Annotated in this window: 38 protein-coding genes (1 of these 38 running past the window's edge); 15 read left to right on the top strand and 23 right to left on the bottom strand. The window is 71.0% G+C overall.

From position 1 onward, the window contains the following. Positions 1–211, bottom strand: the 5' end (the start) of a protein-coding gene (locus QFW80_RS09085; protein WP_280601458.1) for a GIY-YIG nuclease family protein. Its footprint begins 365 nt before the window's first position; 211 of the gene's 576 nt are visible here — the first part of the coding sequence; the start codon lies at positions 209–211; its stop codon lies beyond the left edge, outside the window. A 185-nt stretch (positions 212–396) separates the two neighbouring features. Here QFW80_RS09085 and QFW80_RS09080 point away from each other — a divergent pair, with 185 nt between their 5' ends. Then, positions 397–897, top strand: coding sequence for a YciE/YciF ferroxidase family protein (locus tag QFW80_RS09080; protein ID WP_280601456.1), 501 nt, complete (start codon positions 397–399; stop codon positions 895–897). A gap of 60 nt (positions 898–957) precedes the next feature. Here QFW80_RS09080 and QFW80_RS09075 read toward each other — a convergent pair whose 3' ends face one another. The 4 genes from QFW80_RS09075 to QFW80_RS09060 all read right to left on the bottom strand — a co-directional run bounded on the left by QFW80_RS09075 (position 958) and on the right by QFW80_RS09060 (position 7,462). Further along, on the bottom strand, positions 958–1,803 hold the full coding sequence (locus tag QFW80_RS09075; RefSeq protein ID WP_280601454.1) for an aldose epimerase family protein: 846 nt from the start codon (positions 1,801–1,803) through the stop codon (positions 958–960). Beyond that, on the bottom strand, positions 1,793–2,812 hold the full coding sequence (locus tag QFW80_RS09070) for a glycoside hydrolase family 43 protein (RefSeq protein WP_280601453.1): 1,020 nt from the start codon (positions 2,810–2,812) through the stop codon (positions 1,793–1,795). Before QFW80_RS09070 ends, QFW80_RS09075 begins: the two co-directional genes overlap by 11 nt. Positions 2,813–2,828: 16 nt before the next feature. Next, the gene (locus QFW80_RS09065) at positions 2,829–4,319 is read right to left on the bottom strand and encodes an MFS transporter (RefSeq protein WP_280601452.1); all 1,491 of its coding nucleotides are present in this window, start codon (positions 4,317–4,319) and stop codon (positions 2,829–2,831) included. A 227-nt stretch (positions 4,320–4,546) separates the two neighbouring features. Then, positions 4,547–7,462, bottom strand: coding sequence for a TonB-dependent receptor (locus QFW80_RS09060; RefSeq protein WP_280601451.1), 2,916 nt, complete (start codon positions 7,460–7,462; stop codon positions 4,547–4,549). Between the two features lie 387 nt (positions 7,463–7,849). On the opposite strand from QFW80_RS09060, the gene QFW80_RS09055 reads away from it, so the two are divergent. The 7 genes from QFW80_RS09055 (at position 7,850) to QFW80_RS09025 (ending at position 20,215) form a co-directional block, all read left to right on the top strand. Next, on the top strand, positions 7,850–9,142 hold the full coding sequence (locus tag QFW80_RS09055) for an MFS transporter (RefSeq protein WP_280601449.1): 1,293 nt from the start codon (positions 7,850–7,852) through the stop codon (positions 9,140–9,142). 82 nt (positions 9,143–9,224) lie between these two features. Beyond that, complete coding sequence (locus QFW80_RS09050; protein WP_280601447.1) at positions 9,225–12,098, top strand: glycosyl hydrolase 115 family protein; 2,874 nt, start codon at positions 9,225–9,227, stop codon at positions 12,096–12,098. Between the two features lie 82 nt (positions 12,099–12,180). Continuing rightward, positions 12,181–13,605, top strand: coding sequence for a glucuronate isomerase (gene uxaC, locus QFW80_RS09045; RefSeq protein ID WP_280601445.1), 1,425 nt, complete (start codon positions 12,181–12,183; stop codon positions 13,603–13,605). Between the two features lie 149 nt (positions 13,606–13,754). After that, entirely contained in the window at positions 13,755–16,454 is a 2,700-nt protein-coding gene (gene galB, locus QFW80_RS09040; RefSeq protein ID WP_280601532.1) for a beta-galactosidase GalB, read from the top strand. Between the two features lie 145 nt (positions 16,455–16,599). Beyond that, positions 16,600–17,688, top strand: coding sequence for an endo-1,4-beta-xylanase (locus tag QFW80_RS09035; protein WP_280601530.1), 1,089 nt, complete (start codon positions 16,600–16,602; stop codon positions 17,686–17,688). Between the two features lie 43 nt (positions 17,689–17,731). Beyond that, a complete protein-coding gene (locus QFW80_RS09030) occupies positions 17,732–19,336 on the top strand; it encodes a glycoside hydrolase family 43 protein (protein ID WP_280601443.1) in 1,605 nt (534 codons plus the stop codon). A gap of 117 nt (positions 19,337–19,453) precedes the next feature. Then, positions 19,454–20,215, top strand: coding sequence for an isocitrate lyase/PEP mutase family protein (locus tag QFW80_RS09025; protein ID WP_280601441.1), 762 nt, complete (start codon positions 19,454–19,456; stop codon positions 20,213–20,215). A 21-nt stretch (positions 20,216–20,236) separates the two neighbouring features. Here QFW80_RS09025 and QFW80_RS09020 read toward each other — a convergent pair whose 3' ends face one another. The 4 genes from QFW80_RS09020 to QFW80_RS09005 all read right to left on the bottom strand — a co-directional run bounded on the left by QFW80_RS09020 (position 20,237) and on the right by QFW80_RS09005 (position 23,421). Next, positions 20,237–20,593, bottom strand: coding sequence for a cupin domain-containing protein (locus QFW80_RS09020; RefSeq protein ID WP_280601439.1), 357 nt, complete (start codon positions 20,591–20,593; stop codon positions 20,237–20,239). Between the two features lie 286 nt (positions 20,594–20,879). Further along, a complete protein-coding gene (locus QFW80_RS09015) occupies positions 20,880–21,347 on the bottom strand; it encodes a DUF1810 domain-containing protein (RefSeq protein ID WP_280601438.1) in 468 nt (155 codons plus the stop codon). Positions 21,348–21,458: 111 nt separating this feature from the next. Next, positions 21,459–22,730 carry a sensor histidine kinase gene (locus QFW80_RS09010; protein WP_280601436.1) on the bottom strand — a complete coding sequence of 424 codons (1,272 nt, stop codon included), beginning with the start codon at positions 22,728–22,730 and terminating at the stop codon, positions 21,459–21,461. Next, positions 22,723–23,421 carry a response regulator transcription factor gene (locus QFW80_RS09005; RefSeq protein WP_280601434.1) on the bottom strand — a complete coding sequence of 233 codons (699 nt, stop codon included), beginning with the start codon at positions 23,419–23,421 and terminating at the stop codon, positions 22,723–22,725. The genes QFW80_RS09010 and QFW80_RS09005 overlap by 8 nt, the downstream gene beginning before the upstream one ends. Before the next feature lie 136 nt (positions 23,422–23,557). Here QFW80_RS09005 and QFW80_RS09000 point away from each other — a divergent pair, with 136 nt between their 5' ends. The 4 genes from QFW80_RS09000 (at position 23,558) to QFW80_RS08985 (ending at position 28,183) form a co-directional block, all read left to right on the top strand. Further along, complete coding sequence (locus tag QFW80_RS09000) at positions 23,558–25,267, top strand: ArnT family glycosyltransferase (protein ID WP_280601432.1); 1,710 nt, start codon at positions 23,558–23,560, stop codon at positions 25,265–25,267. Between the two features lie 128 nt (positions 25,268–25,395). Continuing rightward, the gene (locus tag QFW80_RS08995) at positions 25,396–27,102 is read left to right on the top strand and encodes a phosphoethanolamine transferase (RefSeq protein ID WP_280601431.1); all 1,707 of its coding nucleotides are present in this window, start codon (positions 25,396–25,398) and stop codon (positions 27,100–27,102) included. Then, positions 27,099–27,833, top strand: coding sequence for a glycosyltransferase family 2 protein (locus QFW80_RS08990; RefSeq protein ID WP_280601430.1), 735 nt, complete (start codon positions 27,099–27,101; stop codon positions 27,831–27,833). Before QFW80_RS08995 ends, QFW80_RS08990 begins: the two co-directional genes overlap by 4 nt. Next, entirely contained in the window at positions 27,830–28,183 is a 354-nt protein-coding gene (locus tag QFW80_RS08985) for a lipid-A-disaccharide synthase N-terminal domain-containing protein (RefSeq protein WP_280601428.1), read from the top strand. Before QFW80_RS08990 ends, QFW80_RS08985 begins: the two co-directional genes overlap by 4 nt. A gap of 97 nt (positions 28,184–28,280) precedes the next feature. On the opposite strand, the gene QFW80_RS08980 is transcribed toward QFW80_RS08985, so the two are convergent. The 5 genes from QFW80_RS08980 to QFW80_RS08960 form a co-directional block, all read right to left on the bottom strand. Next, positions 28,281–30,854 (bottom strand): glycosyl hydrolase 115 family protein, encoded by a 2,574-nt coding sequence (locus tag QFW80_RS08980; RefSeq protein ID WP_280601427.1) that lies wholly within the window; start codon positions 30,852–30,854, stop codon positions 28,281–28,283. Between the two features lie 108 nt (positions 30,855–30,962). Further along, on the bottom strand, positions 30,963–32,273 hold the full coding sequence (locus QFW80_RS08975) for a GntT/GntP/DsdX family permease (RefSeq protein ID WP_280601425.1): 1,311 nt from the start codon (positions 32,271–32,273) through the stop codon (positions 30,963–30,965). Then, the gene (locus QFW80_RS08970; RefSeq protein WP_280601424.1) at positions 32,270–34,321 is read right to left on the bottom strand and encodes a YjhG/YagF family D-xylonate dehydratase; all 2,052 of its coding nucleotides are present in this window, start codon (positions 34,319–34,321) and stop codon (positions 32,270–32,272) included. Before QFW80_RS08970 ends, QFW80_RS08975 begins: the two co-directional genes overlap by 4 nt. Before the next feature lie 156 nt (positions 34,322–34,477). Next, a complete protein-coding gene (locus tag QFW80_RS08965; protein WP_280601423.1) occupies positions 34,478–36,076 on the bottom strand; it encodes an aldehyde dehydrogenase (NADP(+)) in 1,599 nt (532 codons plus the stop codon). After that, a complete protein-coding gene (locus QFW80_RS08960) occupies positions 36,073–36,891 on the bottom strand; it encodes a fumarylacetoacetate hydrolase family protein (RefSeq protein WP_280601421.1) in 819 nt (272 codons plus the stop codon). The genes QFW80_RS08965 and QFW80_RS08960 overlap by 4 nt, the downstream gene beginning before the upstream one ends. Before the next feature lie 314 nt (positions 36,892–37,205). On the opposite strand from QFW80_RS08960, the gene QFW80_RS08955 reads away from it, so the two are divergent. Continuing rightward, on the top strand, positions 37,206–38,306 hold the full coding sequence (locus tag QFW80_RS08955) for an SMP-30/gluconolactonase/LRE family protein (protein WP_331488496.1): 1,101 nt from the start codon (positions 37,206–37,208) through the stop codon (positions 38,304–38,306). Here QFW80_RS08955 and QFW80_RS08950 read toward each other — a convergent pair. The 6 genes from QFW80_RS08950 to QFW80_RS08925 form a co-directional block, all read right to left on the bottom strand. Beyond that, a complete protein-coding gene (locus QFW80_RS08950) occupies positions 38,297–39,817 on the bottom strand; it encodes a mannitol dehydrogenase family protein (RefSeq protein WP_280601419.1) in 1,521 nt (506 codons plus the stop codon). The two genes, QFW80_RS08955 and QFW80_RS08950, sit on opposite strands and share 10 nt — an antisense overlap. Beyond that, positions 39,814–42,459 carry a beta-glucosidase gene (locus tag QFW80_RS08945; RefSeq protein WP_280601528.1) on the bottom strand — a complete coding sequence of 882 codons (2,646 nt, stop codon included), beginning with the start codon at positions 42,457–42,459 and terminating at the stop codon, positions 39,814–39,816. The genes QFW80_RS08950 and QFW80_RS08945 overlap by 4 nt, the downstream gene beginning before the upstream one ends. A 133-nt stretch (positions 42,460–42,592) precedes the next feature. Further along, on the bottom strand, positions 42,593–44,311 hold the full coding sequence (locus QFW80_RS08940; RefSeq protein ID WP_425603538.1) for a glycoside hydrolase family 43 protein: 1,719 nt from the start codon (positions 44,309–44,311) through the stop codon (positions 42,593–42,595). Positions 44,312–44,373: 62 nt separating this feature from the next. After that, positions 44,374–45,630 (bottom strand): D-mannonate dehydratase ManD, encoded by a 1,257-nt coding sequence (gene manD, locus QFW80_RS08935; protein WP_280601416.1) that lies wholly within the window; start codon positions 45,628–45,630, stop codon positions 44,374–44,376. A gap of 19 nt (positions 45,631–45,649) precedes the next feature. Further along, positions 45,650–47,581, bottom strand: a complete 1,932-nt coding sequence (locus QFW80_RS08930) for a sialate O-acetylesterase (RefSeq protein WP_425603531.1) — start codon at positions 47,579–47,581, stop codon at positions 45,650–45,652. Positions 47,582–47,637: 56 nt separating this feature from the next. Continuing rightward, entirely contained in the window at positions 47,638–49,854 is a 2,217-nt protein-coding gene (locus QFW80_RS08925) for an alpha-glucuronidase family glycosyl hydrolase (protein WP_280601414.1), read from the bottom strand. 153 nt (positions 49,855–50,007) lie between these two features. On the opposite strand from QFW80_RS08925, the gene QFW80_RS08920 reads away from it, so the two are divergent. After that, entirely contained in the window at positions 50,008–51,024 is a 1,017-nt protein-coding gene (locus QFW80_RS08920) for a LacI family DNA-binding transcriptional regulator (RefSeq protein WP_280601413.1), read from the top strand. An 87-nt stretch (positions 51,025–51,111) separates the two neighbouring features. Here the strand turns inward: QFW80_RS08920 and xylA are convergent, their stop codons facing one another. From xylA to cho, 3 genes are all read right to left on the bottom strand, one after another. Beyond that, positions 51,112–52,443 (bottom strand): xylose isomerase, encoded by a 1,332-nt coding sequence (gene xylA, locus QFW80_RS08915; protein ID WP_280601412.1) that lies wholly within the window; start codon positions 52,441–52,443, stop codon positions 51,112–51,114. A 37-nt stretch (positions 52,444–52,480) separates the two neighbouring features. Continuing rightward, on the bottom strand, positions 52,481–53,974 hold the full coding sequence (gene xylB, locus QFW80_RS08910; RefSeq protein ID WP_280601410.1) for a xylulokinase: 1,494 nt from the start codon (positions 53,972–53,974) through the stop codon (positions 52,481–52,483). Positions 53,975–54,384: 410 nt separating this feature from the next. Continuing rightward, positions 54,385–55,236 carry an excinuclease Cho gene (gene cho, locus QFW80_RS08905; protein WP_280601408.1) on the bottom strand — a complete coding sequence of 284 codons (852 nt, stop codon included), beginning with the start codon at positions 55,234–55,236 and terminating at the stop codon, positions 54,385–54,387. A 120-nt stretch (positions 55,237–55,356) separates the two neighbouring features. On the opposite strand from cho, the gene parC reads away from it, so the two are divergent. Beyond that, entirely contained in the window at positions 55,357–57,600 is a 2,244-nt protein-coding gene (parC, locus tag QFW80_RS08900; RefSeq protein ID WP_280601407.1) for a DNA topoisomerase IV subunit A, read from the top strand. Positions 57,601–57,671: the final 71 nt, after the last annotated feature.

Here is a 57,671-nt window from a genome sequence, read left to right as displayed (position 1 = left end):
GCCAGGCCCGCAGCGCGCGATGCAGGGCCGTCTCGCGGCGACGCGCCTCGCGCACGCTGTCGAATGCCAGCAACAGGCTGCGTTCCAGGTCGAAGCATTCGTAATAGCGGCTCGCGAACGCCCGCACCCGCGCCAGCGGATCGACCGAGATGCCGACCTTGGCGATGTCCTCGTGCAGCAGCGGCAGCAGGTAGAGGTGACAGGTGGACATGGCGGTGCACGGTCGTCGGTCGCGCCGATGGTACGGCGCGGCGGTCGCGTCCCTTGCGAGCGCGGCGAAGCATCCGGCGGCGGCGTGAACGCGTTGCGATCACTGCGGCGCGGCCCGATCTGCTTCACCTGCTTCGCGCGGCCGGCTTCCTAGAGTCGCCGCTCCCCACCCCCCAGGAGCGAGCCATGGCGGTCAAGACCATCGAAGACCTGTTCATCCACGAACTTTCCGACATCTACAGCGCCGAGAAGCAGCTCACCAAGGCCCTTCCGCGCCTGGCCAAGGCCGCCGACGCGGAGGAACTGGCCAGCGCGTTCGAGGCCCACCTGGAAGAAACGCGCGGACAGATCGAGCGGATCGACCAGGTGGTGGAACTGCTCGGCGTCCGGCTCAAGCGCATCAAATGCGCGGCCATGGAGGGACTGGTGGAGGAAGGCAAGGACGTGATCGACACGATCGATGCCGGCCCGCTGCGCGATGCGGCCCTGATCGGCGGCGCACAGAAGGTCGAGCATTACGAGATCGCGGCCTACGGCACGCTGTGCGCGCTGGCGAAGCAGCTCGGCTACCGGGATGCGCTGCCGCTGCTCAAGGAAACGCTCGAGGAAGAGAAGGCGACCGACCAGAAGCTCACCCTGCTGGCCGAGGGCGGCGGCAACCGGCGCGCCGCGGCGCAGGCCGCCTGACGCCTGCAGCCGGCCGCCGCGATACGGCGGCCCGGGCCGCCGGCGCGGACGCGCGGACCCTCACTCCCAGCGCAGGACGCAGTGCGCGGCGAGTGTCTCGCCCGGGCGCAGCATCGCGTCCGGCTGCAGGTTGAACGCGTCGGGTGGCGCGGTTTGCGGCTCCACGCAGGTCGCGGCCACCGTGCCGTCGTACACCACCCAGTCGCTGCAGGCGGACGAGACGCGCAGGCGCTGGCCGGCGCGATGCAGCAATACGTCGCGACGGTTGACGAAGCAGTCGTCCCACGGCCCCGGCCGCACCGGGCCCGGCGGCAGCAGCGCGATGCCCTCGGCGTCGCGCGGGTACATGGCGTCCGGCGTGAATTCGAGGCGCTCGGGCTTGAGGAACCAGGGATGCCAGCCGATCGATGCCGGCATCGCGTGCCCGTCCGCGGTCACCGACAGGCTGAGGCGCAGCTGCCGGTTCCCCAGCTCGAAGCGCTGCCGCGCGACGCCGCCAAAGGGCCAGCGATGGTCGCGCGGCAACGCCAGTTCGAGTTCGACGTGGCGCTCGCCCTGGCCGGTCACCTGCCACGGCATCAGGAAGCCGACGCCATGGATCGCGTGCGGCCCGAGGTTGACCGGCAGCTGGTGGCGCTCGCCCGCGAACGCGAAGCGTCCGTCCCGGATGCGGCCGCACCACGGCACCATCGGGTAGCAGCCCCAGGCGATCGCGGCGGTGGCCCCGTGCGCGCCCCAGGCCAGCAGCTGGTCCACGCCGTCGCACCGGATCTGGGCGATGCGCCCGCCCGCGGCGGCGGCGGCGTCGAGCTCGATTCCGTCCGCGGCGATCGCCAGCAGCGGGCCGGGCGGGAGTGGCGAGGTGGGCGTCAGGTCGACGCCCGCGCCCGCCGCCTCAACCGCCATACGGATGCAGGGTGCGGATGCGGCCGTCGGCGCCGTGCTCGATTTCCACCACCTTCGCCGAGCGCAGGTGGGTCACGCCGCCGGACAGGATCGAGTCGTGGTAGTACAGCCACCAGCGGCCGTCGAACTGCACGATCGACTGGTGCGTGGTCCAGCCGACCACCGGTTCGAGGATCCGTCCCTGGTAGGTGAACGGCCCGTAGGGGCTGTCGCTGGTGGCGTAGCACAGATAGTGCGTGTTGCCGGTCGAGTACGACAGGTAGTAGCGCCCGGCGTGGCGGTGGATCCACGGCGCCTCGAAGTAGCGGCGGTCGTGGTCGTCCGCGCGCAGCGGCAGGCCGGCTTCGTCCACGATCAGCACCTCGCGCGGCGCCTCGGCGAACCGGCGCATGTCCTCCGCCAGGCGCGCCACGCGCGGTCCGAGCGCGGGCGCATCGCCGGTGGGTTCCTCGTGCGCGGCGTCGTAGCGGTTGTCGCGGTACTTCTGCAGCTGGCCGCCCCAGATGCCGCCGAAATACATGTAGTGCGCGCCGTCCTCGTCTCCGTACACGGCCGGGTCGATCGAATAGCTGCCTTCGATCGGCTCGGGGTCGGGCGTGAACGGGCCCTCCGGCCGGTCGCCGACCGCGACGCCGATCTGGAAGATGCCGTCGGCACGCTTGGCGGGGAAATACAAGTAGTAGCGGCCGTCCTTCGTCGCCGCATCCGGCGCCCACATCTGGCGCTCGGCCCAGGGCACGTCGTCCACGCTCAGCGCCACGCCGCAGTCGGTCGCTGGCGCGGTCGGCGAGTCCTGCCGCAGCACGTGGTAGTCGCGCATCTGGAAGTGGCCGCCGTCGTCGTCGAACGCGGCGCCGGCCTCGATGTCGTGCGAGGGATAGATGTAGATCCGCTCTTCGAACACGTGTGCCGACGGGTCGGCGGTGTAGATGTGGGTGACGAGCGGCTGCGACAGCGCCTTCGCCTTCAGCGCCTCGAGCTGTTCGGGGGTGTAGTCCTGGTCTGCCATGTCGGGCCTCCGTGGGTCAGGCGCGCTGGCCGGCGCGGCGCTCGGCGAGTTCGCGCTCGATGCGCGATTCCATCGACTTGTCGATCCGGTAGAAGAACATCAGCGCCACCCCGAGCAGGAACGGCAGCGAGCAGTACACGCTCATCGAGAAGCGGATGCCGTCGACGGTGTCGGGCGACTGCAGTTCGGCCCCGGCCACGTAGTTGTAGCGGGCGAGGATCGCGGCGACCAGCGCGCCGCCCACCGCCAGCCCCACCTTCAGCCCGCACAGGATGGCCGAGAAGATGATCGCGGTGGCGCGGCGGTGGTTCTTCCATTCCGAATAGTCGGCCACGTCCGCCACCATCGCCCACAGCAGCGGGATGGTGATGCCGTAGAAGAAGCCGTGCAGGATCTGCGACAGGAACACCAGGCCGATCGCGTCGGGCGGGAAGAAGTAGAACGCGAGCAGGAACAGGGTCGAGACGAACAGGAACACCCCGAACACGTTGCGCTTGCCGAAGCGGTCGGCCAGCGGCTTGGAGAAGCCGATTCCGACGATCATGCAGAGGATGCCGCCGGCGTTGAACAGGCTGAAGGCGGAGGTCGGCGCGTCCTCGGGCCACTGGAACGCGGTCAGCCCCATGCCCGTGAGCAGGGCGTTGAGCCCGGCGATGAAGCCGTTGAAGCCGATGTCGTCCAGGAACGCGGCCAGCGCCGGTTCGCTGAGGTAGTACTCGAAGTAGTACACGTAGGTGCCACCCTTCAGCGCCAGGGTGATGAACACCAGGATCGTCAGCAGCAGCATCACCATCCACGGCCGGTTGCGCGCAAGGTCGGCCAGGTCCTGGCGCAGGTCGGACTTCTGCTCCGGCGGCGCGAGCACGCGCTCGCGCGTGGTGAAGAAGGTGATGAACAGGAAGATCGTGCCCACCACTGCGAACAGCAGCATGGTGTTGTGGAAGCCCTGCACGCGGTCGCCGTCGCCCAGGATCAGCACCAGCGGCAGCAGCAGGGCCTGCACCACCAGCTGCGCGATCATCACCGCCACGAAGCGGTAGGCCGACAGGCTGTTGCGGTCGGACATGCTGCCGGTGAGCACACCGCTCAGCGCCGAGTACGGCAGGTTGTTGGCCGCGTACACCAGCACCAGCAGGGTGTAGGTCGCCGCGGCGTAGAACACCTTGCCCTGCGGCCCGAGGTCGGGGGTGCTGAAGGCCAGCAGCGCGAGCACGCCGAATGGCACCGCCGTCCACAGGATCCACGGCCGGAACTTGCCCCAGCGCGTATTCGTGCGGTCGGCCATCACCGCCACCAGCGGGGTGAACACGAACGCGCCGAGCAGGCCGACCACGAAGATGATCGTCGCCGCGGTACTCGCGGGGATGCGGTAGATGTCGGTGTAGAAGAAGGCCAGGAACGTCATCAACGTCTGGAAGATGAGGTTGGCCGCCAGGTCGCCGAGGCTGTAGCCGACCTTCTCGGTGACCGACAGCCTGTCCGCGCGGGTGCTCTGGGCAATGCTCATGGCGATGGGAATGATCCGTGTGTCGTGCGTGTTCGTAACGATTGAAACCGGTGCGATGCAGATGCGCCGGCGTCCCCTGCGACACGGCCGCCTTCCGGCGGCCGTGTCTCGAAGGATCGCATGTTCGCCGTGCCGCCGGGACGCCCCTGTGCAAAAAAATCACGACCCGCCCGGTGCCTCGGGACACCGGGTGGGTCGTGGGGAGTAAAGCGTCTTCGCGGACCGGGTCAGAAGGTGCCGCGGATACCGATCAGGAACGTCCGCCCAGGCTGGTAGATCTCGCCGGGCACGTTCGGATAGGTGATGTAGTTGCGCGTTTCCTCGTTGGTGATGTTGAGCACGTTGAAGGTCAGCTGCGGCTCGGACGGCAGCGACGCCAGGGTGTAGCTGGCCGACAGGTCGAACTGGCCGCGGTCCTCGCCGAAGTACTGGCCGTAGTTCAGGCCGCCCTCGTTGTTGCCCCGCGCACGCTGCGCGGAACCCTCGACGAAGTTGTACGACAGGCGCACCGAGGCCAGGTCGTTTTCCCAGTACGCGGTCGCATTCCACAGCACCGGCGCGATGCCGAACAGGTTGCCGGCCAGCTGGTCGGCTTCCTGGCCCGTGGGCTCGAGGTCGATGTCGGTGTAGTTGGCCATGACGCCCAGGCCGTTGAACACGAAGTCCAGCGGCTGCACCCAGATCAGCTCCCAGCCCTGGATGTCGAGCGTGGCGTCGGCGTTGACCTGCTGGCGGACGTTGATCGGCGCATCCAGCCCGCCGTTCGCGTTGAGCGCGGCCAGCTGCTGCGCGCTCAGCGAGTCGATCGGGATGCCGAGCTGGCGAAAGGGAATCACGTTGACGCCCTGGTAGGTGTAGCCCGACACGCGCTTGTTGAACAGGGTCAGCGCCACCAGGCCCTCCTCGCCCGTGTACCACTCCAGGCCCAGGTCGAAGTTGGTCGACAGGTACGGGGAGAGGTTGGGGTTGCCCTGGTCGGCGATCTCGGCCGACGGGTCGGAGAACGTGGTCGCAGGCAGCATCGAGCGCGGGTTCGGACGGGTCAGCGTGCGGGAGCTCGACAGGCGCAGCACCCAGTCGTCGGCCACGTCCCAGGCGGCGCTGAACGACGGCAGCCATTCGTCGTAGGTGTTGCTCAGCGTCTGGTACTCGCGCACGCCGCCGAGGGTCACCGGGCCGGTGATGTCCTGGTCGGTCTCGATGTAGCGCACGCCGCCGTTGATGCGCAGGTTGCGGTTCCAGACCTCGGTTTCGCCGTTGAACTCGACATAGGCGGCCTTCGTCTTCTCGTCGAACCCGCCCGCGGCCGCGCCTACCGACTGCGAGGTGCCGACCTCGGGCGCCTCGTCGAAGAAGCGATCGTAGTCCGTCGCCTCCTTGAACGCGTCGAAGTCCACGGTGATGAAGCCGGCCGGGCCGGGACGCAGGAAATTCGGCAGTTCGCCCGGGGTCACGTTCTCGAACACGTACGCCTGCCAGGCGGTGGTGTTGTCGAAGGCGACGATGGTGCGGCGCGAACGGTCGGTCGAGGCACCGACCTTGATGTTGCGCACGTCGTCGCCGAACTGCAGGTCGGCCTTCAGGCGGCCGGCCTCGGTGACGCGCTTTTCGTTGTTGAGGTTGACGCGGCCGCCGGTCCAGTTCCAGCCGGCGTTCGGGTCGTTCAGATCGAGGCCGCCGGAATCGAACGACGGCGTGCCGTTGTTGGTATAGGCGACGGTCGTGATCGGCGAGGCCGGCATGATCGTCGGCGATTCGCGGAAGAACCAGCTGCGGCTCCAGTTCGCCTGCACGTCGAGCTTCACGTCCTCGTTCTCGCCGAACCAGAACGTGGCGCCCGGGTTGAGGTTCCAGTACTGCACCTCGTCGCGGTACGGGCGCGCTTCGAGGATGAACTGCGCATTGACCAGCGTGGCGCTGGTGACGACGTTGTTCGCGTCGAGCTGCATGTTCGTCGGCAGGAAGCCGGACGGCCCGAAGGTACGGCCGACCAGGTTCACGTCGATGCGGTCGTTCTCGTAGTTGGCGCGCGAGTACAGGCCGTCGAGGTAGAAGTGCATGCGGTCGCTGGGGCGCCACTCCAGCGAGGCCACCACGGCATCGCGTTCACGGTCGCCGGACATGTCGACCGGCCGGGCCAGGCGCGGGAACAGCGCCTCGGTGATCTGGTCGATGGTCAGGCCAGGGTTCTGTTCCAGCAGCCATTGCGCATCGATGGTGTCGCCCGGTGTCATGCCGGCCCCGACGGTGGAAGCATTGTCGGGCACGGTGTTGGGCATCTGCAGGCTGCCGCCGCCGCCGGGATTGCACTCGGGCGGGCGCGTGGTCAGCGGATCGACGCCGTCGGGCGCCGCGATTCCGCACTGCTGGTAGTTGAGGCCGGGATTCATCCAGCCCACCGACTCCCAGCCGCGCACGGAGATCCGGCTGCGCACCACCGACGCACCGACCAGCGCGCCGAACGTGCCCTCGTCATTGGTCCAGGTGTACAGCGCCGAGCCGCGTGGATTGAACTTCTCGCCGATGGTGTTGTAGTCGAACTGGCCGGAGTAGTTGAAATGCTTTCCGGGCAGGTCGAACGGACGCATGCTGCGCATGTCGACCACGCCGGAGATGCCGCCCTCGGGCAGGCTCGCCTGCGGCGACTTGTAGACCGTGAGCTTGTTGAAGAACTCGGTCGGGAACAGGTTGAGGTCGACCTCGCGGTTCTGGTTGCCGCGGTTGAGGCCGATCGAGGCGGTGGCCGCTTCGCCGCCGTTGATCAGCGTCTTGGTGAAGCTCTGCGGCAGACCGCGGATGCCGACGTTCAGGCCCTCGCCGTTGACGTCACGGTCGATCTGGATGCCCGGAATGCGCGCCAGCGATTCGGCGATGTTGGTATCCGGGAACTTGCCGATGTCCTCGGAGAAGATCGAGTCGGTGAAGCCCGTCGCCTGGCGCTTGGCGTCGGTGGAGAACTGCAGGCTCTGGCGGTAACCGGTCACTACGACCTGGTCGAGGTCGACCGCGTCCTGCGTGGCGGGTGCCGGCGGCGGCGTCTGCGGTGCCTGCGGCGGATCCTGCGCGATGGCCGCGCCGGCGATACCGATCAGGGCCAGGCCCAGGGCGTTGGACAACGCTGTTCTAGCGATTCGGACTTGCACGCAATTCCCCTCCCGCTGATGGTGGCCGACGGCTTCTGCTCGCGTCGTGACACCGGTGGACTGTGATGCCTCGTACCCCCACAGGGACGCATGTGCGACACGCCCTTCGGGAGTGGCGGCCGGATGGTAGCGCTATCAAGTTCGCGCCTACACGCTGCGTCGCAACATGCGCATCGACGCTGCAATGCAGCACGAATTCCCACGCCTGCGACGACAGCGTTGTCGTCGGAGCGACGGCGTGCGCGGTTGCATGCGCACAGGTGGCCGTCGCGCTGGGGAGTGTGTTACTGATAGCGCTATCACGAATCGCGCAGGGGAGAGGGACATGCCATTCGCATGCAGGTGCCGCGGCGCCTTCGCTGCCGTGGTCGCGCGGGCGCGCTGTGCATGAGCGCCATGACCCACTCCTCGCCCCAGGTCCGGACCAGCCGCTACCGGTGGGTGATCTGCGCGCTGCTGTTCTTCGCCACGACGATCAACTACGTCGACCGTGCGGTGCTCGGCGTCCTCGCGCCCACCCTCGTCGCGGAGTTCGGCTGGAGCGAACAGCACTACGGCGTGATCAGCGCCGCATTCACGCTCGCCTATGCGATCGGCTTCCTGTTCGCCGGCTGGTTCATCGATCGCGTCGGCACGCGCGTGGGCTACAGCGTGTACCTGACGCTGTGGTCGCTGGCCGCGGCGGCGCATGCGCTGGCGAAGTCGGTGGTCGGTTTCAGCCTCGCGCGCTTCGCGCTCGGGCTCGGCGAATCGGGCAATTTTCCGGCGGCGGTCAAGACGGTGGCGGAATGGTTTCCGAAGCGCGAGCGGGCGTTTGCCACCGGTGTCTTCAACGCCGGATCCAACATCGGCGCGATCGTCGCGCCGCTGGTGGTGCCCTGGCTTGCGCTCACCTGGGGCTGGCGCACCGCGTTCGTGGTGACGGGCTTGGCCGGCCTGGTGTGGCTGGTGTTCTGGTTGCCGGTCTACCGGCGGCCCGCGGAGCACCCGAAGGTCTCGCCGGACGAACTGGCGCTGATCGAGAGCGATCCGCCCGACCCGCCCGGCAAGGTGTCGTGGCTGCAGCTGCTGCGGTTCCGCCAGACCTGGGCGTTCACCGGCGGCAAGTTCCTCAGCGATTCGGTGTGGTGGTTCTACCTGTTCTGGTTTCCGATGTTCATGGCCGACCGCTTCGGCGTCGACCTGCGCACGATCGGATTGCCGATGGTGACGGTGTTCCTGCTGGCCGATGTCGGTTCGGTGGGCGGCGGCTGGTTCAGTTCGTTCCTGATGAAGCGCGGCTGGAGCGCGAACGGTGCGCGCAAGACCGCGATGCTGATCTGCGCGCTCAGCATCCTGCCGGTGGTGTTCGCGCCGCACGTGGAAGGCCAGTGGATGGCGGTGTGGCTGATCGGCCTGGCGGCGGCCGCACACCAGGGTTTTTCGGCCAACCTGTTCACGCTCAGCTCGGACATGTTCCCGCGCAACGCGGTCGCCTCCGTGGTCGGCATCGGCGGCTTCGCCGGCGCGATGGGCGGGTTCTTCATGAACCTCGGTGCGGGCTGGCTGCGCCAGTACACGGGCAGCTACGCGGCGCTGTTCCTGATGGCCGGCTTCGCCTACCTGGCTGCGCTGCTGGTCATCCACGTACTCGCGCCGCGGCTCGAGCCGGTCCGGCTTTCCCCATCCAACGAATCGTGAACCGTTTGCGCCGCTGGCCTCGTCTGCATCGCCCGCCATGCGGGCGCGCCGGGCCGCGCACTGCTAAAGGATCCCGCGCTGCATGAACCTCGCCACCCTGCTTTCGACCCTGGTGATGGGCTGCGTGCTGGCCGCCCTGCCGGGGCCTGCACGTGCCGCGACCGACTGCAGTGCGCCGGCAGCCGTGTGCGAGACGGCCAGCCGCGACAGCCTGGCGCTGGTCGAGCGCGGCGTTCCGATCGCGGTGCTGGTGGACGCGGAAGATGCTGCCGCGGTACGCCTGGCGGCGGAGGCGTTGCGCGACGACCTGGCTGCGGTGTCCGGCGGCAACGTGTCCACCGACGCACCGCGCACGGCGGTCATCGCCGGCACCCTGGGCCACAGTGCGCGCATCGACCGCATCGTGCGCGAGCGCGGCATCGATACCACGGGCGTCGCCGGCGTGTGGGAGGGCTACCTGCTGCAGGTGGTCGACGCGCCGGAACCCGGCATCGAGCGCGCGTTGCTGGTGGTCGGCGCCGATCGCCGCGGCACCGCGTTCGGCCTGTACGAACTCTCCCGCCGGATCGGCGTCTCGCCCTGGACCTGGTGGGCGGACGTGCCGCCGCCACGCCGCGCCTCGCTCCACATCGCGCCCGGCCGCTTCGTCGACGCGCCGAAGGTGAAGTACCGCGGGATCTTCATCAACGACGAGGAGCCCGCGCTCGGTGGCTGGTCGCGCGCGACCTTCGGCGGCACCAACCACCGCTTCTACGAGCGCGTGTTCCAGCTGATCCTGCGCCACAAGGCCAACTACCTGTGGCCGGCGATGTGGCAGCCGCGCGCGTTCTACGACGACGATCCGCGCAACGCCGAGCTGGCCGACGAGTACGGCGTGGTGATCGCGACCAGCCACCACGAGCCGATGATGCGCGCGCACGACGAGTGGTCGCGCTACGGCCAGGGCCCATGGGACTACACCCGCAACGCCGAGACGCTGCAGCGGTTCTGGCGCGGCGGCATCGAACGGCTGCAGGGCCGCGAGGCGGTAGTGACGCTGGGCATGCGCGGCGATGGCGACGAGGCGATGACCGAAGGCACCGCCACCGCCCTGCTCGAGCGCATCGTCGCCGACCAGCGCCGGATCATCGGCGAGGTGACGGGCAAGCCGGTGGAAGACACGCCCCAGGTGTGGGCGCTGTACAAGGAAGTGCAGGAGTACCACGACCAGGGAATGCGCGTGCCCGACGACGTGACCCTGCTGTTCGCCGACGACAACTGGGGCAACATCCGCCGCCTGCCGGACCCGGCCGCAGCGCGCCCCGGCGGCTACGGCGTGTACTACCACTTCGACTACGTCGGTGGCCCGCGCAACTACAAGTGGCTCAACACCACCCAGGTCGAGCGCGCGTGGGAGCAGATGCGCCTGGCGTGGGCGCACGGCGTGGAGCGCGTGTGGGTGGTCAACGTCGGCGACATCAAGCCGATGGAGCTGCCGATCAGCGCCTTCCTCGACCAGGCCTGGAACCCGGATGCGGCCGACCTCGAATGGATCACCGGCTATCCGGCGGCCTGGGCCGCGGAACAGTTCGGCGCCACGCATGCGCGGGAGATCGGCGGGATCGTCACCCGCTACACCCGGTACAACGCGCGCCGCAAGCCGGAGCTGCTGGACGCCGACACCTGGAGCCTGCTGCACGACGGCGAGGCCGAGCGCGTGATCGGCGAGTGGGACGCCCTGGAGCAGCGCACGCTGGCGCTCGCCGGGCGCATTCCCGCCAGCCACCGCGACGCCTGGGTGCAGCTGGTCGAATACCCGGTGCTGGCCAGCGCCAACCTCAACCGGCTGTACGTGGCCGTGGCCCGCAACCGCCTCTACGCAGCCCAGGGCCGCGCCTCGGCAAACAAGTGGGCGGACGAGGCCCGTCGCCTGTTCGAGCGCGATGCGGAACTCCAGCGCATGTACGAACGCGACATCGCCGACGGCAAGTGGGTGCACATGATGTCGCAGGCGCGCATCGGCTACACCCACTGGCAGCAGCCCGAGCGCAACATCCTGCCCGCGCTCGCCAGCGTGGACGTGCCGGCACGCGGCGTGACCGGGGTCGCGATCGAGGGCGATGCGCGACGCTGGCCGCAGCCGGCCACCTCGCCCCGGCTGGCGCCCCTGGATCCTGTGGCGGCGACGTCGCGCGCGGTGGAGATCTTCAACGGCGGACGCGGGCCAGTGGAGTTCACCGCGCGATCCACGCAACCGTGGCTGACGGTGACGCCGGCACAGGGCGCGGTCGACGACGCGCAGCCGTTGACGCTGAACGTGGACTGGGCCGCGCTGCCGGAAGGCGAGCACGAGGCCGTGATCGCCATCCGCGGCAGCGACCGGACCGAAGTCTACGTACAGGTGCCGGTGCGCAAGCCACCCGCGCATCGCGGCGCGCGCGGCTTCGTCGAAGGCGACGGCGTGATCGCCATCGAGGCCCCGCGCTACGCCAGGGCGGTGCCGCCGCCGGGCGGGGCGTGGCAGGTCATCCCGCAGCTCGGCCACGGCGGCTCGGGCGTCGCCGCATGGCCGGCCACCGGGCCCGGCCTCCAGCCCGGCGGCGACGGCGCGCGGCTGGAGTATCCGCTGGTGCTCGATGCCGCAGGCGAGGTCGAGGTCCGCGTGACGATGGCCCCGACGCTGGACATCCGCAACCGCGGCGGCCTGCGCTATGCAGTCTCGATCGGCGACGAGGCGCCGCAGGTGGTGACGATGCGCCTGGACCCCACACCCGGCGACCGCGACTTCCAGGCCTGGGAACGCGCGGTGATCGCCCATGCGCACGTCGCCGGTTCGCGGCACGCCGCAACCGCGGGCGCCAACACCCTGCGGCTGTGGGCGATGGACCCGGGCATCGTGTTCCAGCGCATCGAGGTCGTCACCGATCCGCGGCCACGCGGAACGCTCGGACCCGCGGAGAGCCGGCTGCGCGAATGACGCCCTCCACCACCCCACCCATCGCCTCGCGCCGGGATCTGCGCGCGATCAGCCCTACCGTCCACGGATCGATCTGCACCCGATGAACACCGCCGCAAAGCCACTGGTCCTGCACGAGGATCGCCTGTTCCCGTCCGACCCGGCGCAGCGCGCGATCGCGCGGCGCCTGTATGCGCAGATCGCCGGGCTGCCGATCGTCAGCCCCCACGGCCACACCGATCCATCCTGGTGGGCGGACGATGCGCCGTTCGCCAACGCGACCGAACTGCTGCTGGTGCCCGACCACTACATCTTCCGCATGCTCTACAGCCAGGGCATCCCCCTCGACGCGCTGGGCATCCCGCGCGCCGACGGATCGCGTGCCGGGGTCGATCCGCGCGAGGCCTGGCGCGTGTTCGCCCGCAACACGCACCTGTTCCGCGGCACGCCGTCGTCGCTGTGGCTCGACCACGTGTTCGCCGAGGTGTTCGGACTGGGCGTGCGCCTGGATGCCGGCACCGCCGACCATTACTACGACACGATCACCGACGCGCTGAAGACCGCGGCGTTCCGGCCGCGCGCGCTGTTCGAGCGCTTCGGCATCGAGGTGATCGCCACCACCGAATCGCCGCTCGATCCGCTGTCCCACCACCAGGCGATCCGCGACAGCGGCTGGAGCGGGCGCGTGGTCACCGCGTACCGGCCCGATCCGGTGATCGATCCCGAGCACGAGCAGTTCCGCCCATCGCTGGAGCGCTTCGGCGAGCTCACCGGCGAGAACGTGTACGACTGGGACGGCTACCTGCGCGCGCACCAGCAACGGCGCGCATTCTTCGCCGCCATGGGCGCGACGTCCACCGACCACGGACACCCGACCTGCGCCACCGCGGACCTCGTGCCGGCACAGGCGCGCGCGCTGTTCACGCGCATCGTCGCCGGGAAGTCGTTGCCGGAAGAGGCGGAGCTGTTCCGCGCCCAGATGCTGACCGAGATGGCGGCGATGAGCGTGGACGACGGCCTGGTGATGCAGATCCACCCCGGCAGCTTCCGCAACCACAACCGCGCCCTGTTCGACCGCCACGGCCGCGACAAGGGCGCCGACATCCCGATGCGCACCGACTACGTGCGCGCGCTCAAGCCGTTGCTCGACCGCTACGGCAACGAGGCCGGGTTCCGCCTGATCGTGTTCACGCTCGACGAGAGCACCTACGCGCGCGAACTCGCCCCGCTGGCCGGTCACTGGCCCTGCCTGTTCCTCGGGCCCGCCTGGTGGTTCCATGATTCGCCCGAGGGCATGTGGCGCTTCCGCGAGCAGACGCTCGGCACCGCGGGCTTCTACAACACGGTCGGCTTCAACGACGACACGCGCGCCTTCCTGTCGATCCCGGCGCGGCACGATGTCGCCCGGCGCGTCGACTGCGCGGTGCTGGCGAAGCTGGTCGCGGAGCACCGCCTCGACGAGGATGACGCGGCCGAGGTCGCGGTCGACCTCGCCTACCGCCTGCCGAAACAGGCCTACCGCCTGTGACCGCGGGCGCACGGGCGGTGATGGTGGGAGCGGTGGCGTCGGACGCGCACGGCGATGCAGGGACCGGGTGCCCGGGCGCTCCACCGTCGCTGCGCGCGCGCTTGCGCCCCCGCCACAGCGGCTGGGGACGCGTGCTGGCGCGGGTGGGCATGGTCGCGCTCGCCGCGGCGCTCGCATTCCCGTCGCCCGTCGCCGACGCCGCGCCGCGTGAGCGCATCCGGCTCGACACCGGCTGGCGCTTCCACATGGGCGATCCGCCCGGTATCGAGGGGCGGCTCGACTACGACGTGCGGCCCGAGGTCGTCCGCAGCGCGGACGGCAAGGTCGCCGACGCGCGCCCCGACGAAGCGGTGCGCATCGCAGCCGACCGCCCCGTGCTCAAGCGCTGGATTCTGCCGACCGCCAACCGCTTCATCCGCGATCCCGCCGCCCGCCACCTGCGCCCCGACGGTCCACCCCCGATCGGCGAGGTCCCCTTCCTCGACGCCGGCTTCGACGACAGCGGCTGGACCCCGGTGACCCTGCCGCACGACTGGGCGATCGCGGGCCCGTTCATCGCCGAGGGACCGTACGGCGGCATGGGCCGGCTGCCGAGCTGGGGCATCGGCTGGTACCGGCGCACCCTCGAGATCCCGGCGTCGCTCGCCGGGCGACGCGTGTACCTCGATGTCGACGGCGCGATGTCGTATGCGAGCGTGTGGCTCAACGGCACGCTGGTGGGTGGGTGGCCGTACGGCTACAACAGCTGGCGCGTGGACCTGACGCCCTACGTCGAGTTCGGCGGCGCGAACCAGCTCGCGATCCGCCTCGACAACCCGCCAGAATCCGCGCGCTGGTATCCCGGCGGCGGGCTGTACCGGGACGTGTGGCTCACCACGACCGCGACGGTGCATGTGGCGCAGTGGGGCACCACGGTCACCACGCCCGAGGTCTCGGACGCTTCCGCGCAGGTGCACGTGCGGGTGGACGTCGACAACACCACCGCTGTGCCGGCCCGGGTCCAGGTCGAGACGGCGCTGCACGTGCTCGGTGACGACGGCAGCCCGCGTGCGGAACCCGTCGCCCGCATTCCCGCCATCGGCGTCGACGTGGTCGCCGGCGGCACCACGGCCGTCACCTCCGGTACGCGGATCGAACGACCGCGGCTGTGGGGGCCACCTCCGAACCAGCACCCGCACCGCTACGTCGCCGTCACCACCCTGCGGCGCGAGGGCGAGGTGGTGGATCGCATTGAAACGCGGTTCGGCATCCGCCGGCTGGAGTTCGATCCCGACCGCGGCGTGGTGGTCAACGGCGAGCACGTGCCGCTGCGCGGCGTGAACCAGCACCACGACCTGGGCGCGCTCGGCGCCGCGTTCAACGTCCGCGCCGCGCAGCGGCAGCTGGAGATCCTGCGCGACATGGGCGTCAACGCCATCCGCATGGCGCACAACCCGCCCGACCCGCAGCTGCTCGAACTCACCGACCGCATGGGGTTCCTGGTCGTCGACGAGGTGTTCGACTCCTGGGAGAAGAAGAAGACGCCGCTGGATTTCCACCTGGTGTTCCCCGACTGGCACGAGGCCGACCTGCGCGCGATGCTGCGCCGCGACCGCAACCATCCTTCGGTGATCCTGTGGAGCGTGGGCAACGAGGTCGGCGAACAGTACGACGGCGAGGCCGGCGCGGCGATCGGCCGGCGGCTGGTGCGGATCGTGCGCGAGGAAGACCCCACCCGCCCCACCACCGCGTCGATGAACTGGGCCAAGGCCGACATGCCCTTCCCCGCCGCGTTCGACGTGGTCAACCTCAACTACCAGGGCGAAGGCATCCGCCAGGAACCGGAGTTCGCCGGCACCGAACGCATCCGCACGCCGCCGTCGTACCCGGCGTTCCGCGCCGCGTTTCCCGGCAAGGTGATCATGGGCAGCGAGACCGCCTCGGCGGCCAGCAGCCGGGGCGTCTACCTGTTCCCGGTGACGCCGCGCCACAGCGCGCCGATCCGCGACGACAACGGAGGGGGCGATTCCGTGCACCAGCACGTCAGCGCGTACGAGCTGCACGCGGTCGACTTCGGCTCCAGCGCCGATCGCGTCTTCGCCACCCTCGACCGCAACCCCTTCGTCGCCGGCGAGTTCGTCTGGAACGGCTTCGACTACCTCGGCGAGCCGACGCCCTACTACTCGGCGCGCAGTTCGTACACCGGCATCGTGGACCTGGCGGGCTTTCCGAAGGACCGCTACTACCTGTACCAGTCGCGCTGGCGCCCCGACCTGCCGATGGCGCACATCCTGCCGCACTGGAACTGGCCGGGCCGCGAGGGCGAGGTCACCCCGGTGCACGTGTTCACCAGCGGCGACGAGGGCGAGCTGTTCGTCAACGGCGTTTCGCAGGGTCGCAGGAAGAAGGGCGACTTCGAATACCGGCTGCGCTGGGACGAGGTGCTGTACGAGCCCGGCGAGGTCCGGGTGCGGACCTGGCGCGACGGCCAGCCCTGGGCGGACGCCACCGTGGAGACCACCGGCGCCCCCGCGCGGCTCGCGCTCGAGGCCGACCGCGACCGCATCGGCAACGACGGCCGCGACCTGTCCTTCGTCACCCTGCGCGTGCTCGACGCGCAGGGCCGGCCGATCCGCAACGCCGACAGCCATGTGCGGTTCGAGGTCGACGGACCGGCGGAGCTCGTCGCCACGGACAACGGCGACCCGCGCGACCTCGTCGCCTTCCCCTCGCCGACCCGGCAAGCCTTCAGCGGACTGGTGCTGGCGATCATACGCGGCCGCGCCGGCCAGTCCGGCACCGCCGTGGTGCGCGTCCACGGCGACGGGCTGGCCTCGGCCGAGCTGCGCCTGCACGTCGGCGCGCCCTGACATCCCTGCGAGGCGGCACGTGCGCACCCGACACCTGCGAACGACGTCCCGCGCCACACGCAAACTCCGGAGTCCCCCGATGCGCACCCGCCATGCCTTCCACGCCCTCGTTGCCGCCGTTCTGCTGTCGGGGACTTCGACCGCCATGGCCGCGCCGCCGACCACGCTCAAGGACGCCTATGCCGATGCCTTCCTGATCGGCACCGCGATGAACGCCGACATGGTGTCCGGCCGCGATGCGCGGGCGCAGGCGCTGGTCCCGCTGCACTTCAACGCCATTACCGCCGAGAACGTGATGAAGGCCGAGGTGCTGCATCCCGAACCCGGCGCCTGGGACTTCTCCGCCGCCGACGCCTTCGTCGAATACGGCGAGCGGCACGACCTGTTCATGGTCGGCCACACCCTGGTCTGGCACAACCAGACGCCGGCCTGGTTCTTCGAGGGCGACGACGGCACGCCCGCCGATCCGGCCACGATGCGCGAGCGCATGCGCGCCTACATCCACGCCGTCGCCGGCCGCTACACCGGTCGGCTGGATGCATGGGACGTGGTCAACGAGCAGATCGGCGAGGACGGCCGGTACCGCGACACGACATGGGTCCGCGCCTACGGCGGCGACGGCGACGCACTGGTGCGCGACGCCTTCCGCTTCGCCGGCGAGGCCGCGCCGGACGCGCAGCTCTACTACAACGATTTCAACGCGTGGCGTCCCGAGAAGCGCGACGGCATCGTGCGCATGGTGAAGATGCTGCAGGACGCGGGGATCCGCATCGACGGCATCGGCATCCAGGGACACTGGGGGCTGAACTATCCGTCCACCGAACACATCGAGGCAGCGATCGATGCCTATGCCGCGCTGGGCGTGAAGGTGATGGTGACCGAACTCGACGTCGACGTGCTGCCGCTGACGAAGGAAGGCCAGATCATCGGCCAGGGCATGATGCATCCGCAGTTCCAGCTGCCGGAGTTCAAGGCGTTCCTCGACCCCTACCGCGACGGCCTGCCCGACGCCGTGCAGCGCCAGCTCGCCGAGCGCTATGCCGAACTGTTCCGCATCTTCTACAACCGCCGCGACAAGCTGCACCGCGTGGCGGTGTGGGGGGTGGAGGACGGCATGTCGTGGAAGAACGGCTACCCGATCCCGGGCCGCACCAACTACACCCTGCTGTTCGACCGCGACGGGCGGCCCAAGCCCGCCTTCGAGGCGGTGCTCGCCGTGCCGGCGGCACGCTGAACAGGCAGCCGCGAGAGGAACACCATGTCCCCGAGGAGACCGCATGGCCACGCTCCGGAATCCGATCCTCACCGGCTTCCACCCCGATCCCTCGATCGTGCGCGTCGGCGACGACTATTACATCGCCACTTCGACGTTCGAGTGGTGGCCGGGCGTCGCGATCGCGCACTCGCGCGATCTCGTCCACTGGCGCACGCTGCCGCCCGCGCTGACGCGCCCGTCGCAGATCGACCTGCGCGGCCGACCCAATTCCGGTGGCGTGTGGGCTCCGGCGCTGAGCCATGCCGACGGACTGTTCCACCTGATCTACACCGACGTGCGCGGCTGGGCCGGTGATTTCAAGGACGTGCGCAACTACGTGGTGACCGCGCCGGACATCGAGGGGCCGTGGTCGGACCCGGTGCATCTCAACAACTCGGGTTTCGATCCCTCGCTGTTCCACGACGAGGACGGCCGCAAGTGGCTGGTCAACATGGTCTGGGACCACCGCCCGGGCCACGACAGCTTCGGCGGCATCCTGCTGCAGGAGTACGATCCGGTCGCGCGGCAGCTGGTGGGACCGGTGCGCAACATCTTCCGCGGGACCGAACTCGGGCTGGTCGAGGGTCCGCACCTGTATCGGATCGATGGCTGGTACTACCTGCTGGCCGCCGAAGGCGGCACCTTCGCCACGCATGCGGCGACCGTGGCGCGCTCCCGCCGAATCGACGGGCCCTACGAGGCGATGCCGGACGGCCCTCTGCTCACCAGCGCGCACGACGCGGGCCTGCGGCTGCAGTCGGCCGGCCACGGCTCGCTCGTCCAGCATCGCGACGGCACGTGGAGCCTGGTGCACCTGTGCCGGAGGCCGCTGGCGAACGGGCGCGCGATCCTCGGCCGCGAGACGGCGCTGCAGGCGGTTCAGTGGGTCGACGGTTGGCCACGTCTCGCGCATGGCGGACGCCAGCCAGCAGAGACCGCGAGCGTGCCGGACCTTCCCGCGCATCCATGGCCGCCGACGCCGGCGCGCGACGACTTCGACGAGGCATCGCTCGCGCCGCACTGGCAGTCGCCACGCGCGCCGGTTGACCGCGACCTCGCCCGACTCGACGCACGCCCCGGCTTCCTGCGCCTGTACGGCCGGGAGAGCATCGTCTCGCGTTTCGAGCAGAGCCTGGTCGCACGCCGCCAGCAGGCCTTCCATGTCGAGGCGTCGACCTGCGTGGAGTTCTCGCCCGAGGATTTCCAGCAGATGGCCGGCCTGGTCGCGTTCTACAACACCGACGCGTTCTACTACCTGTTCATCACCCACGCGCCCCATTCGCGCCGCTGCCTGGGGCTGATGCGCTGCGAGCGCGGACAGGTGAGCTGGCCGGTCGAGAAGGAAACGCCGCTCGACGATTGCGGACGCGTGCACCTGAAGCTGGTGATCGAAGGCGCGCGGATCCGCTTCGCGTACTCGCGCGACGGCGTTGCATGGCATCCGTTCGGGTGGGAGCAGGATGCCTCGATCCTCTCGGACGAGCACGCCCTGCCCTGCGGCTTTACCGGGAATTTCATCGGGATCGCCTGCCAGGACCTGTCCGGCCGCCGCCTGCACGCGGACTTCGACTGGTTCGAATACCGCGAGATTGCCCACGACCCGGGCGCGTCCGTGCGGCGGCACTGACCCCGCCGGACGACCGGCTCCAGCCCGCGGGCGGCCGCACGCCGCCTGCCGCTATGATCGGCGACGGGCCAGGCGCGTGCCTCCCATTACGTCCTTCCTTGCCACCGGGAGACAGCGTTGACCACCATCGCCGACAGGCGCACGACGTTCCGCCGCATGCATGCATCCGGCTTCTTCCTGCTGCCCAACGCCTGGGATCGCGGCAGCGCCGTGCGGCTGGCGGCGCACGGGTTTTCCGCGATCGCCTCGACCAGCTCCGGTGCCGCGTGGGCGGCGGGGAAGCAGGATGGCGAGATGACGTTGGACGAGGCCCTCGACCACCTGCGACAGCTGGTGGACTCGGTCCCGGTACCGGTCAACGCCGATTTCGAGAACGGGTTTGCCGACGCGCCCGACGCGGTCGCCCGGAACGTCGCCCGGGCCGTGGACACCGGCGTGGCCGCGCTCTCGATCGAGGACTGGTCCGGCAGCGCCATGTACGACACCGCACTGGCAGTGGAGCGGCTGCAGGCGGCGCGCGAGGCGATCGACGCCATCGACCCGACGGTGATGCTGGTGGGCCGGAACGAGAACTTCCGCGTGCCCGGCATGCCGGTCTCCGAGAGCATCGCGCGCGCGGTCGCGTACGCCGACGCGGGCGCCGACTGCCTGTTCGTGCCGTTCCTGCTCGACGCAGGCGCGGTCTCCGAGCTCGTCGCCGCCGTGGCGCCGAAGCCGGTGAACGTGGTGCTGGGCGCGTTCGATGCACGCATCGCCGAGTTCGCCGCGCTCGGGGTACGTCGCTGCAGTACGGGCGGCGGCCTGGCGAAACACGCATGGAACGCGTTCGACGATGCGGCGCGGGCGCTCAGGCATTTCGAGGACGAAGCGAAGGCCTAGCGCACCGGAGCGGCGCCACGGCTAGATCAGCACGCGTGCGGCCGCGGTCGCGGGATCCCCGGTATTGGGCGTGCCCTGCGGCTCGATCAGCAGGATGTGCGCCTCTTCGTCCGCCACCGGGCAGTGCTCGACGCCTCTGGGCACCACGTACAGCTCGCCCGGACCAAGCGAGACCTCGCCATCGCGCAGCAGGATGCGCAACCGCCCGCTGAGCACCAGGAAGAAGTCGTCGGTGTCCTCGTGCACGTGCCAGTTGAACGGACCCCGGGCCTTGACGAGCATCAGGTCGTGGCCGTTGAACTGACCCACCGTGCGCGGCTTGTAATGTTCGTGGAAGGTGCCGAGCTTGCTGGCGAGATTGATCGGTATGTGGGTCATCGGCGGCTCTCGACTCGTCTTGTGGGAATGGGGTTACGCGGGTGGCGCGGGCGGCGCGGTCGCCACGCCCGTGATGGTGTCGTCGTAGTCCTGTCCGCCTACATTGAAGCGGGGCGCGCCGAGGGCTTGAAGCCGGCCCGCCGGTAGAAGCCGATCGCGGCGACGTGGTGGCTCCTCACGCGACGCGCGTCGTGGCGTTGTGTCAGCACAGGAAAGCGCGTTCTACCCGTGACGCTTGGCGCGATCAAGGGCGTGCCGACCCCCACGCTGCGCCTGCCCCCGCTGTTCACCTTGGACCGGAGGTCCGCAGCAGGTCGAGCGTCCGCATATCACGCTCGCCGGCGAAGAAGCGCTGCAGGGCGACATCGAAGGCGGGCTCGCCGGGGCCGGCCAATGAGAACAGCGTCATGCAGGAGCAGAACTTCAGCGCATCGAGCTCGCCGAGAATCACGGCGGCATCGACGTCCCGATGCGACAGCATGGCCCGGGTCGCCTCCCGCAGGCGCGCGCCGAGCACCGGGTGCGCGAGATAGGCGCGGGCCTCGGCGAGGCCGGCAATTCCGTACGTCCAGGAGGTGGCACTCCTGCCGAGCCCCCGGAGCTGGGGAAACACGAACCAGATCCAGTGCGTCCGTTTGTGCCCGGCCTGCAGTTCGCGCAGGGCGCCTGCATAGGCATCTGCCTGCGCGGCGAGGAAGCGTTCCAGGCCCACCGTCGCCGCATCGATCCCATCGCCAGTCGTCGAATCGTCCACCGTGCCCTCCCCAGATCGCCTGCAACGTTCACCTGACGACGTCGACCCGGGCGGTGCCGGACGTGCCATGCCCGCGTGCTTCGCTCGCAACGCGTCCTGCGCCACGCCGGCTCATGCCGCCTGCGTACCGAGCGCCAGCACCGCCCGCGTCCCGCGGCCGGGCACCGAGCTCATGCCCAGCTGCCAGCCGAGGTGTTCGCAGATCCTCGCGAGCAGCTCGAGGCCGATGCCGCCGCCGTCGCGGCCCGTGCCGCGCGCGATCTGCGAGTAGACGCGGGCGATGTCCTCCGGCGCCATGCCGTGCCCCGGGTCCTCGATGCTCAGCACCGCGTCGGGCTCGAGCCGGATCCGGATCGTGCCCTGGTCGCTGTTCTCGATCGCGTTGCGCAGCAGGTTGCCGATCGCCACCTGCACGATCGCGATCGGCGCCACCACCTCGCTCGGGGCCAGCTCCGAGCAGTCGATGTCCAGCTGCTTGCCGGCCATGAGGTACTGATGGTCGGCGACGATCTCGGGCACCAGCTCGTGCAGCGGGATGCGGTCGCTGCTGCGCGCGAGCCGGGCTGGGTCCTTGGCCAGCACCAGCAGCAGCGAGATCAGCTGTTCGACCTCGCGCACGGTGCGATGGGCGCGCAGCACCTGCGCCCGCGCCACGTCGGGCATGCCGGGGTGCTGCAGCGCCAGTTCGGTGGCGCCCGCGATCACCGCCATCGGCGTGCGCAGTTCGTGGCTGGCGGTGTTGATGAAGGTCCGCTCGCGTTCGACGAACCGGGCGTGGCGGTCGAGGTAGCCGTTGAGCGCATCGGCGATCACGAACAGCTCCGCGCTGCCGTGCGGGCCGACGCGCACGCGCTCCCGGGTCGCTTCGGGCTGCAGGGCGGCGATGTCGTCGGCCAGGTCGCGCAGCGGGTGGAACAGGCGCCCGGACGCGACCGAGGCGACCACCAGCGTGGCCACGATCAGCACCAGCGCGCCCAGCGCGGCCCACCGGGTCATCACGGTCTCCAGCACCTCGAAATCGGTGATGTCCAGCGCCAGCGCCAGGCGGCCGACGCCCGGTTCGTCGCGCACCAGCACCGCGCTGGCCCGTCCGTCGACGGGAATATCGTCGTGCAGTCCCGGCGGGAGCGCCGCGACGGCTGCGGGCACGCCGCGCGTGCCGCGGAACAGGCGCAGCGTGCCCGAGTCCTGCCAGCGGTCGTCCACCCCCGCGCGCAGGCGCGCGGCCACCGCATCCAGCTCGGTCGTCAGCAGCGCATCCCAGACCGCGTGCTCGGCCTGTTCGTGCACGTGCGCGACCACCGTGAACAGGAGCGCCGTCGCGAGCGCGGTGTAGGCCAGCAGCCACACGAACACCCGCCGGCCGAGCGAGGCCCTAGCCATGCGTGGCCGCGCCTGCGTCGATGTGCGCGATGCGGTAGCCGGTGCGCGGAAGCGTCTGGATCAGCTTGTCCTGGAACGGGCCGTCCACGCTCCGGCGCAGTTCGTAGATGTGGGAGCGCAGCATGTCGCCGTCGGGGGGATCGTCGCCCCACAGCGCCTGCTCGAGGCGTTCCCGGGTGACCGCGGCGGGGCTGGCCTGCATCAGCACTTCGAGCAGCTTGCGGCAGGCCGGATACAGGTGCAGCGCGCGCCCGCCGCGCGAGGCTTCCAGCGTGTCGAGGTCCAGCGTGAGGTCGTGCACCGAGAGCACCCGGCGACGCTGCCGCCCGTGCGCGCGCGCCACCAGGGCGTCGAGCCGGACTTCCAGCTCCGGCAAGGCGAAGGGCTTGGTGAGGTAGTCGTCGGCGCCGGCGCGGAAGCCGGCGATCTTGTCGGGCAGCTCGTCGCGCGCGGTGAGCATGATCACGGGCACGGCGGAGCCGCATTCGTCGCGCAGGCGGCGCAGCACCTCGCGTCCGTCCAGGCGCGGCAGCATCCAGTCGAGCACGATCGCGTCGTAGGCCTGGGTGGTGGCGAGGTGCAGCCCGGTCACGCCGTCGGGCGCGGCATCGAGGGTGTGGCCCCGGCCCTCGAAGTAGTCGAAGAGATTGGCGGTGAGGCTGCGGTTGTCTTCGATGACCAGCAATCGCATCGGGGCGCACTCGCTCGGGCCGGGACACCGGTGGGGCAGCATGCCGTCGCGCCTGTCGGAGCGCCGTCGGAATTCCCACCATTTTCCTACATCGTGCGCTCCACGCTGTGCGCCCGTCCGCGGTGCCGGCAGCCACATGCCCGATTCCCGAACGCCCCGCATCCCGCGCCGCCACCTGGCGCTGCTGTGGTGGCTCATCGCCCTATCCCTGGCCGCGGGGATCGGCTGGCGCGAGCCCATGCCGCCGGACGAGCCCCGTTTCGCGCTGGCGGCGCGGACGATGGTCGACACCGGCGACTGGCTGTTCCCCCATCGCGGCAGCGAGCTGTACGCGGAGAAGCCGCCGGTGTTCATGTGGCTGCAGGCCGCGGCCTTCGTCCTGGTGCGGGACTGGCGGATCGCGTTCCTGCTGCCGTCGCTGCTGGCGGCGCTGGGCACGCTGTGGCTGTGCGGCGACCTGGCCCGCCGGCTGTGGGGGCGGCGGGCGGTGCGCTGGGCGGTGGGCGGCCTGTTCGTCTGCCTGCAGTTCGCGCTGCAGGCCAAGCGCGGCCAGATCGACATGGTGCTGGTGGCCATGACCACGCTCTCGCTGTGGGCGCTGCTGCGCTACCTGCTGCTCACCCCGCGCGCCTGGCTGCTGGCGCTGGGATGTTTCGCGGCAGGGCTGGGGACGGTGACCAAGGGCGTGGGTTTCCTGCCGCTGCTGGTGTTCGTTCCGTGGGGATGGCTGCGGGCGAAGGGGCGCACACGCCTGCCCGCGCATCCATCCGTGCATGCGCTGGCGGGCGTGGGCGGGTTCCTGGCCGGTGTCGGAACGTGGCTGGCGCCGATGCTCGGCACCGCGCTCGCGTCGGGCGACCCCGCCCTGCTCGCCTACGCGCGCGAAATGCTGCTGCGGCAGACCGGCGAGCGCTACGCCAACGCCTGGCACCACGTGCAGCCGGCCTGGTACTACCTGCAGGCGATGGCGCTGCTGTGGCTGCCGGGCAGCCTGCTGGCGCCGTGGCTGCTGCCGGCGTGGTGGCGACGCGCGCGGCGACTCGATCCGCGCGTGGTGCTGCTGCTGGGCTGGTCGCTGCTGGTGCTCGCGTTCTTCAGCGCCAGTCCGGGCAAGCGCGAGGTCTACGTGCTGCCGATGCTGCCGGCGCTGTGCGTGGCGGCCGCGCCGTTGCTGCCCGGCCTGCTGCGACGCCGCGGCGTACGCGCGGCGCTGTGGGCGTACCTGGCCGTCCTGGCGCTGGGCGCCCTGGGGGCGGGCGCCTGGCTGGCGGGCGCGCCGGTCGAACGCCTGCTGGCGTTGACCCGCGACCGTGGACTCGATGCCGGCGTGCTGCCGCACATGGGCGCCTGGCTGCTGGCGCTGGGCGTGATGGTGTCCGCGGTGCTCGCTTTCGCCCTGCGTTCGCCACGACGGCGGCTGGCGCCTGCCCTGGTGGTGGCGACCGCGCTGCTGTGGACCTGTCATGGCGCCGGCCTGCTGCCCGCGCTCAGCCCCGGCGCATCGGCGCAGGCGCTGATGCAGCGCGTGGGGCGCCGCATCGGACCCGACGCCGAACTCGCGCTGCTGGGCTGGCGCGAACAGCACCTGCTGCAGGCGGACCGGCCCGTCGTCGACTTCGGGTTCAAGCGCCCGCTCGCGACGCAGTGGACCGATGCCGGTCGCTGGCTGCAGGCGGACCCCGCCCGACGCTGGCTGTTCCTCGATGCCGAAGCGCTGGTGCCCTGCCTGGATCGGGCGAAGCTGGTCGCCATCGGCGCGTCCAACCGTCGCCGCTGGCTGCTCGCGCCGGGCGCCGCATGGATCCCGGGCTGCACGCCGTCGGAGGACGCGGCGCCGGCACGCTGAACCCGGGCGCAATGGCGCGCATCCGTTGCACGCGCGCAACGCCGCTTAACCGCGTTCCGACAGCGCTCCGACCGCACTCCGACATGCCCGCCGCGAGCATGCGCCCAACGCCCGGCGCCGCCTTCCGCATGCCCGCTTCCACCCATGCCACCCACGCGGACCACACGGCGATTCCGCTGCCGCCGGCGTCGGCATGGCTCGCGTTGCGATCGCTCGTCGCCCGGCGCCCCGTCGTGCAGGTGGAATGGCTGGCCGCGGCGGCGGCGGTGTACTTCACCGTGTTCGCCAACGGCGTGTTCTGGCGCGCCGCGGTGACCGATGTCACGCACTGGCGCTGGGCGCTCTCGCTCGCGCTGATCGTGGTGTCGATCCACGGCCTGTGGCTGTCCGCGCTGCTGTGGGGACCGGCCGCGCGGATCGTGCTGAGCGCGCTGGTCCTGGTCTCCGCCCTCGCCGGCCACTACATGTCGGCCTACGGCATCTACATCGACGCGGACATGGTGCGCAACGTACTGGCCACCGATGCGCGCGAGGCCGGCGAACTGGCGGGAGCCGACCTGCTGCGTCCGCTGCTGCTGGCCCTGCCCGCGCTGGTGGTGGTGTGGCGCATCCGCCTGCAGCGGCGGCCGTGGCGCCGCGCGCTGCGCGCGCGCATCCGGCTGGCGCTGGCGATGGCGCTCGTCGGCGTGGCCGGCGCGCTGCCGTCGCTGCAGCCGCTGACCGCGTTCGTGCGCAACCATCGCGAGGTGCGCTACCTGGTCACCCCGGCCAACGTGCTGGTGTCGCTGGCCAAGGTGGTGAGCGAGGCACCGCCCGGCAGCGCTCACGCGCAGCTGCCCATCGGCGAGGACGCGATGCAGGTGCCAGCGGCCACCATGCGCCGGCCGCGCCTGCTGGTGCTGGTGGTGGGCGAGACCGCGCGCGCCGCGAACTGGGGACTCAACGGCTATACCCGCCAGACCACGCCGGAGCTGGCGCGTCGCCACGACGTGCTCAACTTCCCCGACGTCACCGCCTGCGGCAGCAGCACCGAGGTCTCGCTGCCATGCATGTTCTCGCCCTGGGGGCGGGGCCGGTACGACGAGCAGGCGATCCGCGGCCACCAGTCGCTGCTGCACGTGCTGCAGCGGGCGGGCGTCGCGACGCTGTGGCGGGACAACCAGTCGGGCTGCAAGGGCGTGTGCGACGGCCTGCCGAACGAAGATGCACGCACCCTGGCGGAGGCGGGCCACTGCGGGGGCGGGCGCTGCCACGACGAGGTGCTGCTCGACCGCCTCGCCGAGGCGGTCAGACGCCAGCGCGGCGACCAGGTAGTGGTGCTGCACATGCTCGGCAACCACGGGCCGAACTATTTCGAGCGCTATCCCCACCGCTTCCGTCGCTACGCGCCGGTGTGCGCCACCTCCGACCTGGGGCAGTGCACGCGCGCGCAGATCACCAATGCCTACGACAACGCGCTGCTGTACACCGACCACGTGCTGGCCGAGGCGATCGACCGCCTGGACGCGCTGAAGGATTACGACGCGGCGCTGCTGTACGTGTCGGACCACGGCGAGTCGCTGGGCGAGAAGGGTCTCTACCTGCACGGCATGCCCTATGCGATCGCGCCGGCCGAACAGCTGCAGGTGCCGATGGTGGCGTGGTTCTCGGACCGCTGGCGACGGTCGACCGGCATCGACGGGGCCTGCCTGCAGCGGCAGGCCGCGGGCCACTACAGCCACGACCACCTGTTCCATACCGTGCTCGGGCTGACCGACGTTCGCACCGCGCTGTACCGGCCCGGTGCCGACATCTTCCGCGCGTGCCGGCCGGCGCCGGCGGGGAGCGCCTCATGACCTCGCTTTCGGTGGTTGTGCCTGCGTTCAACGAGCGCGAGAACATCGCGCCGCTGGTGCACGAGATCGTGCGCCACCTGCGCGGGCGGATCGCGTTCGAGGTCGTCTGCGTCGACGACCGCTCCGACGATGGCACCCGCGACGTGCTCGCGCGGCTGACGGGCGAGGTGCCGGAACTGCGGGTGTTCGCGCACCAGCGCCGCAGCGGCCAGAGCGCGGCGATCCGCACCGGCGTGAAGCAGGCGCAGTCGGCCTGGATCGCGACCCTCGACGGCGACGGCCAGAACGATCCGGCCGACATCCTGCGCCTGCTCGAGGCGCGCGACCGCGCCGACCCGCGCACCCGGCTGTTCGCGGGCTGGCGGGTGGACCGCCAGGACTCGGCCGGCAAGCGCTGGGCCTCGCGCTGGGCCAACGGCATCCGCCGGCGGCTGCTGCACGACGCCACGCCCGACACCGGCTGCGGCATCAAGCTGTTCGAGCGCGCGGCCTTCCTCGACCTGCCCTACTTCGACCACATGCACCGCTACCTGCCGGCGCTGATGCAGCGCGCGGGCTGGGCGACGGCGAGCATCCCGGTCGCGCATCGGCCCCGCCGCTGGGGGCGCTCGAAGTACGGCAACCTCGGTCGCGCGCTGGTGGGACTGCGCGACCTGTTCGGCGTGTCCTGGCTGATCAGCCGCAGCCACGTGACCGCGGTCAGCGAGATCCGCGGCGGAGGTGCAGGATGAGCGCGCTCGACCAGGAAATCCTGTGGCTGGGCTGGACCGGCCTGCACGTCACGCCTTGGAAGCTGATCGGCCTGACCGGCGCGGGCATGTTCGGCGCACGCTGGCTGGTGCAGGCGCTGGCTTCGTATCGCGCCGGGCGCCCCGTGATTCCGCGACTGTTCTGGTACATGAGCCTGGCCGGCAGCCTCATGGCGCTGTCGTACTTCCTGTTCTCGGCCAAGCAGGACGCGGTGGGCGTGCTGCAGAACCTGCTGCCCGCCGCGACCGCCGCCTACAGCCTGTACCTCGACATCCGCGCGCGCCGGCAGCGCCTTCCCACGGGGGGACAGCTGTCGCACCAGCCGCGCTGAGCGGGGTCACCGGCCAGCAGGCCGACGCCGTGCGTCGGCGCGGCAGGTGGAGCCGCGACACGGGCCACGCGGCGCAGCGCGATGCCGGTCGCGCCGCTCACCGCGGCACGAGCTCCAGCGCCTCTACCACCGCGTTGTCGTCCAGCCGCCACAACTTCACCGTGTGCCGGCCGGCAGGCAGCGGTTCGAACTCCGCGGACAGCTCCACGCGGTTGTCGATGACCGCCGCGTACCAGCGTTTCTGGCCTTCGGTTTCGGCGCCGCCGCCAGTGGGTTCGAGGTCGGAGACCAGGGTCTGCACCGGGCCGTCGTCGAGCGATACGCCGATGCGCACGCCGCCACGACCGACCGTATCCAGGGTCGGCGCCAGGCGCAGGCGCAGTTCGATGCCCCGGTTCTCCGGCAGGGTCACGTCGTATTCCGCGCGCGGCGCCGCCGGCGGCGTGGTCGGCGGCCGGCCCTGCGGCAGCGCCACGAGGCCCGCGCGACCCTGGCCGAGATCGGGAACAGGGGACCAGGCGATGCCACCCGCGGCGACGCCGCGATCGACATCGACGGCGTCGATGCGGATCGGGCCGGCGCCGGACTCGGGATCCACGAACACCGCGCGCGCGTTGCGCATCTTCTCCGGCACGTCGCCCGCGGTGCGGATCAGCACCGGCGGGTTCTGCCGCACCGGGTCGTTCCAGATCACGTAGTTCGTGTGCACCTGGGACATCATTTTGTCCCACTTGCCGTCCAGCAGCGTGTGGTACTCGCGCACCAGTTCGGCATCGCGCGCATACGCGCGTTCGGCCTGCTCGAGGAACACATTGCCGCGCGGATCGAAGCGCGCGGCCAGGCGCTGGTTCCAGGCGGTGGCGAAGTACATCTCGTAGAGGTTCGCCACCGCCTGGATCGGATAGTCCACCAGCTGGAAGAAGGCCGGCCGCGCCGCCTCCGGCACGCGCGGCCGCACTGCATCGAGCCGGGCGGCGAGCGCGCGCCAGTCCTCCACGATCCCGCTCCACTCGCCGCGCACCAGCACGTCGGGACGGATCTCGCCCAGCGCATAGGTGCCCTCGTTCACCAGCTCCGGCTTGCGACGCGCCGCCAGCCGGGAGTACTCCGTCATCAAGGCGCCGACCTCCGCGCCCAGTTCCGCGCCGAACTGCTGCGCCGCCCAGTCTTCGGGATAGGCCGCCAGCGCCTCGGGCGTCATGCGCTCCGGCGCCCAGGCCATGTCCATGAAGAAGTCGAGCGGATACTCGACCGGCTTGATGTCGCCGACGTTCACGATCCAGATGTCGCGCGCGCCGCGCTGCCAGGCCAGGTCCATCTGCTGCCAGACCTTGCCGATCTGGTTGGTGTTGAGCCACTTGTAGTTGCGCGGCACGCCCACGTAGTCGAAGTGGTAGTACACGCCGAAGCCGCCGGCACGCTCGAGGTCGCGCGTGGGCAGGCGCCGGATCTGGCCCCAGTTGTCGTCGGCGAACAGCAGGGTGACGTCGTCGGGAACGGTCATGCCCTGGTCGTAGTAGTCCTGCACTTCCTTGTACAGCGCCCACATCTGCGGCACCTCGGACGCGGGCCTGCCGGTGACCTCCTCGATCAGGCGGCGCTGGTCGGCCACCACCCGCTCCAGCAGGTCGGTCGCGGTGCCTTCGCTCATCGGCGCGTCGCCGTCGCCGCGCATGCCGATCGTCAGCAGGTTCTCGTGCATGCCGCCGCCGGGACCGCGCATCATGCGCTCCAGGCCGCCGCGCCAGAACGTGCGCAGGTTCCGGCCGTTGCGCGCGTAGTCCCACTCGCCGCCGGTGGAAGGATCGTCCTCGAGGCGGTGCCACTCGGCCTGCGCGCGCGTGAGCGGTTCGTGGTGCGAGGTACCCATCACCACGCCCATCTCGTGCGCCAGCGCCGCGCTGCGCGGATCGTCCAGGTGGAAGGACTTGGGCGCCCACATCGCCGGCCACAGGTAGTTGCCCTTGAGTCGCAGCAGCAGTTCGAACACGTGCGCGTACATGTCGGCATTGACGCCGCCGAACTTCTTCTCTGCCCAGCCGCTGAGCGCCGGGTCCTCGTCGTTGATGAAGAAGCCGCGGTAGCGCACGCCGGGGCGGTCGCTGCGTTCGCCCGCGGTGACACGCACGGTCGGGCGCCGCGTCACCGGCACGTCGGCGAACCAGTGCCAGGGCGAGACGCCGATGCGCTCGGACAGGTCAAAAGTACCGAACACCGCGCCGCGCCGGTCCGACCCGGCGATCACCAGCGCCTGCGCCACGCCCGGCCAGGGCCGGTCGACCACGGCGAGCTGGAACGCCTCCCACTGTCCACCGATGTCATCGAGACGCAGCTTGCCGGCGGCCACGAGGCCGTCGATCCACTCGCTGTCGCCCTGCACGCCGACCACGACGACCGGTCCGTCGACGCCGTCGGCCGCGGTCAGCACGTCCGGTGCCGAACCGCCGACGCGGCCGAGGTCTTCCGCCAGCGAAGCGGCTACCCGACGCACCGCGGAGTCGGCACCGGCATCCACCAGCACCGTGGCCGGCACGCCGCCGTCGAGCAGCGCGAAGTCGCCCCGGGTGGCGCGTTCGCAGATCGTCGCGGGCGTGTCGCAGGCCAGGGCGGCGCCACTGGCGAACAGGACGGATGCGAGCCACCAGGCGCGCAGGCCAGGCCGTGTCTTCAAGGTCTTGCTCCTCTCATCATGTCTTCCAGTTTCCGCCGGCGACAGCGCGCCCGGGCCCTGCCGGGAACGGAATGCCCGGCGGCCCGACGCCGCGACCGGCACCGAGTCTCATCCGACCATCAGGTCCAGCAGCAGCACGCCCGCCAGTCCGACGATCGAGATGGTGGTTTCCATCACCGTCCACGAGGCGAAGGTCTGCTTCATGGACAGGTTGAAGAACTCCTTGAACATCCAGAACGCCGAATCGTTGACGTGCGAACCGAACACGCTGCCGGCGCCCACCGCCAGCACCATCAGTTCCGGCGAGGCGCCGGTGGTGGCGATCAGCGGGCCGACGATGCCGGCGGCGGTAATCACCGCGACCGTGGCCGAACCGATCATCACCCGCAGGATCGCCGTGGCCAGCCAGGCGAAGATCAGCGGCGGCATGCGCCAGCTCTCGCTCAGCGAGGCGATCCGCGCGCCGACCCCGCTGTCCACCAGCACCTGCTTGAACACGCCGCCGGCGGTGATGATCAGCAGGATCACCGCGATGCCGGCGATCGCGGCGTTGAGCCATTTCGTCTGCGTCTCCAGGCCCACGCCGCGGCGATGGCCGAGCCACCAGAACGCGACCAGCGTCGCCAGCAGCAGCGCGACGGTGGGATTGCCGAGGAACAGCAGCGCGGTGCGCAGCACGCCCTCGGGCAGCAGCGCATCGGCCAGCACCGAGACGCTGATCAGGATCACCGGCGACAGCGCGATCAGGAACGAGCTGGTCGCGCCCGGCAGCGTCTTGTGCTCGGTGCTGGACATGAACAGGTCCAGCATCGGCGGGTTGATCACCTGCATCCGCTTGCCCAGCACCGGGCCGGCGATGATCACCGCCGGGATCGCCATCGCGATACCGTAGACCAGGGTCAGGCCCATGTCGGCGCCGAACGCGTTCACCAGCACCACCGGCCCCGGGTGTGGCGGCAGGAAGCAGTGGGTGGTGCTGAGCGAGGCGACCGTCGGGATGGCGAGGTACAGGATCGGCAGCCCGGTCCTGCGCGCCAGCGAGAAGATCAGCGGCACCAGGATGATGAAACCGGCGTTGAAGTACAGCGGGATGCCGACCAGGAAGCCGGTGAGCAGCAGCGCCCACTGGATGTTCTTCTCGCCGAAACGCGCGATCAGGGTGGTGGCGATCTTCTCCGCCGCGCCGCTTTCCTCCAGCACCTTGCCCAGGATCGCGCCCAGCACGATCACCAGCGCCAGCCCGGCCAGGGTGCTGCCCACGCCGTTGTCGATGGTCTTCAGCAGGTCCAGCGGCGACATGCCGAGCAGCAGCCCCATCGGGATCGCCACGATCAGCAGCGAGAGGAAGGGGCTGAGCTTGCGTGCGGTCAGGAAGATCTGCAGCGCGATCGCCGCGGCGATGATCAGGAACATGGTCATGCGGTGCGCCCTCCCCGGCGACTGGTGTCAGGCATTGCCGGGCCAACGGGACGGTGCGCCATGCGCAGCGCCTCGCGGCCGGCGCGCAGGGTGTCCAGGATCGCGTCCACGTCGTACACGCAGCCGCCCCAGGTGCCGCCGCTGGCATCCTGCAGCGCGGCCCACAGCCGGGTATCGGCGGGCAGGCGCGGATGCGCGGCGATGGCCGGATGCGTTTCGCGTGCGGCGAGCACGGCCGCAGCGGCAGCCGAATCCAGTGGCGCGTCCGGATCTTCGCCGATGAAGTCCAACCGGCCCTCCAGCCGCACGCGGTCGATCTCGATCCGCACCACGTCGCCGTCGCGCAGCCGGCCAAGCGGCCCGCCGGCCAGCGCTTCCGGCCCGATGTGGCCGATGCAGGCGCCGGTCGAGACGCCCGAGAAACGCGCGTCGGTGATCACCGCCACGTGCTTGCCCCAGGGCAGGTGCTTGAGCGCGGAGGTGAGCTGGTAGGTTTCCTCCATGCCGGTGCCCGCCGGGCCGCAGCCCGCGAGCACGACGATGTCGCCGGCGCGGACCGCATCCTTGCCCCTGGACTTGATCGCGCGGATCGCGTCGCGCTCGCTGGCGAACACGCGCGCGGGGCCGGTGTGGCGATACACGCCGTCGTCGTCGACCACCGACGGATCGATCGCGGTGGCCTTGATCACCGAGCCGTCCGGCGCGATGTTGCCGCGCGGGAACACGAGCGCGCTGGACATGCCCGCCGCGCGCGCGGCATCCGGGCCCATGATCACGTGCGCGGGATCGACGCCGTCGAGTTCGCGCAGGCGCTCGCGCGCGATCCGGCGCGCGTCGCTGCGCTCCCACCAGTCGAGGTTCTCGCCCAGCGTTCGACCGGTCACGGTGAGCACGTCGAGGTGCAGCAGGCCCATCGCGCGCAGGTGCAGCATCGTTTCCGGCACGCCGCCGGCCATGAACACCTGAACCGTGGGGTGGTGACGCGGGCCGTTGGGCAGCGCGTCGACCAGCCGCGGCGTGGCGCGGTTGGCGCGGATCCAGTCGTCGACCGTGGGGCGCTCGACGCCGGCCGCGTGCGCGATCGCAGGCACGTGCAGCAGCAGGTTGGTGGAACCGCCGAACGCGGCATGCACCATCACGGCGTTCTCGACCGCCTGCCGGGTGAGGATCGCCGACAGCGGCGTGCCCTGCTGCGCCAGCTGCACCAGCGCCAGCGCCGAGCGCCGCGCGATGTCCAGCCAGACCGGTTCGCCGGACGGCGCCAGCGCGCTGTGCGGCAGCGCGATGCCGAGCGCTTCGGCGATCACCTGCGAGGTCGCCGCGGTGCCGAGGAACTGGCAGCCCCCGCCGGGCGAACCGCAGGCGCGGCAGCCCATCGCGGCGGCGTGTTCGAGGTCGATCAGCCCGTGCGAGAAGCGCGCGCCGATCGTCTGCACCACGGCGGTGTCCTCGGCCCCGCGCGCAGGCAACGTGACGCCGCCAGGCACGATCACGCCGGGCAGGTCGGCGCAGCCGGCCAGCGCCAGCATCGTCGCCGGCAGCCCCTTGTCGCAGGTGGCCACGCCCAGCACGCCGCGGCGCGTGGGCAGCGAGCGGATCAGCCGCCGCATCACCACCGCCGCGTCGTTGCGGTACGGTAGGCTGTCGAACATGCCGGTGGTGCCCTGGGTCCGCCCGTCGCAGGGATCGGAACACATCACCGAGAACGGCAGCCCCTCGTGCGCGGCGAAGGTTTCGGCGGCGGCGCGCACCATGCGGTCGATTTCCCAGTGTCCGGTGTGCAGGCCGAGCGCGACCGGTTGTCCGTTCTCCGCGCGCAGGCCGCCCTGGGTGCTGACGATCAGGTACGGATCGCGCGCGACTTCCGAGGCGCGCCAGCCCATGCCCGCGTTCTGGGTCATGCCGAACAGGTGGCCGCTGGGCGAATCGCGCAGGGTGTCGGCGTCGATCGGCAGGCTGCCGGCCGGGCCTTCGCCGCTGGTGCGCGACCGCGCGATCGGTGCGCCGTCGCCGAGCAGGGTGTCGAGATCGAACGCGGGAGACGTCATGGCGCGCTCCTCGGCGCATCGTGCGACGCATCGACGCCGGCGATGGAACGCGAACGCAGGCAACGCTGCGTCCCACCGTCCCGGCCCTTCCCCGCAAGCGGGAGCGGGAGACACGCGGCGCGCATTCCGCAAAGCATTCCGCCTGCGCCGGGCGCGCTACACGTCACGCGTGGTCCACTCGCCGTCCACCAAGCGCGGCAGCGTGCCGGTCGGATTGCGGTCCTGCAGCGCCGGCGGCAGGCGGTGCGGGCGCACGTTGTCGTAGCTGTGCAGTGCCGAGAAGCGGATCAGCGACGCGGGAATGCCGACCGCGGTGAAGCCTGGGTGTCCCGTCGCCGGGAACGGGCCGCCGTGGTTCATTGCCGCGCTCACCGCGACGCCGGTGGGCATCTTGTCGTTGAGCAGCCGCCCCACGCGCGTACGCAGGATCGGCGCGAGCGCGTCGTAGGTGGCATCGTCGCTGCCGCCGGTATCGCTGTAGATGGTGCCGGTGAGGTTGCCTTCCATCGCGCGGGCGACGTCCAGCACCTGCGCCGCCGACTCCGCCACCACCACCAGGTTGACGTGGCCGAAGGCCTCGGACTGCAGCGCGTGCGGATCGGCGAGGAAGCGCTCGCCTGACGCGCGCAGCACCGTGGGCTGGAACGCGTAGCCCGGCGCGTCGTCGGCGACCGCGCCGCCCGCGAGCACCTCGGCGCCGGCCGCGCGCAGCGCGTCGACCGTCTTGCCGATGTCGCGCGGCGCGTGCGGCGTGAGCAGCACGCCCGGCTTCGCCTCCGCGGTGAGGCGCTGCAGCTGCTGCACGAACCGTTCGGCGTCCTCGCCCGCCTGCAGCACGGTCACGCCCGGCTTGGTGCAGAACTGGCCCGCGCCCATCGCGCAGGAGCCGTGCAGCTCGGTGGCGATCGCCTCGCCGCGCTCGCGCAGCGCACCGGGCAGCACGAACACCGGGTTGACGCTCGACATCTCCAGGTACGCCGGCTTGCCCACGGCATCGGCCGCGGCCTTGAGCGCCATGCCGCCGGGACGGCTGCCGGTGAACGCCACCGCGCCCACGCGCGGATCGGCGACCAGGCGCAGGCCGAGCTCATTGCCGGTGGCGAAGACCATCTGCACCGCGCCCGACGGCAGGCCCGCGGCCTGCGCGGCGTCCACCGCGGCTTCGGCCAGCAGCACCGAGGTGCGCGGATGCGCGGGATGCGCCTTGGCGATCACCGGATTGCCGGCCGCGATCGCGGCGGCGAAATCGCCGCCGGCGATGCCGTTGAACGCGTACGGGAAGTTGTTAGGCCCGAACACGACGACAGGGCCGCCGAGCGGCGCGTGGATCGAACGCAGGCCGGCGGCGGTGTCGATGGTGGCGCGGCGCCAGCCGCCGTCGCGCGCCGCGCGTGCGGCCTGGCGCAGCTGGCCGGTGGTGCGCGGCAGCTCGACATTGCGCAGGCGCGGCTCGGCCGGCAGCCCGGTCTCGCGGTGCGCGGCCTCCACCAGCACGTCGGCGCGCGCTTCGATCGCGTCGGCATAGCCTTCGAGGAAGCCGGCCAGCGCTTCTCCGGGAAGCTGCGCCATGGCCGCGGCCGCGGCCTGGCCGGCATCGAGCATGGCGTCGAGGTCGGCCCAGCCGGACACCGGATAGGCGACCTCGTCGAGCGTCGCGCGCGTGGAGGGGTCGAAGGCGTGGAAGCGGTCGGTCGGCGCGTCGGCCTGGCGCCAGGTGCCGTCGAGCAGGATCGGTTGCAGCGTGGGGGTGGTCATTGGACGGGGTTCTCCAGGATCAGTCCGTCGATGTCGATGCGCACGACGTCGCCGGAACGCAGGGTGAAATCCTCGCCGGGCACGATGCCGGTGCCGGTGAAGAGGAAGGCGCCACGGGGTTGGCGCAGTTCGCGCAGCAGCCAGCCGGCGAGTTCCTCCAGGCTGCGCTTGATCTGCGAGGTGCGGGTGGTGCCGGCGAAGGCGGGCGTGCCGTCGCGCCGGATCTCCAGCGACACGGCGAGGTCGCGCATCTGCGCCGCATCGCACAGGCGGATGCCCGGGCCGATCGCGCAGCCGCCATCGTAGACCTTGGCCTGCGGCAGGTACAGCGGGTTCTCGCCCTCGATGCTGCGCGAGGACACGTCGTTGCCGGTGCTGTAGCCGACGATCTCGCCCGCCGACGTGAGTACCAGCACCAGTTCGGGCTCGGGCACGTCCCACGCGCTGTCGGCGCGCACGCGGATCGGCGCGCCATGGCCGGCGACGCGCCAGCCGGTGGCCTTGAAGAACAGCTCGGGACGCTCGGCGTCGTACACCTTCTGGTACACGTCGCGGCTCTGCGACTCGGCCTCGCGCGCCATGCGGCTGCTGAGGTAGGTCACGCCGCTGGCCCACACTTCCTGCGCGTCCTCCACCGGCGCCAGCAGCGGCGCGTCGGCGTCGCCTTCGCGCGGCAGGCGCGCGAGCGCGGCGCGCGCGTCGGCAGCCGGCAGGCCGAGCCAGTGCGAGAGGCTGAAATCGGCGGGCAGGTAGCGGCCGTCGAGCGCCCAGCGCGGGCCCCCGTCGGTGGCGTGGCGGGTCAGCAGCGTGGACATGGGCAGGTTTCCGGAGTCGGGCATGGACGTTGCGCCGCGACGGCGCGGCTGGCGGCGTGGCCGCGCGGCGCGCAGGCCGTCGCGGAAGTCGGGCGATGCGCTGCGCGCGTGTCGACATGATGCGTGGGCGCGGGCTGGCGGTTGCCGATGCAACCGCATCGGCGGCCCGCACGCGTGGAGGTTGCGGCTATGATCGCGCTGCGGATCGCGTTGCAGGCTGCAGCGGTTCGCACCGCGCGACGTGGCGCGAACCGGCGCGGAACGCGCACTGCATGCGCAGACTCCCCGCCTCCACTTCCAGACAGGACCCGCCGATGCGACTGCTTCCCACCCTGCTCAGTGCCGCGCTCGCGGCCGCCCTCGCCGCGTGTTCGCCCGCTGCCGAAGACGCCGGCGCCGAGGCCGCGCCCGCCGATGCGGCGACCACCGACACCGCCGAGACGGAGACCGCCCCGATGACCACGTTCGAGACCGTCGGTCAGCTGACCTCGTTCGATCCCGCCTTCGCCGACGTCGTCGACCCGGCCGCGCGCATCGAGAAGCTCACCGGCGACGAATTCAGCTGGTCCGAAGGCCCGACGTGGGTGAAGGCCGGCTACCTGCTGTTCAACGATCCGCCGGAGAACCGCATGTTCCGCTGGTCCGAGGCGGACGGCCTGAGCGTGTTCCTCGATCCGTCGGGCCATGCCGGCGCGCCGATCGAGGGCGTGCGCGAAGCCGGTGCCAACGGCCTGTACACCGAAGCCGCCGGCACGGTCCTGGTGGCCGACTCGGGCAACCGCCTGGTCGCGCGCATGGATCCCGCGGACAAGAGCCGCACCACGCTCGCCGAGCGCTACGACGGCAAGCGCTTCAGCAGCCCGAACGACGTGGTCGCGCGCGGCGACGGCAGCGTGTTCTTCACCGATCCGCCGTACGGGTTCTCCGACGGCGACGAGTCGTCGCTCAAGGAACAGCCGGTCAACGGCATCTACCGCATCGACGCCGACGGCGCCGTGCACCTGGTCGACGATTCGCTGACCCGCCCCAACGGCTTGGCCTTCTCGCCCGACGGCAATACGCTGTACGTGGCCAATTCGGACGAGACGCGACCGATCTGGATGGCCTACACGCTCGACGCCGCCGGCAACGTCACCGGCAGCCGCGTGTTCGCCGATGCCACCGACCTGATGGGCGAAGGCGTGCACGGCCTGCCCGACGGGCTGGCGGTCTCGACCGGTGGTCTGGTGTTCGCCACCGGCCCCGGCGGCGTGCTGGTGATGGACGCCGAGGGCAAGCGCCTGGGCCGGATCGAGACCGGCAGCGCGATCGCCAACTGCGCCTTCGGCGACAACGGCCGCACGCTGTACATGACCTCGCACAAATTCCTCGCGCGCGTACCGCTGAAGGTGGAGGGCCTCGGCTTTCAGGACTGAGCCTCCGACGCGGCGGTGAGCGCTGACGCCACCGCCGCGCGGTCGCCCCCGCCGAGCGCGGCGTAGGCGCGCGTCAGCGCGGCGACGAAGCGCGGATCGGACGACAGCGGCGCGAACACCGCGTCCAGCTTGAGAAAGGGGGCGATGTCGCGATCGGCATCGCCGGTCGCGTCGCGGCCCAGTGCCGTGAGCGCGTCCGCCATCGGATCGACGATGGCCTCGCCAGCGCGGGCCTGGCGCACCACGAAACGCAGCCAGCCGGCCACCACCAGGCACAGGCGATCGATGCCGCGGCCGGCGGCCAGCGCATCGGCGATCGTGCCGAGCAGGCGCACGGGCACTTTCTGCGAGCCGTCCCAGGCGATCTGCGCGAGCCGGTGCGCGATCGCGGGATTGCGGAAGCGTTCGAGGATCGCGGCGATGTACGCGTCCGCGTCGAGTGCGTCGGGCAGTGCGAGCGTCGGCACGATGTCGTCGCGCATCAGCCGTTCGACGAAGCCGGCGAGCGCCGCGTCGCGCATCGCGTCGGCGACGGTCTCGAGCCCCATCAGGCTGCCGAGGTAGGCCAGCGCGGAGTGCGGAGCGTTGAGCAGGCGCAGCTTGGCGCGGTCGAAGTCGGCGATGTCGCCGCTCATCACCACGCCGGCGCGCTCGAACGCGGGCCGCCCGGCGCGGAAGTCGTCCTCCACCACCCACTGCGCGTAGGGCTCGCGCTGCACCGGCCAGGCGTCCTCGACGCCCAGCGCGTCGGCCATTCGCGCGCGCAGCGCGTCGTCGCTGGCCGGGGTGATGCTGTCGACCATCGAGCGCGGGAACGAGGCCTCCGCCCCGATCCAGCCGGCCAGCGTGGGATCGAGCCGGCGCGCGAAATCGAGCACGGCGCGGCGCAGGCGCAGCCCGTTGTCGGCGAGGTTGTCGCAGCTGAGCATGGTGTAGGGCGCGACGCCGGCCGCATGGCGCGCGCGCAGGCCGGCCACCAGCCAGCCGATCGCGCTGACCGGTGCATCGGGCGCGGCGAGATCGTGGGCGATGTCGGGATGCGCGGCATCGACGCCGTCGGCCGACAGGCAGTAGCCCTTCTCGGTGATCGTGAGCGTCACCAGGCGCACCGCCGGGTCCGCGAGCCGCGCCATCACGGCCTCACGCTGCTGCGGCGCGCACAGCACCTCGCGGATCGCACCCACCACCCGCAGCCGCGGCGGCTCGTCGAGCAGCGCCAGCGTGTACAGCCCGTCCTGCGGCTGCAGCGCGTCGCGCACCCCGGCGCTGTGCAGCGACACCGCGCAGATCGCCCAATCCGGCTCGCCGGCGAGCAGGTCGTCGACGTACGCCGCCTGGTGGGCGCGGTGGAACGCGCCCGGGCCGAAATGCACGATCCCGACCGTGGTCGCGTCGCGATCGTAGGCCGGTCGCTGGACCTCCGCCGGCAGCGACGCGAGCGTGGCATCGGACAGGCGCACCGGCCCGGTGGCCGCTTGCGCCTGCTGTTGCGTGTCCGCGGCCCGGCTCAACGCGCCTCCACCTCGAACTGGCTGCTGATGCGCAGGTCGCCGCTCGACGCACCGGCTTCCGCGGCGTAGCGCCCGGGATCGACGGCGTAGGCGCCGGCATCCTCGTCGTAGTGCCGCAGGTCGCGCGACGGCGTGAACGTGAAGCGGACCTCGCGCGACTCGCCCGGCGCCAGGTGCACGCGCTCGAAGCCGCGCAGTTCGCGCACGGCGCGAGCGCGCGCAGGCGCGAGCGGCCGCAGGTACAGCTGCACCACCTCGTCGCTGGCGCGCTGGCCGCTGTTGCGCACGGTGACGGTCGCGGTGACCGTCTCGTTCACGCCCACGCGGTCGCGATCCAGCGCCAGGCCGGAGTAGTCGAACGTCGTGTACGACAGGCCGTGGCCGAACGGATACAGCGGCTCGCCTTCGAAGTAGCGATAGGTGCGGCCGGACATGTCGTAGTCGTCGAACGCGGGCAGCCGCTCATCGACGCTGTAGAAGGTCACCGGCAGCCGCCCGGCGGGGCTGACGTCGCCGAACAGCACGTCCGCCACCGCGTTGCCGCCGCGCTGGCCGGGATACCAGGCCACCAGGATCGCCGGCAGGTTCTCCTTGGCCCAGTCGATGCCCAGCGCCGAACCGGTGGTCAGCACCACGACCACGGGCTTGCCGGTGGCGTGCAGGGCTTCGAGCAGCGCCTGCTGGGTGGCGGGCAGGCGGATGTCGGTGCGGTCGCCGCCGGCGAAGCCGGGGAAGTTGACCGTCATCTCCTCGCCTTCCACGTCGCCGGTCAGGCCGCCGACGAACACCACCGCATCGGCACTGCGCGCCGCCTCGACCGCTTCGTCGAAGGTCGGCTTCGCGCCGGGCAGGTCCCAGGCCAGGCGCACGCTGGCGTCGCGTTCGGCCTCGTAATACTCGAGCCGGATGTCGTAGGCGCGGCCACCCTCGAGGTCGAGCTCGACGCTGTCGGCGCGCAGGCGCTCGGCGTCCTCCCAGTGGTCGAGCACGCGCTCGCCGTCCAGGTACAGGCGGAAGCCGTCGTTGGCGCCGGCCTCGATCCGGTAGCGGCCGCTCACCGGCGGCAGCAGCTGGCCGCTCCAGCGGATGCTGAAGTTCTCGTTCGGCACCGCGTTGTCCGGGCCGGCTTCGCCGCGCGCCATCAGGTTGTCGGTCGGCGAGCCGCGGTCCCAGCGGAAGCCGATCTGCGCATCCACGCGCACCAGCACCGGCTCGCCGGACAGGTCCTTGCTGGTGAAGTACTCGCCGCGCAGGCCGCGCTCGGTGGCGCCCGCCTCGGGCCGCAGGTACTGCGGTTCGATCAGCGGCGTGGCGGCCGGATCCTCGCGCCCTTCCACCAGGTCGGCGCCGCGTGCGTACACGACTTCGGTGTTGGGCAGGGCTTCGCGGATGCCGCGCAGGATCGTCACCGGGTCGGCCGGCGTGCCGTAGTAGTTGCCGAGCAGGGCCATGGTGTCGTCGGCCGTGGGCCCCACCACCGCCAGGCGCCTGATGTCCTTCGACAGCGGCAGCACGCCGTCGTTCTTCAGCAGCACGATCGATTCCTGCGCCACCTCGCGCGCGAGCGCGTCGTGCGCAGGCGCCTGGTTCACCGAGATCGGCGTCTGCGCCCACGGCACCTGCGCCGGCGGGTCGAACATGCCCAGCGCCATGCGCGTGGTCATCAGCCGGGTGAGCGCATCGTCCAGCTCGGCCTCGCTGATCAACCCCTTGCGCACCGCCACCGGCAGGTGCTTCGCATAGGTCTCGCCGCAGTTGAGCTCGGTGCCGTTCTTCACCGCCAGCGCGGCGGCCTCCTCGGGCGTGGCGACGATCTTGTGGTTCTTCCAGATGTCCACGATCGCCCAGCAGTCGGACATCACGTAGCCCTTGAAGCCCCACTGGTCGCGCAGGATGTCGCGCAGCAGCAGCTTGCTGCCGCTGGCCGACTCGCCGTAGACGCGGTTGTAGGCGCCCATCACCGCCTGCACCCGGCCCTCGGTCACCAGCGCCTCGAACGCGGGCAGGTAGGTTTCCCACAGGTCGCGGCGCGAGGGATGCACGTCGAAGGTGTGGCGATCGGCCTCGGGACCGCTGTGCACGGCGAAGTGCTTGGCGGTGGCGTCGAGCTTGCGGTATTTGCCGCCCTGCGATTCCGGCAGCGGGCTGCCGTCGGGCGCGACACCCTGCAGGCCGCGCACGAACGAGATGCCCATGCGCGAGGTGAGGAACGGATCCTCGCCGTAGGTTTCCTGGCCGCGGCCCCAGCGCGGGTCGCGGAAGATGTTGATGTTTGGCGACCAGAACGTGAGTCCCTGGTAACGCCCGTGCTGGCCGTTGCGCAGGAACTCGTGGTGCTTGGCGCGGGCCTCGTCGCTGATGGTCTTCGAGATCCGGTCCATCAGCGGGACGTCGAAGGTCGCGGCCATGCCGATCGCCTGCGGGAACACCGTCGCCCCGCCCGCGCGCGCCACGCCGTGCAGGGCCTCGTTCCACCAGTCGTAGGCCGGCAGGCCGAGCCGCTCGATCGCCGGCGAGTCGTTCTGCATCTGCGCGGCCTTTTCTTCCAGCGTCATCTGCGAGACCAGCGCGGCGGCGCGGGCCTCGAACGGCTGCGAGGTGTCGAGCCAGGGGCGGTCGCCGGCGGCCGCGAACGCGCCCATGGCGGGCAGTGCCGCCAGCAGCGCCAGCGCGCAGGCGTGCACGAGGGTGCGCGAGCGCGTGCGCTGGCGCCGCTGCTGAGCGGCCTCGGCCTGTCGATCGGATGCGTGCATGTCCCCGTCCTCCCGTTGCGTGTCAGAGCGCGCGTTCGTCGCGCGCGTGCGGTCCGATCGTGGCGCCGACAAACCCGCCGGCGACATCCGTGCTCAGGATCGTGCCGTCGGCATCGCGCGTCAGCCACTGCACGCCGGCGCCGTCGCCGGCATCGAACCCGAAGCCGTATCGTCCCTCGTTCCCCTCGATGTGCAGACTGAGCTGTTTCGCGGCGTCCGCGGTACCCCGGGCCACGATCTCGGGATCGCCCTCGCCCGCCTTCTTCTCCAGGAACACTTCGATGGCCTCGCCCTCGCCGCGCCGCACGCCGAGGAAGTACCAGTGGGTATCGCCCTGGAACGCGGCCAAGCCGGCGGCGACGCCGGCGGCGGGCACCTCCATCGCGGTGCTCGCCTCGAATACCTGGTGCTGCTGCCGGCGCGCGTAGAACGACGGATTGACCTTGGTGTCCAGGCGCTCGCGCAGCGGCTGGATCGCCAGCCAGCCCGGGCGCGACGTGCCGTCGTACCACGTGGTCTTCGGCACCCGCGGGGTCATCCAGCCCTTGCCCAGTTCCACCGTGTCGAACTCGTCGCGCCAGGTGAAGTTGCCGGTCATCGGCGCCTGCTCGGCGGGCGACTTCATGAAGGACGGCCCTGGCAGCACGTAGGGAATCCCTTCGCCGCGCGGCAGGATCACCGGCCAGCCGTTCGTCCACGTCACCGGCAGCAGGAAGGCTTCGCGCCCGGTGTTGTAGTGGTCCACGCCGTAGTTGCGGCTGGCCAGGAACGTCGCCCACCAGCTGCCGTCCGGGCCCTGCACCAGGTCGGCATGGCCGGCGTTGGTGACCGGCAGCGGCCGGTTCGGGTCGAGATCGCGCTGGGTGAGGATCGGGTTGGCCGCGTAGGGTTCGTACGGCCCCCAGACGTCGCGGCTGCGCAGGATCACCTGCGAGTGCTGCGGCCCGGTGCCGCCCTCGGCGTTGTTGAGGTAATACCAGCCGTCGACCTTGTAGATGTGCGGGCCTTCGATCCAGATCGGGTTGTCCTCGGGCTTCACGCCGCCGTCGATCAGCACCTTGCGCGGGCCGAACGGCTTGCCGTTGGCGATGTCGATCTCCTGCAGCCAGATCGCCCGATGCCCGTCGTAGCGGACCGGCACCTCGGGTTCGTCGTTGTTGAGGATGTAGACCTTGCCGTCGTCGTCGAAGAACAGCGACGGATCGATGCCGCCGATGGTCGGCAGCCAGACCGGATCCGACCACGGACCCGCCGGATCCTTGGCGGTGACGATGAAGTTGCCGCCGGCATCGACCGAGGTGTTGACCACGTAGAACGTGCCGTCGTGGAACTCGATCGCCGGCGCGAACACGCCGCGCGACATGCCCAGCCCGTCGAAGTCCAGCTGCCCGGGGCGGTGGATGGCGTTGCCCACCTGGGTCCAGTGCACCAGGTCCTCGCTCTCGAACACCGGGATGCCGGGGAAGAAGGCGAAGGTCGAGGCGACGAGATAGAACTTGCCGTTGGCCGCGGTCACGCTGGGATCGGAGTGGAAGCCCGCCAGCACCGGATTCCGGAAGCTGCCCTCCGGCACAGGCGCCTCGAAGGCGGCGTCGCGGCCGGTGTACTCGAACCAGTCGAAGTACGCCGTCGTGGCGGCCGGCGTCGCGTCGGCGGCTGGGGCCGGCGCCTCGGCTGCAGCTGGTTCGCGCTGGCAACCCGCCAGCAGCAATGCGGCGACGCCGGCGGCCATCAGGCCCATGGAGGCCGCGTGGCGGCGGTGGCGTTTGGTGCGGTCGATCATCTGCATTCCCCTCGGTTGTCTCACCAGTCCCACATCGCGCCGTCTTCCAGCCGCGCGATCGGCAACTGCTTCGGTGCGTACGGATACTTCGCGGCCAGCGCCTCGTCGATGTCCACGCCGATGCCGGGCGTGTCGCCCACGTGCAGCCGTCCGTCGCGCAGCACGTAGTCGTGCGGGAACACCGCATCGGTCTCGTCGGTGTGGAACATGTATTCCTGGATGCCGAAGTTCGGCACCCAGGTGTCGAAATGCAGCGCCGCGCCCATGGTCACCGGCGACAGGTCGGTGGCGCCGTGGAAGCCGGTGCGCACCTGGTGCAGCGCGGCGAAATCCGCCAGCCGGCGCAGGTGGGTGATGCCGCCGCCGTGCACGATCGTGGTGCGGATGTAGTCGATCAGCTGGTGCTCGATCAGGTGCTTGCAGTCCCAGATCGAGTTGAAGACCTCGCCCACCGCCAGCGCGGTGACCGAGTGCTGGCGGATCAGCTCGAAGCTCTTCTGGTTCTCGGCCGGGGTCGCGTCCTCGAGCCAGAACAGGCGGTAGGGTTCGAGCGATTTCGCCAGTCGCGCGGCCTCGATCGGCGTGAGCCGGTGGTGCACGTCGTGCAGCAGCTCGACGTCGTTGCCGTGGTCGGCGCGCAGCTGCTCGAACAGTTTCGGCACCACGTCCAGGTAGCGCGGCGTGTTCCAGGTGGTTTCCAGCGGCAGCTCGCTCTCGGCCGGCTCGTAGCCCTTGGCGTTGGAGATGCCGTAGGCCTTCTTGATGCCCGGGACGCCGCACTGCGCGCGCACGGCCAGGAAGCCCTGCTCGATGAAGCGGCCCACCGCGTCGGAGGCTTCGGCGATGTCGCGGCCGTTGGCGTGGCCGTACACCAGCGCGCCCTCGCGCGAGCGCCCGCCCAGCAGCTGGTACACCGGCAGCCCGGCCATCTTGCCGAGGATGTCCCACAGGGCGACGTCGACCGCGGCGATCGCGCTCATGGTCACCGGCCCGCGGCGCCAGTACGCGCCGCGGTACAGGAACTGCCAGGTGTCCTCGATCCGGCCGGCATCGCGCCCGATCAGGTTCGGCACCACGTGGTCCTGCAGGTACGAGGCGACCGCCAGCTCGCGCCCGTTGAGGGTCGCATCGCCCAGGCCATGGATGCCCGAACGGGTGGTGATCTTGAGGGTGACGAAGTTGCGGCCCGGGCAGGTGACGATGACCTTGGCGTCGACGATCTCGCGATCGTTGCGCGAACCGTGGGGCGTGGAGTCGTGGGAGGCGGCGTTGCTCATCGGGCGGGGTCGTCTTCGATCATGGGGTGACGGGACGTTCGAACGGCCCGGCCGGCAGGCCGGCGCCGTCGAACAGGGTGCAGACCGGGCTGTCGGCCCAGCAGTAGCGCACGCGCGTGGCCGTGGCTGCGCCTGGCGCCTGCAGGGTGACGCGGTCGGAGCGGATGCTGGCCTGCGCGTAGCGGCACGAACCGGGTGCGTCGCCGCACAGCTCGAAGCCGATCGGCCCCTCGGCGCCATAGGCCACCAGGCCGTCGCCGACATCGTCGAACCGCACCACCACCGCGTCGCCGTCGCGCGAGGTCGATGCCGGCACCGGACCGGAGGGCGGGAGCGACTCGCCGTAGACCACGTGCCTGGCCACGCGCGCCAGGCGGCGGCCGAGTTCCTGCTTGTTGGTCGGATGGATGTCGTAGCGGTCGCCGATGTCGATGGTGACGGCCAGGCCCGTATTCCGATCCTCCGCCGCGACCGCGCGCTGCGCCTCCCGCAGCGACGCCCAGTCGCTCTCCGTCGGCGCGGTCGGTGCGGCGCCATAGTTCGCCAGCTGCACCACCAGCAGCGGCAGGTCGTCGCCGAAGCGGCTGCGCCAGTCGCTGCGCAGCGCGCGCAGCAGGCCCGCGTAGCGGTCGTGCTCGAAGGTGTTCGACTCGCCCTGGTACCACAGCGCGCCGCGCAGGCCGTAGCGGCCGATCGGCGCGATCATGCCGTTGTACAGCGTCGACAGGCCGGCCGCGCTCTGCCACGGCGCGCGCGGCGGCGTGCCCAGTTCGGGCGGCACCACGCGGTAGCGCCAGCCGCCATCGAGCGGCACCCGGCTGCCGTCGGCCAGGCGCAGCGCGTGCGCCGATGCCGGGCCGGCCAGGCCGCCGTCGCGGTAGGTGTCGAGCACGTTGACCACGATGGTGTTCGCACCCGCGCGCAGCAGGCCCGCCGGCAGCGCGTACTCGCGGCCCGAGCCGGCGCCGTAGGTGCTGCCCACGCCGCGGCCGTTGACCCAGGTCATGTCGATCTCGTCGGCCGGACCCAGCACGAGCGTCGCGCCCTGCGCAGCCTGCGCGGCATCGAGTTCGACCGTCGTGCGGTACCACACCATGCCGTTGAAGTCGGCCAGTTCAGGCACGCCCCAGCGTTCCCAGGCGCCGAGCTGCTCCGGCGCGGCGCGCCACGCGCCGCTCGCCTCGTCCGCGCCCCAGGGACGGTCGTCAGCCTCGACGCCTTCGCGCGCCGACCACCAGTCCTGCCACAGCGTGCCCCAGTCGCCCACCGCGGCGACGGCGTCGTCGGCATAGCGGCCCAGCACGCCGAGCTCGGCATCGTAGTCGCCCAGCGTGCGCAGCGCCCCGCCGCTGGTCCAGGCCTGGATCCGCGACCCGCCCCACGAGGCATCGATCAGGCCCATCGGCACGTCGACATGCTTCTGCAGTTCGCGCGCGTAGAAATAGCAGGCGGCGGAGAACTCGCGCACGGTGTCCGGGTTCACCGGCTGCCATTCCACCGCCTCGGAGAACTCCGCCCTGGGCACCACGTCGGACACCTGCGGCACGGTGAGCAGGCGGATGCGGTCGTTGCCGGCGCCGGCGATCTCCGCGCGCGCGTCGAGCGCGCGCCAGACCTGCAGTTCCATGTTCGACTGGCCCGAGCACAGCCACACGTCGCCGACCAGCACGTCGGACACGCGCTGCGTGCGGCCGCCGGCAGACACCACCAGCGCATGCGGCCCGCCCGCAGCGAGCGCCGGCAGCTGCGCTTCCCAGCGGCCGTCGTCGCCGGCGCGCGCACGCGCGCGTCGCCCTGCGAACTCGACCCGCACCGTCTCGCCCGCCGGCGCCGTGCCGTACACGCGCACCGGACGGTCGCGCTGGAGCACGACGTGGTCGTCGAACATCGGATGCAGCAGCGACGACGCTTCGTCGGCGGCCCAGGCGGGTGCCGCAAACGAGGCCGACACGAGCGCGACACCGGTCAACACGGCGCGCGCCGCACCGGCGGCACAGCGGTTGCGGCTCACTGGGTGTCCCCCGGCGCGTACGGGAATTCCAGCGACTTGTAGTACTCCAGCGACTGCGCCGGCGGCGCCTCGCCTTCGGGCAGCGGCAGTCCGGAGAAGGTCTGGAAGTAGGCGATGCTGGCATCGCGCCACCACTGCGCCTCCTGCTGCTGGATCGCCAGGAAGCGCTCGACCTGGTGATGGCGTTCGGGATCGACGTACCGGTCCAGCCCGGTCCAGGTCTCGCGCATCCGGGCCACCTCGCCGACGCCGCGCGAATAGCGGTGCACCAGCTCGTCCCACAGGGTGCGTCCCGATGCCACGCGGCTGGTCCACGGCCGGTGGTGGAACCACAGCAGGAACTCTTCAGGCACCCGCGCCGGATCGTTGAACACCTCGGCCACCGGCGGCGCGTACTGCGACACCGCATCGCTGCCCGACGTGGTGCGGTCGAAGCCGATGCCCTCCTTCGTCGCCCGGTGGAAGTACACCGACGTCCAGTCTGCGCGCGGCCCGCCTTCCACCCACGGCGCCGGGCCGTAATGATGGCCGCGGCCCATCAGGTGGTGCAGGCCCAGCGGTGTCATGTAATCCACCGCGGCCTGGTGCGAGGCCATCATCATCTCCACCACCGGCTCGACGAACGCCGGATCGGTGCTGAAGGTCATGCGCGTCCACTCCTGCGCCACGGTGCGTGCGTCGACCGATGGATCCCAGGCCATGCGGCCGAAGACGTACCAGTTGGCCTGATCGAAATGCGAGCCGCTCCAGTTGCGGTCGCTGCCGATGTTGGCCACGCCGGCGATGCCGCTGAGCGCGTGGCCCTCGAGCGAACCGTCGACCACCTTCGCCACCGTCGAGCCGGGCCCCTTCGCATGCGTGTCGGCGCGCAGCACCTCCTCGTACATCGGCCCCAGGTAGACCAGGTGGGTGGCGAAGCCGAGGTACTCCTTGGTGATCTGGAACTCCATCATCAGCGGCGTCTTCGGCATCGCGCCGAACAGCGGATGGAACGGCTCGCGCGGCTGGAAATCGATCGCGCCGTTCTTGACCTGCACCAGCACGTTGTCGCGGAACTCGCCGTCGTGCGGCACGAACTCGGTGTAGGCCTGCTTGTGGCGGTCGTCGGGTTCTTCGTCCGAGTACACGAACGCGCGCCACATCACCACGCCGCCGTGCGGCGCGAGCACCTCGGCCAGCATGTTGGCGCCGTCGGCGTGGCTGCGGCCGAAATCCTGCGGCCCCGGCTGGCCTTCGGAATTGGCCTTGACCAGGAATCCGCCGAAGTCGGGCACTTTCGCGTAGATCTCGTCCGCCTTGGCCTGCCACCAGCGGCGCACGGCCGGATCGAGCGGATCGGCGGTGTCGAGGCCGCCGATCTCCATCGGCGCGCTGAAGCGCGCGCTGACGTACACGCGGATGCCGTACGGACGCATCACGCCGGCCAGCGCGGCGACCTTGTCGAGGTAGGGCGCGGTCAGGATCTGCGCGTTGGCGTTGACGTTGTTGAGCACCGTGCCGTTGATGCCGATCGAGGCGTTGGCGCGGGCGTAGTCGGTGTAGCGCGGGTCGAGCCAGCCGGGCAGCCGGTGCCAGTCCCAGATCGACTGGCCGGAGTAGCCGCGTTCCACGTGGCGGTTGAGGTCGTCCCAGTGGTTGAGCACGCGCAACCCGACCTTCGGCACTTCGCGCAGGTCGAGCGCCTCCAGCGGCTGCCCCGACTGCATCAGCCGCAGCAGGTGGAACGCGCCGTAAAGCGCACCGGTGTCACTGTTGGCGGCGACCACCGTGGCGGCGCGTCCGTCCACGCGCACGCTGCGGATCAGGTAGCCCTCCTCGCCCAGATCGTCCAGGTCGAGGCCGAGCCGGTCGATCGAAGGCAGCGATGCAGGGGTGCCGACCAGCAGCGCGCCCGCCGCGGTGGGCGCATCGGCCAGCATGGGCGCCCTGCCCAGCAGTCCCCGCAGTCCGCGCGACAGCTCGTCCCGGGTCGCCCGCTGGGTGTCGCTGGCCGCGGGCGCCACCACCTGGGCGACCTGCGCGCGATAGGCCTGCGCCGCGGCATCCGCCGCCGGGCGGTAGCGCAGCCACAGTTCGTACCCGTCCTCGGCATGGGCCAGCGGCAGCACCGCCAGGGTCAGCACGACGCCGGCGAGGCGGCGCAGCCAGCGGCCAGGCCGCCCCTGCGAAGCCGGGGCCGGATGCTGCCCGGCGTTGACCGTTGTGTGTACCATTCAATCAGCCCTCATGTCTGGTCGTGTCGCGATGGACGCCGCGTCCGTCGAAGCGCACCGCGCCGCGCATGCCGGCCCGAACCACAGACGGCCGCGGCGCGGCAGGGGGAAACACCGTTGCAGAAGCCGAGGAAAGCCGCCCGCCGCAAGGGAATGGCGGTGACGCTCGACGAGGTCGCGGCGCTGGCCAAGGTCTCGCCGATGACGGTCTCGCGCGTGGTCAACGACCAGGGCAAGGTGCGCGACACCACCCGCGAGCGGGTCATGCGCGCGGTGCGCGAACTCGGCTACACCCCCAACCTGGCCGCCAGCGCGCTGGCCACCGCGCACGAGCCGCGCGTCGCGCTGATCTACACCAACCCCAGCAGCGCCTACCTGCGCGAACTGCTGGTCGGCGCGCTGCGCGGCGCCAGCCGCATCGCCGCGCAACTGGTGATCGATTCCTGGGACAACCTCGGCGCCAACGCGCAGCGCCAGGCCGCGCGCACGCTGGCCAACCGCATCACCGGCGTGATCCTGCCGCCGCCGCTGTGCGAATCCAAGGGCGTGATCGCCGAGTTCGTCGATGCCGGCGTGCCGGTGGTGGCGATCGCCTCGGCGCATCCCAACCAGTACATCTCGCGGGTGCGCATCGACGATTTCCAGGCCGGCAAGGAAGTCACCCAGCACCTGATCGCCGCCGGGCACCGGCGCATCGGCCACATCAAGGGCCACCCCAACCAGACCGCCAGCGTGCGCCGGCTGGAGGGCTTCCAGGTGGCGCTGTCCGAAGCCGGGATCCCGTTCGACGAGACCCTGGTCGAGGCCGGCTTCTTCACCTACCGCTCGGGGCTGGAGGCGGCCGAGAAACTGCTCGCCCACCCCAACCCGCCGACGGCCATCTTCGCCAGCAACGACGACATGGCCGCGGCCGTGGTCTCGGTGGCGCACCGGCGCCACCTCGACGTGCCGCGCGACCTGTCGGTCGTCGGCTTCGACGACACCTACGCCGCCACCACGGTCTGGCCGGAACTCACCACCATCCGCCAGCCGGTGGCGATGATGGGCGATTCGGCCATCGACATCCTGGTGCGCGGCATCCGCCGCAAGGACGGCCCGCGCACGCTGGTGGACCACGTCATCGCCCACCAGCTGGTGCAGCGCGACTCGGTTGCGGCGCCGGCGCGCTGACCGCGCCGGGCACCCCGGGAAATCACGCGGCCGGTCGGCGCGGAGGGACGGTGGTGCTCCCATGGCGACCGGCGCGCGCACCGCCACTCAGCGCAGCAGGTACTGGTTGAGCAGGTTCTCGTAGCGCTCCTGCTTGCCGCTGGTCTGCTGCGGCTCGCCACCCTTGGCGGCCAGCGACGCGAGTTCGGCCAGGCCCAGCCGGCCTTCGGCGAACGCCTTGCCGTCGCCGCCGTCGAAGCTGGCGTAGCGCTGCTTGCGCCACTGCTCCCACGGCGAGTCGTTCAGCAGCGCGTGCGCCACTTCCAGCCCGCGCGCGAACGCATCCATGCCGCCGATGTGTGCGATGAACAGGTCCTCCATGTCGGTCGACTCGCGGCGCGGCTTGGCGTCGAAGTTCAGGCCGCCCACCAGGCCGCCCTGGCGCAGCACCACCAGCATCGCGCCGACGGTGTCGTACAGGTCGGTCGGGAACTGGTCGGTGTCCCAGCCGTTCTGCGCGTTGCCGCGGTTGGCGTCGATGCTGCCGAGCAGGCCGTGGTCGGCCGCGACCTGCAGGTCGTGCTCGAAGGTGTGGCCCGACAGCGTGGCGTGGTTGGCCTCGATATTGAGCATGAAGTCCTTGTCCAGGCCGTGCTCCTTGAGGAAGCCGGCGACCGTGGCCGAGTCGAAATCGTACTGGTGCTTCATCGGCTCCATCGGCTTGGGCTCGATGAAGAACTTGCCCTGGAAGCCGATGCTGCGCGCGTAGTCGCGCGAAGCGGTGAGGAAGCGGGCGAAGTGCGCCAGCTCCCGCTTCATGTCGGTGTTGTGCAGCGAGGCGTAGCCTTCGCGGCCGCCCCAGAACACGTAGTGTTCGCCGCCGAGTTCCACCACCGCGTCGAGCACGGCCTTGACCTGCACCGCCGCGCGCGCGACCACCGCGAAATCCGGGTTGGTCGACGCGCCGTTCATGTAGCGCGGGTGCGAGAACAGGTTCGCCGTGCCCCACAGCAGCTTCATGCCGGTGGCCTGCTGGCGCTCCTTGGCGAGCGCCACCATGTGCTTGAGGTTCTTCTCGTAGGTGCCGATGTCCTCGGCGTCGGGCGCCAGGTCGACGTCGTGGAAGCAGTAGTACGGCACGTCGAGCTTGGTGAAGAACTCGAACGCGGCGTCGGCCTTGGCCTCGGCCGCGGCGAGTGCGTCGCCGCCGTCCCAGGGGAAACGGCGCGTGCCCGGACCGAACGGGTCGGCGCCGGCGTTGCAGAAGGTGTGCCAGTAGCAGACCGCGAAGCGCAGGTGCTCGCGCATGGTCTTGCCGCCGATCTTCTTCTCCGCGTCGTAGACCTTGAAGGCCAGCGGATTTTCGGAGGCGGCGCCTTCGTAGGGAATCTTGCCGATGCCGGGGAAGTATTCCTTCGCGCCGATGAATGCCTTGCTCATTGCGGTGTGTCCGTGGAGTCGTGGAGGAAAGGCGCGGTCAATCCGCGTACAGCGGCCGGATCGCGTCGAGGTGGATGAGGAAACGCTGGTACTGGGCGTCGTAGGCGCCGGTGGCTTCGGCGTGCGGATGCGCGGCCAGGCGTGGGTCGAGCTGCACGTGCGCGGCGGCGAGCGCGTTGAGGTCGGCATCGCCGTCGGCGGCCTTCTGCACCGCCCACAGCGCCTGCAGCGCGGCGCCGAACGCCGCGCCTTCGGCCTGTTCGGGCACGTCGACCGGCAGGCCGAACAGGTCCGCGGTCATCTGCCGCCACACCGTGCTCTGGCTGCCGCCGCCGGTGAGGCGGATGGCCTCGAAGCGCAGGCCGGCGTCGACCAGCGCATCGTAGCCGTTACGCAGGCTGTACATCGCGCCTTCCATCGCCGAGCGGTAGAGGTTGGCCGGGGTGAGGTTGGTGGCGGTCATGCCGAACAGGTTGCCGCGCCCGTGCGGCAGGTCGGGCGTGCGCTCGCCGTTGAGGAACGGCAGCATCAGCAGGCCTTCGGCGCCCGGGCGGGTGCCGGCCAGCAGCGCGTCGCCCTCCCTGGTCGAGAAGCCGCACAGGCGGCCGACCGCCTCGGTGGCGACGGTGCAGTTCATGGTGCAGATCAGCGGCAGCCAGCCGCCGGTGGAATCGCAGAACGCCGCCCAGCGCCCGGTGTCATCGACGACCGGCCGGTCGGCATAGGTGAACAGCGTGCCCGAGGTGCCCAGGCTCATGCTCAGCACGCCCGGGACCACGTTGCCGGTGCCGATCGCGGCCATCATGTTGTCGCCGCCGCCGGCCGCCACCTGCACCGCGTGCGGCAGGCCGAGTTCGTCGGCCAGCGCCGGCTTGATCGGCACCAGCGTGCCCGCGTCCACCAGCGGCGGCAGGCAGGCGCCGAGGTCGCGGTCCGGGTCGGTCGCGGCCAGCATCTCCGGCGACCAGCGGCGGTTGCGCACGTCCAGCCAGCCGGTGCCGGAGGCGTCGCCGTGCTCCATCCACAGCTCGCCGGTCAGCCAGTAGTTGATGTAGTCGTGCGGCAGCAGGATCGTGGCCAGCCGCGCGTAGGCCTGCGAACGGTGCTTGCGGGTCCACGGCAGCTTGGACGCGGTGTAGCCGGCCAGGATCGGGTTGCCGGCCAGCTCGATGGCGCGCTGCGCGCCGCCCACCGCATCCATGATCTCGTCGCATTCGTCGCTGGTGCTGGTGTCGTTCCACAGCTTCGCCGGCGCCAGCACGCTGCCGCTGCGGTCGAGCGGGACGAAGCCATGCTGCTGGCCGGACACGCCGATCGCCACAATGCGCGCGCGCACCGACGGCTCGATCCGCGCGAAGCACGCGCGCACTGCCTCCACCCACCAGTCGGCGCGCTGCTCGCGGCTGCCGTCGTCGCCCGAGGCGAGGTCCAGCGGCTGGCCGGCCGATGCGACGATCTGGCGCGCATCGGGATCGTAGGCCACCAGCTTGACGCTCTGGGTGCCCACATCCAGTCCAACGAACAGGCCCATCCACGATCCCCGAATAAAGTTAGCGCTACCAAAAAATGTGTGCGGTGACGGCGACACGTCCGTCCAGCCGCTCCCCGACGCCTGCCGATCCGGCTGATGGCGTGTGCGGAACTCTACACATGCCGCCCCGAAAAGCCTTGCTGCACTGCGCAACCACACCCGTCCGCCCCAGCGACCAGCGTTAGCGTTAACATTTTCTTTCGGTTACAGCGCCCGTTACACCCGGATCGACGCAGATCCCGGTGGCGGATCTGGTCCGTAGTCGGTTCCCGCGGTTCGTAAGCGCTCGCGGGAAGCCAATGCGTCCCGCCATGGCGGCGCCCCGCGCCGGGCGCCACGACGGGTCGGGACGGCGCTTCGCCTAGGACGCCGCCCATCACCCTCCAGCGGGCCAGCGCCGGACCACCCCTTCAGAGCAGGACCACCCGGTAGCGGCCCGCCATCAGCGGTCCGGCCAGGATCCGGTAGCCATCGTTGTCGAACCCCGAGACTCGCGCCACCAGGCGCCTGGCCCGGGCGCGGGTCGCGGCGCTGCCCAGGTACTGCCACCCGTCCACCACGTGGATCTCCGTGAGATCGACCCCCTCCTCGACGATCCCGACCGCCCCCGCATACGGCCACACCGCGAGCGCCAGTGCCTCCAGCGCCGCTTCCAGCCGTGCCTCGTGGTCGGCACGCGGCTCCGCGCCGCAGCAGGCCCCGGCGCAGCGGCCGATGCCGGCGCGGAAGCAGGCCCGTCCTGCCGGCAGCCGCTCGATCCCGACCAGGCCGTAGCACAGCCGGTGCTCGTCGGCGATCGCGCGCAGCGCCTGGAGCGCCGCCACCCGGCTGGAGAACAGTCCGTACAGCCGCGCGGTAGAGGCGAACGGCAGCTCGTGCGAATGCACCACCTCCGGCCGCCCGCACAGCAGGCGGATCGAACACAGCTGGCGCCGGCGCCGCAGCTTCTTGTTGTGCACGGGCTGGCGCAGCTTGATCTGCTGCGCCTCCAGCAGTTGCGCGCCCAGGTCCCCCGCGGTGCGGGTGAACTCGATCCGCCGCGTCTGCCGGAGCAGCCGCGCCTCCTCCGGCGTGCGCAGGTGGTCCAGCACCCGGTGGCGGATGTCGACGCTCTTGCCGATGTACAGCGGCGGGCCCGCGCCCTCGCCGTGGAACACGTAGACGCCCGACGCGCGTGGCAGCCCGGCGATCTGCGGCCGCAGGTGCTCGGGATAGACGTAGTGCGCGGCTTCGGTGCGACGGGCGGGCAACGGAACGTACATGCGGCAGGCCGGGACGGGGAAGGCGCGGCGATGCTGGCGCGCGCGCGTCTCAGTCGGCGAGACCGCCGGCCGGACACTGCGTCGGCGGTAGAATCCACCTCTTTTCCCGTGCCAAGACCGATGACCGAGCCCGTCCGCACCACCTTCCACGGCTTCGAGCAGATCCCGCTGCGCGAATACGCCGAACGCGCCTACCTCGACTATTCGATGTACGTGGTGCTCGACCGCGCCCTGCCCTTCATCGGCGATGGCCTGAAACCCGTGCAGCGCCGGATCATCTACGCGATGAGCGAGCTCGGGCTCAACGCTGCCGCCAAGCCGAAGAAGTCGGCGCGCACCGTGGGCGACGTGATCGGCAAGTTCCACCCCCACGGCGACAGCGCCTGCTACGAGGCGCTGGTGCTGATGGCGCAGCCGTTCTCCTACCGCTATCCGCTGATCGACGGCCAGGGCAACTTCGGCTCCAGCGACGACCCCAAGTCGTTCGCGGCGATGCGCTACACCGAATCGCGCCTGACCCCGATCGCCGAGGTGCTGCTGGGCGAACTGGGCCAGGGCACGGCCGACTGGGTGCCCAACTTCGACGGCACCCTGGAGGAGCCGAGCTGGCTGCCGGCGCGGCTGCCGCACCTGCTGCTCAACGGCACCACCGGGATCGCGGTGGGCATGGCCACCGACGTGCCGCCGCACAACCTGGGCGAGGTGGTCAGCGCCTGCGTGCGCCTGCTCGACGATCCCGACGCCACCGTCGCCGACCTGTGCGAGCACGTGCGCGGCCCGGACTACCCGACCAGCGCCGAGATCATCACCCCCACCGCCGACCTGCGCGCGATGTACGAGACCGGCAACGGCAGCGTGCGCGCACGCGCCACCTTCGCCCGCGAAGGCCAGAACATCATCGTCACCGCCCTGCCCTACCAGGTCTCGCCGTCGAAGGTGATCGAGCAGATCGCCGCGCAGATGCGCGCCAAGAAGCTGCCGTGGCTGGAGGACATCCGCGACGAGTCCGATCACGCCAACCCGGTGCGCATCGCCCTGATCCCGCGCTCGAACCGGGTGGATGCCGAGCAGCTGATGGGCCACCTGTTCGCGACCACCGACCTGGAGCGCAGCTACCGGGTCAACCTCAACGTGATCGGCCTGGACGGCCGCCCGCAGGTGAAGAACCTGCGCATGCTGCTGTCCGAGTGGCTGGCGTTCCGCGTCGATACCGTGACCCGGCGGCTCAACCATCGCCTCGAGAAAGTCGAGCGCCGGCTGCACCTGCTCGAGGGCCTGCTGGTGGCCTTCCTCAACCTCGACGAGGTGATCCGCATCATCCGCACCGAGGACGCGCCGCGTCCGGCGCTGATCGCCCGGTTCGCACTGTCCGAGGAACAGGCCGACTACATCCTCGAGACCCGCCTGCGGCAGCTGGCGCGGCTGGAAGAGATGCGCATCCGCGGCGAACAGGACGAACTGGCCGCCGAACGCGAGCGGCTGATCGCCACCCTCGGCAGCAAGGCGAAGCTGAAGAAGCTGATCAAGGACGAACTGCTGGCCGACGCGAAGAAGCACGGCGATGCGCGCCGTTCGCCGCTGGTGGCCCGCGGGGCCGCGCAGGCGCTCGACGAGACCGACCTGGTGGCGAGCGAGCCGGTGACCATCGTGCTGAGCCAGAAGGGCTGGGTGCGCGCGGCCAAGGGCCACGACGTCGACGCCGCTGCGCTGTCCTATCGCGACGGCGATGCGCTGCTGGCGGCGGTGAAGGGCCGCACCACGCAGCAGGTCGCCTTCCTCGACAGCGCCGGGCGCAGCTATTCGACGCTGGCGCATTCGCTGCCGTCGGCGCGCGGCAACGGCGAGCCGCTGACCGGCCGGTTCTCGCCCGCGGCCGGCGCCGGCTTCGTCGCCTTGGCCAGCGGCGGCAACGACGAGCGCTTCGTCGTGGCCTCCTCGCACGGCTACGGCTTCCTCACCCGGTTCGAGAACCTCACCGGGCGCAACAAGGCGGGCAAGGCGATGCTCTCGCTGTCGGAAGGGGCGAAGGTGCTGCAGCCCGCGCCGGTCGGCGAGGTCGGCAGCGACCGCATCGTCGCGGTGACCAGCGCCGGGCACCTGCTCGCGTTCCCGGTCGCCGACCTGCCTGAACTCGACCGCGGCAAGGGCAACAAGATCATCGAGATCCCGAAGGCCCGGCGCGGCACCGAGCGGGTCGTGGCGGTGGCGGTGGTGCCGCCCGGCGGTACGCTCGTGGTGAAGTCCGGCGCGCGCGCGATGAGCCTGTCGTTCAAGGACCTCGGCGAGTACCTCGGGGCGCGCGCGAGCCGCGGGGGGTTGTTGCCGCGGGGATGGCAGAAAGTGGACGCCCTGCATGTCGAGTGATGCGCGCGGCCGCCGCCTGGCCGGGCGCGCGGCGGCGCGGTTGGGCGCATCGTGCGTCGCCGGCCCGGCGG

The sequence above is a fragment of the Luteimonas rhizosphaericola genome (assembly GCF_029888045.1).
GTDB lineage: Bacteria > Pseudomonadota > Gammaproteobacteria > Xanthomonadales > Xanthomonadaceae > Luteimonas > Luteimonas rhizosphaericola.
Note: the sequence above shows the minus strand (reverse complement) of the source record. Positions and strands in the feature narration are given on the sequence as shown.

Bases quoted from the DNA above. Each gene is read 5' to 3' on its own strand.
- QFW80_RS09075 (WP_280601454.1), bottom strand. From the start codon at position 1,803: ATGGCGGTTGAGGCGGCGGGCGCGGGCGTCGACCTGACGCCCACCTCG.
- galB (WP_280601532.1), top strand. From the start codon at position 13,755: ATGGTCGCGCTCGCCGCGGCGCTCGCATTCCCGTCGCCCGTCGCCGAC.
- QFW80_RS08920 (WP_280601413.1), top strand. From the start codon at position 50,008: ATGGCGGTGACGCTCGACGAGGTCGCGGCGCTGGCCAAGGTCTCGCCG.
- QFW80_RS09020 (WP_280601439.1), bottom strand. From the start codon at position 20,593: ATGACCCACATACCGATCAATCTCGCCAGCAAGCTCGGCACCTTCCAC.
- QFW80_RS09010 (WP_280601436.1), bottom strand. From the start codon at position 22,730: ATGGCTAGGGCCTCGCTCGGCCGGCGGGTGTTCGTGTGGCTGCTGGCC.
- QFW80_RS08955 (WP_331488496.1), top strand. From the start codon at position 37,206: ATGCGACTGCTTCCCACCCTGCTCAGTGCCGCGCTCGCGGCCGCCCTC.
- uxaC (WP_280601445.1), top strand. From the start codon at position 12,181: ATGAACACCGCCGCAAAGCCACTGGTCCTGCACGAGGATCGCCTGTTC.
- QFW80_RS09055 (WP_280601449.1), top strand. From the start codon at position 7,850: ATGAGCGCCATGACCCACTCCTCGCCCCAGGTCCGGACCAGCCGCTAC.
- QFW80_RS09005 (WP_280601434.1), bottom strand. From the start codon at position 23,421: ATGCGATTGCTGGTCATCGAAGACAACCGCAGCCTCACCGCCAATCTC.
- QFW80_RS08995 (WP_280601431.1), top strand. From the start codon at position 25,396: ATGCCCGCTTCCACCCATGCCACCCACGCGGACCACACGGCGATTCCG.
- QFW80_RS09080 (WP_280601456.1), top strand. From the start codon at position 397: ATGGCGGTCAAGACCATCGAAGACCTGTTCATCCACGAACTTTCCGAC.
- QFW80_RS09035 (WP_280601530.1), top strand. From the start codon at position 16,600: ATGGCCGCGCCGCCGACCACGCTCAAGGACGCCTATGCCGATGCCTTC.
- manD (WP_280601416.1), bottom strand. From the start codon at position 45,630: ATGAGCAACGCCGCCTCCCACGACTCCACGCCCCACGGTTCGCGCAAC.
- QFW80_RS08960 (WP_280601421.1), bottom strand. From the start codon at position 36,891: ATGTCCACGCTGCTGACCCGCCACGCCACCGACGGGGGCCCGCGCTGG.
- QFW80_RS08925 (WP_280601414.1), bottom strand. From the start codon at position 49,854: ATGGTACACACAACGGTCAACGCCGGGCAGCATCCGGCCCCGGCTTCG.
- cho (WP_280601408.1), bottom strand. From the start codon at position 55,236: ATGTACGTTCCGTTGCCCGCCCGTCGCACCGAAGCCGCGCACTACGTC.
- QFW80_RS09065 (WP_280601452.1), bottom strand. From the start codon at position 4,319: ATGAGCATTGCCCAGAGCACCCGCGCGGACAGGCTGTCGGTCACCGAG.
- xylA (WP_280601412.1), bottom strand. From the start codon at position 52,443: ATGAGCAAGGCATTCATCGGCGCGAAGGAATACTTCCCCGGCATCGGC.
- xylB (WP_280601410.1), bottom strand. From the start codon at position 53,974: ATGGGCCTGTTCGTTGGACTGGATGTGGGCACCCAGAGCGTCAAGCTG.
- QFW80_RS08940 (WP_425603538.1), bottom strand. From the start codon at position 44,311: ATGGGCCTGATGGCCGCCGGCGTCGCCGCATTGCTGCTGGCGGGTTGC.
- QFW80_RS08965 (WP_280601423.1), bottom strand. From the start codon at position 36,076: ATGACCACCCCCACGCTGCAACCGATCCTGCTCGACGGCACCTGGCGC.
- QFW80_RS08990 (WP_280601430.1), top strand. From the start codon at position 27,099: ATGACCTCGCTTTCGGTGGTTGTGCCTGCGTTCAACGAGCGCGAGAAC.
- QFW80_RS08975 (WP_280601425.1), bottom strand. From the start codon at position 32,273: ATGACCATGTTCCTGATCATCGCCGCGGCGATCGCGCTGCAGATCTTC.
- QFW80_RS08985 (WP_280601428.1), top strand. From the start codon at position 27,830: ATGAGCGCGCTCGACCAGGAAATCCTGTGGCTGGGCTGGACCGGCCTG.
- QFW80_RS08970 (WP_280601424.1), bottom strand. From the start codon at position 34,321: ATGACGTCTCCCGCGTTCGATCTCGACACCCTGCTCGGCGACGGCGCA.
- QFW80_RS08945 (WP_280601528.1), bottom strand. From the start codon at position 42,459: ATGGGCGCGTTCGCGGCCGCCGGCGACCGCCCCTGGCTCGACACCTCG.
- parC (WP_280601407.1), top strand. From the start codon at position 55,357: ATGACCGAGCCCGTCCGCACCACCTTCCACGGCTTCGAGCAGATCCCG.
- QFW80_RS09070 (WP_280601453.1), bottom strand. From the start codon at position 2,812: ATGGCAGACCAGGACTACACCCCCGAACAGCTCGAGGCGCTGAAGGCG.
- QFW80_RS09030 (WP_280601443.1), top strand. From the start codon at position 17,732: ATGGCCACGCTCCGGAATCCGATCCTCACCGGCTTCCACCCCGATCCC.
- QFW80_RS09000 (WP_280601432.1), top strand. From the start codon at position 23,558: ATGCCCGATTCCCGAACGCCCCGCATCCCGCGCCGCCACCTGGCGCTG.
- QFW80_RS09050 (WP_280601447.1), top strand. From the start codon at position 9,225: ATGAACCTCGCCACCCTGCTTTCGACCCTGGTGATGGGCTGCGTGCTG.